Consider the following 50,419-nt stretch of genomic DNA (forward strand, 5'->3'; position numbering starts at 1 on the left):
CCCCCCCCCCCCCCCCCCCCACGCCGATCTCGCCCGAGCGACGCAGCGCCTTGGCCAGCTGCAGGCCCACCGTGTTGGTGAGGCAGACGGCCAGGAAACCGAAGGCCAGCCAGAGCTGCAGGCTGATGTCATGCGGCACCACGCGGTTGGCGTCCAGCCATGCCATCACCGGGCGCATGCGCACATTGGTGGGGCGCTCGAAGCGGCCGGCGCTGCGCTGGGCATCGGAGTAGCGCTTCAGGTAGTCCAGATAGGCGCTGGCCTTGGCGGGCGTGTCCAGCTGCACCCAGTACTGCAGCCAGGCGCAGGGCGCGCCGACGTTGCGCGCCTCGGAGGGCGCCACATTGGCCCAGCAGTTGAAATTGCCCCAGCTGGAGAACTTCAGCGTGATGGCGGTGGCGAAGGGCACGAACACCTCGGCGGTGTCGGCAAAGCTGCCGAGCGTGAGGTCGAAGTAATGCGGCACCGGGCGCCAGTGGTCCAGCACGCCGATGATGCGCATGTCCTTGTCGCGCAGGCGCAGCATCTTGCCGCGGCTGTCGGCGCCGCCGAACAGGCGCTCGTTGAGCTCGCGCGAGATCACCACCACGCGCGCCTCGGCCTGCTCGTCGGCCTTGCTCCAGCCGCCGCCGTAGAGGAAGGGCGCGTCGAACATGGCGAAGAAGTCGGCGCTGGGATAGCGCGCACGCACATTGAAGGGGCGCTCGCCCGACTGCTCGGGCGTCAGGGCCACGCCGCCGCCGGTCATCATCACCTGCTTGTCGGCGCGTGCCTCGCGCAGCAGCGCCTCGGCATCCAGGCGTGTGAGCTGCTGGGTCGGCTCGCCGCCGGGCTGGAAGCCGTTGCCCAGGCGCTCGGCGTCGAGCTGGATGTTGTAGAGCTGTGCGCTCTTGGCCGGGATGGGGTCGCGCGACAGCACGTAGAACACCGTCAGCGTGGTCATGCAGGCGGCCACGCCGATGGCAATGGTCAGCAGCATCAGGATGGTGAGGCCGCGGCTGCTTTTGAAGCTGCGCAGCGCCAGTTCGAAGTAGTGGCCGAGCATCAGGATTCCCCTTTGGATTGCAACAGCAGATTCAGCTTGGCAAGCGTGGGCTCGCCCAGTTGGCCGGCGGCCTGCTGCAGCAGCAGGGTGGCCAGCACATAGCGGTGGCGCGCGTTCTCATGCGCGCCCTGGGCGGCGGTCTGGCTCTGGATCGCCAGCAGCAGATCGGTCATGCTGCGCGTGCCCAGGGCCTGGCCGGCGCGCGTGGAGGCGAGCGCCTGGTTGGCCGCCTGCACCGCCGCGGCGCTGCTCTGCAGCAACGCCAGGCTGGCGCGCACCGCCTGGTACTGGGCCTCGGTCTCGCGCACCAGGGCGCGGCGCGCGGCCTCCAGCTGCTCGCGCACGGCGTCGCGCTGGTGCACGGCCTGGCGCTTGGCCGATTCGGTGGCACCGCCGGCGAACAGCGGGATGTTGAGGCGCAGCGCCAGCTGGGTCAGGCTGCGGCCGCTGTCCGGCTCGCTGACGGCGGAGCCCTGGCGGCGCGTGCTGTCGAGGCCGACGCTCACGGTGGGCAGATGCACAGCGCCGGCGGCGCCGATGCGCTGCTCGCTGGCCTGCAGGGCGAGGCGCTGCGCCTGCAGGGCCGGGTTGGCCTGCAGGGCCTGCTCGACCCAGGCTTGGCGGTCCTGAGGCTGAGGTTCCTGCGCCTGCAGATCGGCGGCCAGGGCCTGCAGCGCGCCGGGCTGCTGGCCGGTGATCTGGGCCAGGGCCTGGCGCGCATCGGCCAGGTTTTCCTGCGCCTGGATGCTGGCGCCGCGCGAGAGCTGGTAGTAGGTGCGCGCCTGTTCCACGTCCACCGCCGCCGACAGCCCGGCCTTGAAGCGCTCTTGCGCCTGTTGCACCTGCTGGGCGAAGGCGGCCTCGTTGGCCTCGGCATTCTTCAGCGCCGCCTGGGCCGAGAGCACGCCGAAATAGGCGCTCGCCACGCGTGCGCAGAGGTCCTGTTCGGCCGCCAGCACGCGCGCGTCCTGGGCCGTGACCAGGCTGGTCTCGGCCTGCCAGCGCCGCAGCTGGCCGAGGTCGAGCAGCACCTGGCTGACGCTGCTGGTGCTGCGCTGTTCGCGCGCGCCATCGGCCTGGTAGCGCGTCTCGCTATAGCCCAGCGACCATTGCGGCAGCAGGGCCGCACGCGCCTGCGTGGCCAGCTCGCGCTGCACGCCGCGCTGGGCATCGGCGCCGGCCAGCAGCGGGTCGGCCGCACGCGCCTGGGCATAGACCTGCAGCAGGTCTTCGGCATGCGCCGGGCCGGCGCCGACCAGGGTCGCGGCCAGGCTCAGCACGAGGGCGTGCAGCTTCATGCCATTTCCGCCGGGCGGCGCGGCGACAACAGGTCGGGGCTGAGGCCCAGCTCGGCGGCGATGTCCACCACCTGGCCGTCGATCACATGCACATTGCGCTGCGCACGCGCGGCCAGCTGCGGGTCGTGCGTCACCATCACGATAGTGGCGCCCTCGCGGTGCAGCTCCTCCAGCAGGTCCATCACGCTGCGCGCCATCTGGCTGTCGAGGTTGCCGGTGGGCTCGTCGGCCAGCAGCAGGCGCGGCTCGCCGGCCAGCGCGCGCGCGATCGCCACGCGCTGCTGCTGGCCGCCCGAGAGCTCGGCCGGGTAGTGCTTCTCGCGCGCCGACAGGCCCACGCGCGCCAGCGCCTCGCGCGCGCGGCGGCGGCGCTCCTCGGCCTTCATGCCGCGGTAGCGCAGCGGCACCTCGATGTTGTCCAGCACATTGAGGTCGGGGATCAGGTTGTAGGCCTGGAAGATGAAACCGATCTTCTGGTTGCGCAGGCGCGAGCGCTGGTCGTCGTTCATCGCGCTGACGTCCACGCCGTCGAGCTCGTAATGGCCGCCGCTGAAGGCCTCCAGCAGGCCGGCGATGGTGAGGAAGGTGGTCTTGCCCGAGCCCGAGGGGCCGGTGACGGCGACGAACTCACCCTCCTTGACCTCGAGGTTGAAGTCGCGCAGCGCATAGGTCTCGACCATCTCGGTGCGGTAGACCTTGGACAGGTTCTTCATCTTCAGCATGGTGTTGTTCCTCTCGCTGTTCATTGACTGACGTTGACGCGCTCGGCGCCCTTGAAGGCATCGCTGCCGGAGATGACGACGCGCTCGCCCGGCTTGAGCCCCTCCAGCACCTCGACCTTGGCCAGGCTTTGCGCGCCCAGCCGGATCGCGCGCTTGAGCGCCTGGCCGTCCTGCAGCACGTAGACGTAGCGGCCGCCGCTCTCCTCGATGAAGCTGCCGCGCGCCACGCTCAGCACCTGCTCGCGCTGGTCCAGCAGCACGCGCACGCTGAGGCGCTGGTTCTGGCGCAGCTGCTCCGGGCGCTGGCCCTCGAAGCGCAGGCGCGCCGCCACCTCGTTGTTGACCACCTCGGGCGAGATCGAGCTGACCACGCCCTTCCAGCTCTGGCCGTTGCCGCGGATCTCGCCGGGCATGCCGGGCGCCAGCTCGCGCGCAAAGCTTTCGGCCACCTGCATCTGCACCTCCAGCGCGCTGAGGTCGATCACCGACAGCAGCTTGGCATCCTTGGCCACGGTGCTGCGCTCGGTGACGAAGAGCTGGCCCACCTGGCCGTCCACCGGCGAGCGCACGTTCAGCTCCTCGACCTGGCGCTCCAGCTCCTTCACCTGCATCAGCTGGCGCTCGTAGGCCTGGCGCTTGGCGAGCAGCTCGAACTTGAGCGCGTCGTCCTTCAGCCCCACCAGGCCCTGGGCCTGCTTGAGCGCGACCTGGGCGCGCGCCACCGCGTCGCGCGCCAGGTCCACCTGCATGCCGGCGGTGGCGCCGGCCTCGAAGGCCTGGGTCTGGCGCTTGAGGTCGTTCTGCGCGGTCTGGTGGGCGATGCTGCTGGTTTCCAGATTGCTCTGCGCCTGGGCGATCTGCTGGCGCGCGTCCGCCTCGGCACGCAGCATGTCGCTCTTCAGCGCATCGGCGTTGGAGCGCTCCTGCGCCAGCCGGGCCGTCAGCTCGGGGCTGGCCAGGCGTGCCAGCAGCTGATCGCGCTTGACCGCATCGCCGGCCTGCACCAGCAGGCTGACGCTGCCGGCATTGCCGGCATAGAGGGTGGGGCTGACGGCCGCCACCACCTTGCCGTCGCCGGCGACGTCGCGCGTCAGCTGGCCTAGCTCCACGGTGGCGATGGCCAGGCGCCCGGCGCTGATCGACTGGTCGGCCGAGAGCTGGCGTTTCAGCCCGGGCGCGGCCCAGGCCAGCAGGCCCAGGCCGGCCAGGCCGGCAGCGGCGATCGCGAAGCGGCGGCCGCGGCGCGGGCCCTGCGGCAGGAGCTTGTCTTGGGCGGAGGTGTCTCGGATCATCTGGGCGCTTGTGGCGTGGGTATGCGGCCCTTATCGCAAGCCACGTGCCAGCCCCGGCGCGGCGCCCGCGGCCATATGAATCAAGCACTTGGCGCTGGCTCCAGGGGGCGGAAAGTGTCCGCGGACAGTGCCGCGGACAGTCCGGCGTACGTCCGCGGCGTCTCCGCAGCGGCACGTCGCGCTCATGATGCAGGTCAAGCCGCACAGTGGGCGGCGGCCTATGCTGGGTGACGAACAATCTGGATGACATGGCCAACCACCCCGTCGGCGGGCTTGCCCCGACCCTGCGCCTTTCCGCGATGCCGCGCCGCCTGCTGCTGCCCCTGTTGCTGGCGCATGGGGTGGTGGTGTTGCTGATTGCCGCGCTGGCCTTCAGCAGCCTGGTGGACAGCCGCCGCAGCTACGAGCAGCGGGCGCAGGCCGCGGCGGCCAGCCGTGCCTCCGAGCTGAGCCTGCTGGTGTCCGCCGAACTCAGGCGCGTCGATCTGGCCCTGCAGACCTTGCAGGAGCGCCTGCGCGAGCCGCTCGACGAGCCGGCGCTCGACGCCCTGCTGAACCGCCAGCGCGCCCTGCTGCCCGAGCTGGACAGCCTGCGCGTGGCGGATGCCGATGGGCGCGTGCACGGCCCCGGCGCATCGCAGGCGGGGGCCGGCGTCAGCAATGCCGACCGCGACTATTTCCAGCAGGCGCGCGACCTGCCGGCGCGGCTGGCGGTGTCCGAGCCCAAGCTCTCGCGCATCAGCGGGCAATGGGGCTTCACGCTGGCGCGCCGCCTCGAGCGCCGCGACGGCAGCTTTGCCGGCGTGGTGTTTGCAACCCTGCAGAGCGCGCATTTCGAGCGCCTGTTTGCGGCCGTGCGCCTGGAGCCGCAGGACTCCATCGCGCTGCGCTCCGCCAGCGTCAGGCTGATCGCCCGCCATGTGCGCAACGGCGGGCCGCCGGCGCCGCTGGGCGACAACCAGGTGTCGGACGAGCTGCGGCGCTCGCTGGCGGCCCAGCCCGACGAGGGGCAGTACCGGGTGCACACGGTCTCCGACGGCATCGACCGCTTCTTTGGCTACCGGCGCATCCCGCTGTCGGGCCAGTACATGGTGGTGGGCCTGGCGAGCGAGGGCTATCTGGCGCCCTGGCGCGAGCAGGCCTGGCTGACCCTGGGGCTGGCCGCGATGGCGCTGCTGGCGCTGGGTGCCAGCGGCGTGGCGGGTGTGCGCGCCTGGCGCAACGAGGCCGGCCTGGCGCGGCGCCTGGACGAGGCCAAGGCCACCTACCAGGATCTCTACGACAACGCGCCCTGCGGCTACCACTCGCTCGACCCCGAGGGGCGCTACCTGCTCGTCAACAACACCGAGCTGGGCTGGCTGGGCTGCCGGCGCGAGGAGCTGATCGGCCGCCTCGGCCCGGCGGACTTCTTCACGCCGGAGGGGCAGGCGCTGTTCAAGGCGCAGTTCCCGCGCTTCCTGGCCGAGGGCGAGATCCACGACGTCGAGGTCGAACTGCTGAGCCGCGACGGCACGCGCCGCCGGGTCAGCATCAGCGCCACCGCGCTGCGCGACGAGCAGGGGCGCATCGTGAGCAGCCGCTCGGTGCTGTTCGACATCACCGAGCTGAACCAGGCGCGCCAGGCGCTGCGCGCGCTCAGCAGCGAGCAGAGCGTGATGCTGGACAACGAGCTGGTCGGCATCGTCAAGTTCAAGGGCGGGCGCGTGGTGTGGCTCAACCGCGCGGTGCAGCACATGCTGGGTTATGACGAGCAGCAGATCCTGGGCCAGGACGGCCAGCTGGCCTTCGCCGATGCCGACAGCTTCGGCCACCAGGTGGCGCAGGCGCGCGCGGCGCTGCAGGCGGGGCGTGCCTACCGCAGCGAGCTGCAGGTGCGGCGCAAGGACGGCGCCACGCTGTGGCTGGCGGTGCACGGCGCGCTGCTCAACCCGCAGAGCGGCGAGAGCCTGTGGATCCTGGTGGACATCAGCGCCCTCAAGCAGCAGCAGGCCCAGATCGAGCATCTGGCCGGCCACGACGCGCTCACCGGCCTGCCGAACCGGCGCCTGCTTGACGACCGCCTGCGCCAGGCGTTGGCGCAGAGCCAGCGCGATGGCCGCACGCTGGCGGTGGCGATGCTGGACCTGGACGGCTTCAAGCCGGTGAACGACCGCCTGGGCCATGCCGCCGGTGACCAGGTGCTGGTGCAGATCGCCAGGCGCATCCAGCAATGCCTGCGCGCGGTGGACACGGTCTGCCGCATCGGCGGCGACGAGTTCGTGCTGGTGCTGCCGGGCGTGGCGCAGGACGGCGAGGAGATCCTGCAGCGCGTGCTGGCCAGCATCCGCCAGCCCATCGACCTGGGCGCGCAGTGGGGCTCGGTGCAGCTCTCAGCCAGCCTGGGCTATGCCCTCTACCCGCAGGACGGCAGCGGCGCCACCGAGCTGCTGCGCATGGCCGACCAGACCATGTACCGCGTCAAGACCGGCGGCCGCGGCGGCATCCTGCGCCACGCCGGCTAGCGGCTCCTTAGCGCTGCTGCCACTGCCCCAGCTCGCCCAGCCAGGCCTGCGCCTGCGCCTGCAGCCACTGCCGCGCGGCCGGGCGCTCGCGCAGATGGGCGTCCAGAAAGGCCACCGTGGTGCCGGCGATCAGCACGTCGAATTCCGCCTTGCCATGCGACTCGCGCAGCGGCAGGCCGCGCGCGCTGGGCAGCATGGGGGTGGGCTCGGCGCCGCGCGGCAGGTTGCCGCTGCCGCCACGCCCGCGCCGGCCGTTGCCGGTGTTGCTGCCGGCGCGCGCGGCGCTGCGGTCCTGCGCCAGCGCGTCCAGCTCCTCCTCGCTGTGGCCGGCCAGGCGCGCATGGTTGGCGCCGTCCAGCAGCAAGAGGTATTTGGCGCCGGCAGGCATCAGGCGGAAGGGCAGCTGGCGCGCCTCGGCGGAGGCGACGAAGCCGCTCGGGTCCAGGTCTTGCCTGGCGGTGATGCTCAGCACCGGCACCTGGATGCCGGCATAGCGCGCGGCGCCTTCCTCGCCCGGCGCCACCAGCGGGCTGAGCAGGATGCTGGCGCGGAACTGCGGCGCCAGCAGCAGGGCGCTCTGGGCGCCCAGGTCGTAGCCGGCGATGGCCATGCGGCCGAAGTCCAGCCTTGCGCAATCGGGGTCGCCGGCGGCGGCGCGGCGGCGCGCCTCCTGCAGCAGCGCCTCCAGCTTGGCCAGGCGTGCCGCGCTGGCGGCATGGCGCTCGCGCGCCAGGGTCCTGAACTCGGCGGCACGCGCCAGCTCCGAGCCCCAGGCCAGCGCGTCCTCGTCCAGCGGCTGCACCGACAGCACCGCGTAGCCGGCGTGCGCCCAGGCCTGGCGCCACAGCGCGCCGGCCTGTTCGGACTCGCCCAGGCCGGGCAGATAGACCACCAGGGGCAAGGCCTGACCCTGGCTCGGCAGGGTCAGCGCCAGCGGCAGCTTCTCGCCCTGCACCAGCCAATGCTGCGGGCTGAAGCTCGCGCCCTCCTGGATGGGCGCGCGGTAGCCGCTGGCCGCCAGCGCCTGGGCGTTCGCCAGGTGCTGCGCCTGCGGCGCGGGCGCCTGGCTGCGCTGATGGCCGCGCGGGCCGGCGCAGCCGAGCAGGGCCAGCGTCAGCACCAGCGGCAGCAGCCTTGCGTTCATACCTGGCAGAAATGTTCCACTTGCGGGGGGCTAGCGAAGAAGCCGCCGACGATGGCACGCCATTCGGCGAACAGCGGCCCGCCGCGGAAATGCACCGTATGGTCTTCCAGCGTGGCCCATTCGATCAGCAGCAGATAGCGCTCGGGCGACTCCAGGCCCTTGCGCAGGCGGTAGCCCACAAAGCCCTGGGCACGCGAGATCACGCTCTGCACGCCGCGATGCAGGGCTTCCTCGAAAGCGGCCTGCTGGCCGGGCTGGATGCGGATATCGGCAAGTTCCAGAATCATGGTGTCTCCCCTGCTGGCACGCCGCCAGCTTGCGGCTACATTCTCGCCTGAGGCGTGGAGGAGCGCGGCGTGCGAACAGAACTCGAGGGATTGGCGGCAGAGAATCTGGCCTTGCGGGGCCAGCTCGACGCACTGCTGCGCGAGGCGCGTGCCAACGAAGACAAGCTGCGCCGCTTCGAGGGCCTGGAGCATCGCCTGATCGGCGCGGGCTCGGTGGTCGAGCTGGTGAAGCTGCTGCTGTGCGACTACAAACCGGCCTTCGGCATCGACAGCGTGACCCTGAGCCTGCTGGACCGCGAGCTGGAGCTGAGCCGCCTGCTCAAGACCCAGGGCGAGCCGGAGCTGGAGGCGCTGCGCCTGCTGCCGCTGGGTGACGAGCTCGAGGCCCTCTACGGCATGACGCCGCGGCCCTGGCTGGGGCCCTTCGATGCGCGCCGCCATGGCGACCTGTTCGGTGCGGTCCGGCCGCGCTCGGTGGCGCTGCTGCCGCTGCTGCGCCGCGGCGAGCTGATCGGCAGCCTGCATTTCGGCAGCCTGGATGCGCAGCGCTACGACGCGCAGGCGGGCACCCAGTTCCTCGAGCGCCTGGCGGCCATCGTCGCGGTATGCCTGGAGAGCGTGCTGAACCAGGAGCGGCTCAAGCTCGCCGGCCTCACCGACATGCTCACCGGCGTGCACAACCGCCGCTACTTCGAGCACCGCTGCCAGATCGAGATCGCGCAGGCGCGCCGCCACCACCATGCGCTGGCCTGCCTGTTCCTGGACGTGGACTTCTTCAAGCGCATCAACGACAGCCACGGCCATGCGCGCGGCGACCTGGTGCTGCGCACCGTCGGCCTGCTGATCCAGGCGCAGCTGCGCGCCGGCGACACGGTGGCGCGCTGGGGCGGCGAGGAATTCGTGGTGCTGCTGCCGCGCGCGGCGGCGGCCGCGGCGCGCGACATCGCCGAGCGCATCCGCCAGCGCATCGCCGTCCAGCAAGTGCCCGCGGCCGCCGGCCAGGTGCTCAACATCACCGCCTCGATCGGGCTGGCGATGCTGGAGGAGGTGGACGGCTCGGCCGCCGACGCCACCCTGCCGGCAGTGGCCGAACGCCTGGTGGCCGCCGCCGATGCCGCGCTCTACCGCGCCAAGCAGGGCGGGCGCAATCTGGTGGTGGGGCCGGGCATAGGCGCGCTGATCAGCTGAACTCGGGCAGCAGCGCCCTGGTGTGGGCGATGACGGCCTCGGGCTGGTCCTTTTGCGGTGCGTGGCCGCATTGCGCCAGGGCCACCACGCGCGTGTCCGCATGGATGCGCCCCACCGCCTCGATCTGCGCCAGGCTGCCGTATTCATCACCCTCGCCCTGCAGGGCCAGCACCGGGCAGGCCAGGCCGCGCAGATCGGCCTCGATATTCCATTGCTCGAAGCCCGGCCGCAGCCAGGCGTCGTTCCAGCCATAGAAGGCCGAGTCGACGTCGGCATGGTGGCGCGCCAGCGCGGCGCGCAGCGAGCGGCCGGACTCGAACGCCTGCTTGGCCTGGCGCAGGCCCGCGAGCGTCATCGGCTCGACGAACAGATGCGGCGCCAGCGCCGCCAGGCCGCGCACGCGCGCCGGATAGGCGGCGGCGAACAGCAGGGCCAGGCTGGCGCCGTCGCTGTGGCCGAACAGGAACAGGCGCTCGTGCTGCAGGCCGAGCGCGTCGAAATAGGCCGGCAGCAGCGTGCGCGTCTGGCGCTGCAGATAGTCCTGCGGCCAGGGCTCGGTGCGCGGCGTGCTGTTGCCATAGCCGGGGCGCGAGAACAGCAGGCCGCGGCACTGCATCGCATCGCACAGGCGCTGCGGGAAATCGCGCCACTGCGACAGCGAACCCAGGCCCTCGTGCAGGAACACCACCAGGGGCCGGGCGCGCCGCTCGGCGCTCAGCCATTGCGATTCGATCTGCAGCTGCCGGCCCTCGAGGTGCAGCGGCTGCAGCCAGCTTGCCGTCATCTGGCTCAGGCCAGCAGGCTGCGATGCCGCTGGATCGCCTCCAGCACCATGGCGTGCAGGCCCGGGTTGTGGCCGCCGTCGAGCTGGGCCAGCAGCTCGCGCCGCATGCGCGGCTCCCAGAACTTTTTGAGGTGCTGGGCGATGCCTTCCACCGCCTCTTGATGATCGGGCATGGCCTCGAAGAAGGCGCCGATCTGGTTGGCCATGCGGACCAGGGTGTCAATGTGCATGATGCGCAGAGGAAAGATGTTCAAGCGCGAGCCGCTCGGGATGACAGTAGACCACCAGGTCCTGCTGGCGCGCGAAGCCCACCAGGGTCATGTTGGCACGCGTGGCGGTGGCCACCGCGAAGGAGGTGGGCGCCGAGACGGCCGCCAGCAGGGGCACGCCGGCGGCGGCGGTCTTCTGCACCATCTCGAAACTGGCGCGGCTGGTGACGGCAATGAAACCCTGCGAGGCATCCACCGCGTGGCGGGCGAGTGCGCCGATCAGCTTGTCCAGCGCGTTGTGGCGGCCCACGTCCTCGCGCAGCCATTGCACCTCGCCATCGGCCGAGCACCAGGCGGCGGCATGCACCGCGCCGGTGGCCTGCTGCAGGGTCTGCAGATCGACGAACTGCGCCATCGCATGGCTGATGGCCTCGCGCTGCAAGACCTGACCCCCGGGCAGCACGGGCAGGTTGCGGGCCACCTGGCCCAGGCTTTCGGTGCCGCAGAGGCCGCAACCGGTGCGGCCGGCCATCGAGCGGCGCCGTTCCTTGAGGCGTGCAAAGGCCGCGCCGGCGACGCGCAGGTGCAGGGTGATGCCGAGCTCAGAGGCTTCCTCCTCGACGCCGTAGAGCTCGTGTGCGGCGCCCAGGATGCCTTCGCTGAGCGAGAAGCCGAGCGCGAAGTCTTCCAGGTCCAGCGGCGTGGCCAGCATCACCGCATGGGAGATGCCGTTGTATTCCAGCGCCACCGGCACCTCGTCGGCCACCCAGTCCTGCATGAGCTCCAGGCCCTGGCCGGCGCGCACGCGTTTCACCGGCAGGGTGCGCGCGCCCTCGCAAAAGCCTGGCTTGCTGCTGTTACTTGCCATGCACCACCTCATGCGCCTGCTGCAGCAGCTGCTGCTGCACCTGGTTGAAGCGGCTGTACTCCTGCTGCCAAGTCGACTGGTGCGAGGGCTGCTGCACCGGCATCACCTGCACCGCCGTGACCTTGTATTCGGGGCAGTTGGTGGCCCAGTCGGAGTTGTCGGTGGTGATGACGTTGGCGCCCGACTCGGGGAAGTGGAAGGTGGTGTAGACCACGCCCGGCTGCACCCGCTCGGTGAGCGTGGCGCGCAGCACGGTCTCGCCGGCGCGGCTCTGGATGCCGACCCAGTCGTCCTGCCGGATGCCGCGCTCCTCGGCGTCGTGCGGGTGGATCTCCAGCCGGTCTTCGCTGTGCCACTCGTTGTTGGGCGTGCGGCGCGTCTGCGCGCCGACGTTGTACTGGCTGAGGATGCGGCCGGTGGTGAGCAGCAGCGGGAAGCGGCGCGTCACCTTCTCGTCGGTGGGCAGGTACTGGGTGATGATGAAGCGCCCCTTGCCGCGCACGAACTTGTCGACGTGCATGATGGCGGTGCCGGCCTCGTCGGTGGTGTCGTTGCAAGGCCATTGCACGCTGCCCAGGCGTTCGATCTTGGCGTAGCTGACGCCGGCGAAGGTGGGCGTGAGCGCAGCGATCTCGGCCATGATCTCCTCGGGCTTGCTGTAGGGCATGGGATAGCCGAGCGCCTCGGAGAGCTTGACCGTGACCTCCCAATCGGCATAGCCGGCCAGCGGCGGCATCACCTTGCGCACGCGCGAGATGCGGCGCTCCGCATTCGTGAAGGTGCCGTCCTTTTCCAGGAAGCTGGAGCCCGGCAGGAACACATGGGCGTACTTGGCGGTCTCGTTGAGGAAGATGTCCTGCACCACCACGCATTCCATCGCCATCAGCGCGGCGGCCACATGCTGGGTGTTGGGGTCGGACTGCACGATGTCCTCGCCCTCGCAGTACAGGCCCTTGAAGCTGCCGGTGAGCGCGGCGTCGAACATGTTCGGGATGCGCAGGCCCGGCTCGGGGTCGATCGCTACACCCCAGGCGGCCTCGAACTGCGCGCGCACCGTGCTGTCGGAGACATGGCGGTAGCCTGGCAGCTCGTGCGGGAAGCTGCCCATGTCGCAGCTGCCCTGCACGTTGTTCTGGCCGCGCAGCGGGTTCACGCCCACGCCCTCGCGGCCGACATTGCCGGTGGCCATGGCCAGGTTGGCAATGCCCATCACCATGGTGGAGCCCTGGCTGTGCTCGGTCACGCCCAGGCCGTAGTAGATCGCGGCATTGCCGCCCGTGGCGTACAGGCGCGCGGCCGCGCGTACCTCGGCCGCCGGCACGCCACTGGCGGCCTCCAGCGCCTCGGGCGAGTTCTCGGGCCGGGCCACGAACGCGCGCCACTCGTTGAAGCTCTTGGCATCGCAGCGCTCGGCCACATAGGCCTCGTTCACCAGGCCCTCGGTGACGATCACATGGGCCAGCGCGCTGATCACCGCCACATTGGTGCCGGGCTTGAGCTGCAGATGGTGGGCGGCCTGGACATGGGGTGTCTTCACCAGGTCGATGCTGCGCGGATCGACCACGATCAGCCGGGCACCCGGTCTTTTTCCATCACCCCGCAGGCGCTTCTTCAGGCGCGAGGCGAACACCGGGTGGGCATCGCTGGGGTTGGCGCCAATCACCATCACCACATCGGCATGCTCCACCGACTTGAAGGTCTGGGTGCCGGCCGAGGTGCCCAGGGTCTGGCCCAGGCCGTAGCCGGTGGGCGAGTGGCAGACGCGCGCGCAGGTGTCGACGTTGTTGTTGCCGAAGGCGGCGCGCACCAGCTTCTGCACCAGATAGGTTTCCTCGTTGGTGCAGCGCGAGGAGGTGATGCCGCCGATCGAGTCCTTGCCATGCTTGGCCTGGATGCGGCGGAACTCGCTCGCCGCATGGGCCAGCGCCACCTCCCAGCTGACCTCCTGCCAGGGGTCCTGGATGGAGGCACGGATCATCGGCTTGGTGATGCGGTCGGCATGGGTGGCATAGCCCCAGGCGAAGCGGCCCTTCACGCAGCTGTGGCCCTCGTTGGCCTTGCCGTCCTTCCAGGGCACCATGCGCACCACCTGCGTGCCCTTCATCTCGGCCTTGAAGCCGCAGCCCACGCCGCAATAGGCGCAGGTGGTGATGACGCTGTGCTCGGGCTGGCCCAGCTGAATGACGCTCTTCTCCTGCAGCGTGGCGGTGGGGCAGGCTTGCACGCAGGCGCCGCAGCTGACGCAGTCGGAGGCCATGAAGGGCTGGTCCTGGCCGGCGGCCACGCGCGACTCGAAGCCGCGGCCCGAGATGGTGAGCGCGAACGTGCCCTGGGTCTCCTCGCAGGCGCGCACGCAGCGGTTGCAGACGATGCACTTGGCGGGGTCGTAGGTGAAGTAGGGGTTGGACTCGTCCTTCTGGGCGTCGCAATGATGCGCCCCTGCTGCCGCACCGACGCCGTAGCGCACATTGCGCAGTCCGGTCACGCCGGCCATGTCCTGCAGCTCGCAATCGCCGTTGGCGGCGCAGGTCAGGCAGTCCAGCGGATGGTCGGAGATGTAGAGCTCCATCACGCCCTTGCGCAGGTCCTGCAGCTTGGGGCTCTGGGTCCTGACCTTCATGCCGGCCTCGGCGGGCGTGGTGCAGCTGGCCGGATAACCCTTGCGGCCCTCGATCTCGACCAGGCAGAGCCGGCAGGAGCCGAAGGGCTCCAGGCTGTCGGTGGCGCAGAGCTTGGGCACCTGGATGCCGGCGTCCGCCGCGGCGCGCATCAGCGAGGTGCCGGCCGGTACGGTGACGGCGAAGCCATCGATCTCCAGCGTGACTTGCTGCTTGGATTCGCGCCGGGGCGTGCCGTAGTCCATTTCTTGGTTTTTCATGATGCTGATGCCTCCTGCACGGCGGCCAGGCCGAAGTCCTGCGGGTAATGGTTCAGTGCCGAGAGCACCGGGTAGGGCGTCATGCCGCCCATGGCGCACAGCGAGCCGTGCAGCATGGTGTCGCAGAGATCGCGCAGCAGCACGACCTGCTGCTCGCGGTGCTGATCCGCCTTGATGCGATCGATCACCTCGACGCCGCGCGTCGAGCCGATGCGGCAGGGCGTGCATTTGCCGCAGGACTCGATGGCGCAGAACTCCATCGCGTAGCGGGCCAGCTGGGCCATGTCAGCCGTGTCGTCGTGTACGACGATGCCGCCGTGGCCCAGCACCGCGCCCATCGCGGCATAGGCCTCGTAGTCCAGCGGCACATCCCATTGCGACGCCGGGATGTAGGCGCCCAGCGGGCCGCCCACCTGCACCGCCTTGATGGGCCGGCCGCTGGCGCTGCCGCCGCCGAAATCGATCAGCAGCTCGCGCAGCGTGAGGCCGAAGGCCTTCTCCACCAGGCCGCCATGCTTGATATTGCCGGCCAGCTGGAAGGGCAAGGTTCCATGCGAGCGGCCCATGCCGTAGTCGCGATAGAACTGGGCCCCGCGCGCCAGGATCAGGGGCGCCGTGGCAAAGGTGATGACGTTGTTGATGACGGTGGGCTGGCCGAACAGGCCCTCGATGGCCGGCAGCGGCGGCTTGGCGCGCACCACGCCGCGCTTGCCCTCGATGCTTTCCAGCATCGCGGTCTCCTCGCCGCAGACATAGGAGCCCGCGCCCTTGCGCACTTCCAGCTCGAAGGCATGGCCCGAGCCGCAGATGCTGGCGCCCAGGAAGCCGGCCGCGCTGGCGCGCCGGATCGCCTCCTGCATGGTGGCGATGGCATGCGGGTATTCGGAGCGGATGTAGATATAGCCGCGCGTGGCGCCCACCGCCAGCGCGGCGATGGCCATGCCCTCGATCAGCATGAAGGGGTCGCCCTCCAGCGTCATGCGGTCGGAGTAGGTGCCGGAGTCGCCCTCGTCGGCATTGCAGACGATGTATTTCTGCGCCGCCGCGGTCTGCTGCACCGTCCGCCACTTGATGCCGGCCGGGAAGGCCGCGCCGCCACGGCCGCGCAGGCCCGACTGCGTCACTTCCTGCACGATGGCGGCGCCGTCCAGCGCCAGCGCGCGCCTCAGCCCGGCCCAGCCCTGATGGGCCTCATAGTCGGCCAGCGAGAGCGGGTCGGTGATGCCCATGCGGGCGAAGGTCAGGCGCTCCTGCCTGGCCAGATAGGGAATGTCGTCGGTCGCGCCCTGCCTGAGCGCATGCGCGCCACCGGCCAGCAGGCCGGCATCCAGCAGGGCCGGCACGTCCTCGGGCGCCACCGGGCCATAGGCGATGCGGCCGGCGGGCGTGGCCACTTCCACCAGCGGCTCCAGCCAGAACAGTCCGCGCGAACCATTGCGCACCAGCTCGATGGCCAGACCGCGCTGCGCGGCCTCGCGCTGCAGGGCGGCGGCCACGTCGTCGGCGCCCACCGCCAGCGCGGCGGAGTCGCGCGGCACGAAGATCTTGGTCACGGCGGCATTCATCACAGGCCCTCCTTGGCGAGCAGGGCATCGAGCTTGGCCGGCGTCATGCGCGCATGCAGCCGGTCGTTCAGCTGCAGGGCCGGCGACAGCGCGCACAGGCCCAGGCAGTAGACCGGCTCCAGCGTCACCGCGCCATCGGCGCGCGTGCTGTGCGAGGCGCAGGAGAGGCGCTGCTCGGCATGGGCCAGCAGGGCCTCGGCCCCGCGCGACTGGCAGGCCTCGGCACGGCAGACCTGCAGCACCTGCCGCCCGGGCGGCGTGCTGCGGAAGAAATGGTAGTAGCTCAACACGCCATGGACCTCGGCGCGCGAGAGGTTCAGGTGCTCGGCGATCAGGGGCACGGCGGCGGGTGGCACATGGCCGAGCCGCTCCTGCACGGCGTGCAGGATGGGCAGCAGGGCGCCGTCTTGCGCGGGATGCGCGGCGAGCAGTTCGCGGATGAGATCGTCCATGGGGAAATAAGCGGTTGCCAATCGAGAGGATAGGCCGTCCGCGCGCGGACGGCCTATCGTTACGCGCTGCGCACGGTCTTTCAGTTGAAGAACTTGGCCACGCTCAGCGCGGTGCGGTAGATGCCCCAGGCCAGCGGGATGCCCACCGCGGCCCAGGCCAGCACCACCAGCAGCGGGCTGCTGCCGTGGTAGGTCATGGTGCCCTGGCCCACCTCGGTGGCGACGGCGCGGTCATGCGCCAGGCGCTTCTCCTCGGCCAGCTCGGCGTCGCTCATGAAATGCTTGGCATCCAGCGGGCGCACCAGCAGATTGCAGATCAGGCCGATCACCAGCATGCCCACCAGGATGTACATGGTCTGGTTGTAGACCTGCTCGCGCGGCAGGCCCAGGCCCAGCTGGTAGTCGCGCATGTAGTTCACCACCACCGGGCCGAGGATGCCGGCGGTGGCCCAGGCGGTGAGCAGGCGGCCGTGGATGGCGCCCACCATCTGGGTGCCGAACAGATCGGCCAGATAGGCCGGCACGGTGGCAAAGCCGCCGCCGTACATGCTCAGGATGATGCACACCGCGCCCACGAACATCAGCTTGCTGCCGGCCATGGCGCTGCCGGGGATGCTGGCGTACATCAGACCACCCAGCACGAAGAACACCACATAGGTGAGCTTGCGCCCCAGCTTGTCCGACAGGCTGGCCCAGAAGAAGCGCCCGCCGATATTGAACAGGCTGATGAGGGCGGCAAAGCCCGCAGCCACGCCGGCGATGGCGGTGAGCTGGGCCTTGTCGAGCTCGCCGAATTTCTTGGCCACGCCGATCAGGCTGCCGCCGAACACTTCCTGCAGCATCGGGCTGGCCATGCCGATCACACCGATGCCGGCCGAGACGTTCATGCACAGCACCATCCAGATCAGCCAGAACTGCGGGATGCCCCAGACCTTTTTCACGTGCACATGGCGCTGCGTGATCATGGCGTTGCTGGTCTGCGCGGCCGGCGGCGTCCAGCCCTCGGGCTTCCAGCCCGAGGCGGGCACGCGGTAGGCCAGCGCCCCGCCCATCATGAAGACGAAGTAGATCAGCGCCATCACCACAAAGGTCTGCATCACGCCCACATCGGTGGGGGTGGCGAACTGCTTCATCAGCTCGGCCGCCAGCGGCGAGCCGATCATGGCGCCGCCGCCAAAGCCCATGATGGCCATGCCGGTGGCCATGCCGCGGCGGTCCGGGAACCATTTGATGAGGGTGGAGACCGGCGAGATATAGCCCAGCCCCAGGCCGACGCCGCCGATCACGCCCGAGCCCAGCAGCATCATCCAGAACTGATGCAGGTGCACGCCCAGCGCCGAGATCAGCATGCCGCCGCACCAGCACAGCGCGCTCACCACGCCGGCCTTGCGCGGGCCGGCGCGCTCCAGCCAGCCGCCCCAGATGGCGGCCGAGCTGCCCAGCAGCACGAAGAACAGGGTGTACATCCAGCCCAGGGTGGAGATCTTCCAGTCGCAGCTGCTGACGAAGAGCTCCTGCAGGAAGCCGATCTCGGGGCCGCACTTGACGGCCTCCTTGATGCCCAGCGCCTTGGACAGCGGCAGCCAGAACACCGAGAAACCATAGGCCATGCCGATGCACAGATGGATGGCCAGGGCGGCCGGCGGTACCAGCCAGCGATTGAAACCCGGCGCCGCAATGATGCGTTCCTTGGCGAGAAAGCCTGGCGCTTGCTCGCTGCTATCACCCAACGGCCGCGCGCCGCCTGCAAGAACAGTGGACATCGTCTCGTCTCCTTATAGGGTCAGGGCACTCATGCGGTGCCTGGGCAAGCGATGGGCTTGCGGACGCGAGTGTTGGCAAGCGCGCCGGAGACGTCCAATTCTTTCGGGTGATGGGGCGATAGCTACGAAAAATCAGGGATTGCCCTAGCCGCCCAGCAGGCCGGCATGCCGGGCCGCGCTGGCGAGCCAGTCGGCCTGTTGGGCAAAGTCCAGCGCGGCTGCCAGCGTGCGCGAGGGCCGGTTGGTGTTGTGCACCATCAGCGCGATCGGCACGCGTATCTGCGGCGCGATCAGCGGCCGGGCCTCGAGGCCGGGATGGCCCTGCACGGTGTCGAGCAGGGCGCCGGGCAGTATGGAGCAGACGCGCCCGGCCAGCACGCTGGTCACCAGGGTCACGGTGGAGTTGGATTCGATCGCCGGCTGCACGCGCGCGCCGGCCGCGGCGAAGGCGCGGTCGACGATGCTGCGGTTGTGCATCTCGGCACTCAGCAGGCACAGCGGCAGCGCGGCGGCCTCGGCCCAGCCTATCGGTGCGCCCATGTGCAGACGGCCGGTACTGCCTGCAGGGCCCGCAGCAGCGGCGCGCTGCAGCAGGAAGTAGTGCTCGGTGTATTGCGGCAGCACGCGCAGCTGGGTGCGGCCCTCGTGCATGCGCTCGTTGTAGCCCAGGCCCAGGTCCAGGGCCAGGCTTTCCAGGCCGGTCTCCAGCTCGATCGAGCTCATCGAGCGCAGCGTCGGCACGATGCCGGGATGGCGGTCCTGCAGCATCGCGACAAAGCGCGCCGCCACCGGCATGGCGGTGGGCACCGCCCCGATCAGCAGATGGCCGCGCGGCGCCTCGACGCGGCTCTGCAGCTCCTGCTGCAGCAGCTCCTGCTCGTGCAGCAGCTGGCGCGCGGTGGCCAGCACGCGCTCGCCCTCCTCGGTGAAGCCGGCGAAGGCGCGGCCCCGCTTGACGATGGAGCAGGCGTAATGCTCCTCCAGCGCGCGCAGCGCGTTGGACAGCGCGGGCTGGGTCACATGGCAGGCCAGCGCGGCGCGGCCAAAGTGCTTGTGGTCGTCCAGGGCCACCAGGTATTTCAGCGAGACAAACAGATTCATCGTGAGGCTCGGTGCGGGAAGGCTGCATTGTGCGTTGGCGGCGATACTGCTGGCCTTGACGCAGGAGTGACAAGACGTGGAGACACTGCATATCGAGGTGGATGCGCGCGGCGTGGCGCATCTGACCATGAACCGGCCCGAGGTGTTCAACGCCTTCAACGAGGCCATGATTGCCGAGCTGGGCCAGGCCATGGACCAGCTGACGGCCGACCCGCGGGTGCGCCTGATCGTGCTGGCCGGCGCCGGCAAGGCCTTCAGTGCCGGCGCCGACATCCAGTGGATGAAGCGTGCCTCGGAGGCCACGCAGGAGGCCAATCTGGTGGACGCCAGGCGCTTCGCCGAGATGCTGCACAAGATTGCCGCCTGCCCCAAGCCCACCATCGCGCGCGTGCAGGGGCTGGCGCTGGGCGGTGGCGTGGGCCTGACCGTGGCCTGCGATATCGCGGTGGCCAGCAGCGATGCCAAGTTCGCCGTCAGCGAAGCGCGCTTCGGCATCCTGCCCTCGGTGATCGGCCCCTATGTGATGAATGCCGTGGGGCCGCGCCAGGCCCGGCGCCTGGCCCTCACCGCCAGCCGCATCGCGGCCGCCGAGGCGCTGGCGATGGGCATGGTGCACGAGGTGGTGGAGGCCGCCGAGCTGGATGCCGCGCTGGCGCGCTGGATCGCCGAGCTGCTGGCCAACGGCCCGCAGGCGCAGGGCGAGATCAAGCAGCTGTTCGCGCAGCTGGAAGTGGGGCCGGTGACGGCCGAGGTGCGCGAGCTGACGGCACAGACCATCGCGCGCGTGCGCATGGGCGCCGAGGCGCGCGAGGGCTTTGCGGCCTTTCTGGCCAAGCGTCCGGCGGCCTGGGTGCCGCCGGCGACGAACGACAAGGAAGACTGAGACATGAGCGACGAGATGCAAATGCAGGGCTGGCGCGTCGCCAGCGAGCCGGCCGCGAGCGCGGTGATCGGCGTGGTGGGCGCCGGCGTGATGGGCGCCGGCATTGCCCAGGTGGCCGCGCAGGCCGGCCATCCGGTGCGCCTGCTGGATGTGCGCGAGGGCGCCAGTGCGCATGCGATCGCGCAGACCGCCAAGGCGCTCGACGGCCTGGTGGCCAAGGGCCGCATGGTGCAGGGCGAGCGCGACGCGGTGATGGCGCGCATCAGCCCGGCGGCGCAAATCGCCGAGCTGGCCGATTGCGCCCTGGTGGTGGAGGTCATCATCGAGAAGCTGGAGCCCAAGCAGGCGCTGCTGCGCGAGCTGGACGCGCTGCTGCCGGCCGGGGCCATCATCGCCTCCAACACCTCGTCGATCAGCGTCACCGCGCTGGCCAACGGCATGCAGCATCCCGCCCGCCTGGTGGGCATGCATTTCTTCAACCCGGTGCCGCTGATGAAGCTGGTGGAGGTGGTGTCGGGCGCCGAGACCGATGCCGGCGTGGCGCGCGTGATCGAGGCGCTGGCCAGGCAATGGGGCAAGACGCCGGTGCATGCCAAGAGCACGCCCGGCTTCATCGTCAACCGCATCGCCCGGCCCTATTACGCCGAGACCCTGGCGCTGCTGCAGGAGCAGGCGGGCACGCCGGCGCAGCTGGATCGCGCGCTGCGCGGTGCCGGCTTCCGCATGGGGCCTTGCGAGCTGATGGATCTGATCGGGCATGACACCAACTACCTGGTGACGCAGTCGGTCTATGACGCCAACTTCGGCGACAAGCGCTATGTGCCCTCGCTGGTGCAGAAGGCGCTGGTCGATGGCGGGCGGCTGGGGCGCAAGGTCGGCAAGGGCTTTTACGAGGGCCTGCCGGCGACGGTGCCGGCGGTGGCGGCGCCCGAGGGCGCGCTGCCCGCGATCAGCGTGGTGGGGCGCGGCGCGCTGGTGGAGCGCCTGGCCGACTGGCTCACGCACAAGGGGCTGGACTACACGCGCGGCGAATCGGCCGACTGGTGCGGCGTGCAGCTGGGCGATATGCAGCTGCACCTCAGCAGCGGCCGCAGCGCCGCGCAGCTGGCGCATGAGCGCGGCCATGCCAGCCTGGCGGTGATGGACTGGCCGGTGGCGCCCGACAAGGCCGATGCCCTGGCGCTGGCCTTTGCGCCGCATGCCGGCGCGCTGCAGCAGCTGCAGGCGCAGAACTTCCTGCGCGCGCTCGGCTGGGAGCCGCTGGTGCTGCGCGATGTGCCGGGCCTGGCGGTGGCGCGCACCGTGGCCATGCTGGTCAACGAGGGCGCCGACGCGGTGTGGCAGGGCGTCTGCGAGGAGCAGGCCGCCGATCTGGCGATGAAGCTGGGCGTCAACTACCCGACCGGGCCGTTCGAGTGGCTCGCCCTGGTGGGCGCCGCCGCGGTGGCCGATCTGCTCGACCAGCTCTTCCATGCCTACCGCAGCGAGCGTTACCGCGTCAGCCCCTTGCTGCGCCAGCGCTTGTACCTCTGAGCCCTGCAACGCTCATTTACAGGCGCTGGCCGAAGCGCTCGAAGCGCGGCAGCCAGCTGCCCTTGATATCGGCCGAGGCGAGGATGCGCACCGCGCGGCCGATCAGCAGCTCGCGCGGCACGGTGCCGATGAAGCGCGAGTCGGCGCTGTTGTCGCGGTTGTCGCCCAGCATCAGGTACTGGCCGGGCGGGATCACGGTGGCGGGCAGGTCGCGCGCCAGCACGCCCTGCAGATGCTGGACGCGGCGCTGGCCATCGGCGACCTTCTCCGTCATGCGCAGGGCCGGCACCAGGCCCCAGGGCTCGACCGGCTCGGGCAGCGACTCGATCTCCTCATAGGCCGCCTCTTCGCCATTGATGCGCAGCCGGCCCTGCCGCATTTCCACCCGGTCGCCGGGCAGGGCGATCAGGCGCTTGATCAGCCGCGTGCCGTCCTTGGGCGAGGAGAAGGTGACCACGTCGCCACGCTGCGGCTCGCCAAGGTGCACGAGCACATGGTTGCTGAGCGGCAGCTTGAGGTCGTAGGCCAGGCGGTTCACGAACACCACATCGCCTTCCAGCAGATTGGGCCGCATCGAACCCGAGGGGATGGGGTTCCAGTCGGCGATGGCGGTGCGGAAAAAGCCAAAGCAGATCAGGAAGACCAGAAAGCCCTTGTTGTTCTTGAACCAGCCGCGCATATGCATCTCCTCTCGTTGGGAGTGCCCATGATGCGGGCGCTGAGTGAGGTGAAACTTAATCAGTCCTCGAAGGGCAGGCCCACATAGTTCTCGGCCAGCACCGCCTGCGCCGCGCGCGAGCTGAGCAGGTATTCGAGCTCGGCCTGCTGCAGCTTGTGGTCGAAACCGGCGATGTCGGGGAAACAGTGCATCAGCTTGGTCATGGACCAGGAGAAACGCTCGGCACGCCAGATGCGGCGCAAGGCCTTCTCGGAATAGCTGTCGAGGCCGGCGTCGCTGTGATCGCGGTAATGCTCGATCAGGCCGCGCGAGAGGTAGCGCACATCGGAGGCGGCCAGGTTGAGTCCCTTGGCGCCGGTGGGCGGCACGATGTGGCCCGCGTCGCCCGCCAGGAAGAGCCGGCCGAAGCGCAGCGGCTCGGCCACGAAGCTGCGCAGGGGGGCAATGCTTTTCTCCAGCGCGGGCGCTGGCTGCAGGGCGGCCGCGGTCTCGCCATCCAGGCGGCAGCGCAGCTCGGCCCAGAAACGCTCATCGCTCCACTGCTCGACCTTGTCGCTCAGATTGCATTGCACGTAGCAGCGCACGCGCGTGCGGCTGCGCATGCTGCACAGCGCAAAGCCGCGCTGGTGCTGGGCATAGACCAGCTCTTCGGCCGGCGGCGGCGCATCGGCCAGCACGCCCAGCCAACCAAAGGGGTAGATGCGCTCGTAGGTGCGGATCGCGTCGCGCGGCACGCTGGTGCGCGAGATGCCGTGGAAGCCATCGCAACCGGCGATGAAGTCGCAGTGCAGCTCATGGCTCTGGCCACCGCGCTGGTAGCGCACGCTGGGGCTGGACTCGATGCCGTGCACGCTCACATGGTCCACCTCGTAAAGCGTCTGCAGGCCGGCGGCCATGCGCGCCTCCATCAGATCGCGCGTGACCTCGGTCTGGCCATAGACCAGCACCGACTTGCCGCCGGTGAGCGCGCTCAGGTCGATGCGGTGGCGCTGGCCCTGGGTGCTGAGATAGATGCCATGGTGCACCAGGCCCTCGCGGCGCATGCGAGCGCCCACGCCGGCTTCGTCCAGCAGCTCGGTCAGGGTCTGTTCCAGGATGCCGGCGCGGATGCGCGAGAGCACATAGTCGCCGCTGCGTTGCTCCAGAATCACATTGGCGATGCCGGCCTGATGCAGCAAGGCACCGAGCAGCAGTCCGGACGGGCCCGCCCCGATGATGGCCACCTGGGTACGCTGCATGCTGAGGTCTCCTGTGAAGGCCCCAGCCGCAAAGCGCGCTGGCGCTGGGTTACAGCAGCATGCGCAAATGTGCCTGGGCTTGCAATAGGGGCGGCAAGCAATGTTCAACCAGCTGATCCATGCTCATGCGCGAGGCATGCACGCTGATGTTCATCGCCGCCACGGTATCGCCGCGGTAATTCTTCAAAGGCACGGCCACGGTGCGCAGGCCCAGCTCCAGCTCCTGGTCGATGCAGGCATAGCCCAGCGAGCGCGCGCGTGCGATCTCGATGCGCAGGCGCTCGGGATGGGTGATGGTGTGCGGCGTCAGGGCCGCGAGCTCCTGGCGGGCGATCCAGGCGTCCACCTCGGGCTGGGGCAGGGCGGCAAGCAGCACGCGGCCGTTGCCGGCGCAGTAGGCGGGCACGCGGGTGCCGGGCTGCAGCGTCGGCGAGACCACGCGGCCGGCGCTGGTGGCGGCAATGCAGATCACGTCGCTGCCATCCAGCACGCCGGCGGAGCTGGCTTCCTTGAGGGCGTAGGCCAGCTTGTGCAGCTCCGGCTCGACGATGCGCGGCAACCGGGCCGAATGCATATAGCTCTGCCCCAGGCGCAGCACCTTGGGGGTCAGCGCGAACATCTTGCGGTCCTGCGAGACGAAACCGAGATGGGTGAGGGTCAGCAGATAGCGGCGGGCGGCGGCGCGGGTCAGACCCGTGCGCGCGGCCACCTCGCTGATGGTCAGTCGCGGGCGCTCCTGGTCGAAGGCCTCGATCACCGCCAGGCCCTTTTCCAGGCCGGCAACGAGGTCGCGCTTGAGGGGGCCGCTGGCCTCGGCGGCGGGCGCCTCGGTGTAGACCACCTGGTTGGTCGAGGGCAAATCTTCGAAATCACGTTCAGCGGACATGGGTGCCAGTTTTGAGCGTAAAGCGCCCAAATCCGCTGGGCGCGAGCATGCGATGAGCCGACTATAGGGATTGGACCCGGGCTTGTCCCTATTTCAGGCGGCATGTTGGGCGATCTGCGCACCCGTGTGCACCAAATTGGTGAAGTCTGGGTGAGCGCTATCCCACGGCCTGAAAGGGCGGGTGTGCCAGGGCGAAGCGGCGCTACTGCATTGGTATATGTGCGGTATGCGCCTCAATCCGCGGCGAGTATCCCATGGGGCCTCGTCGCAAACCGCCGGTCATGGCTTGCCAGGCCATGACAAAAGTTCAAGCACCCCTGCGCTTTTCTCATGGCTTGGCTCAGCCTCGGTGCAGGCAGGCAAGACGCAGGTCTTGCCCGCGGTCCGGCGCTCAGACGCGCTCGACGATCAGGGCAATGCCCTGGCCCACGCCGATGCACATGGTGCACAGGGCGTAGCGGCCGCCGCTGCGATGCAGCTGGTTCACCGCCGTGGTGACCAGGCGGGCACCGCTGGCGCCCAGCGGGTGACCCAGGGCGATCGCACCGCCATTCGGATTGACGCGCGGGTCGTCGTCGCGCAGGCCGAGTGCGCGCAGCACCGCCAGGCCCTGGGCCGCAAAGGCCTCGTTGAGTTCGATCACGTCCATTTGCGCCAGGCTCAGGCCGGTGAGCGCCAGCACGCGCTGGCTGGCCGGCGCCGGGCCGATGCCCATGATGCGCGGCGCCACGCCGGCGGTGGCCATGCCCACCACGCGGGCGCGCGGCGTCAGGCCATGGCGGGCCGCGCCCGCCTCGCTGGCCAGCAGCAGGGCGCAGGCGCCGTCGTTCACGCCCGAAGCATTGCCGGCGGTGACGCTGCCGTCCGGCCGCACCACGCCCTTGAGCTTGGCGAGCGCCTCCAGGCTGGTTTCGCGCGGATGCTCGTCCTTGCTGACGACGATGGGATCGCCCTTTTTCTGGGCAATGCTGACCGGGGTGATCTCGGCGTCGAAAAAGCCCGCCTGCTGGGCCGCCACGGCCTTGAGCTGGCTGGCCAGCGCCATGCGGTCCTGCGCCTCGCGCTCGATGCCGAAGTCGGTGGCGACGTTCTCGGCCGTTTCGGGCATGGAGTCGACGCCGTAGCGTTCCTTCATCAGCTTGTTGACGAAGCGCCAGCCGATGGTGGTGTCGTACACCGCGTTGCTGCGTGAAAAGGCGCTTTCGGCCTTGGGCATCACGAAGGGCGCGCGGCTCATGCTCTCGACCCCGCCTGCCAGCATCAGCTCGGCCTCGCCGGCGCGGATGGCGCGAGCGGCCGAGCCCACCGCGTCCATGCCCGAGCCGCACAGCCGGTTCAGCGTGGCGCCCGGCACCTCCAGCGGCAGGCCGGCCAGCAATGCGGACATGCGCGCCACATTGCGGTTGTCTTCGCCGGCCTGGTTGGCGCAGCCGTAGAGCACGTCGGTGAGCGCGGCCCAATCGACCTGCGGGTTGCGCGCCATCAGCGCCTTGATGGGGATGGCGCCCAGGTCATCGGCGCGCACCGAGGAGAGGGCACCGCCATAGCGGCCGAAGGGCGTGCGTTGCGCGTCGCAAATAAAGGCTTGAGTCATGGGGTCTCCAAAGCTGAGGAAGGGATGCATCAGGCCCGCAATGGCAGGCCGGTGAGGGATTCGAGTTGGCGGTGCGCCAGGCCCGGGCAGCGCGCCAGCACGCGCAAGCCCGCGGCTTCGACGGACAGCACGGCGAGATCGGTGTAGATGCGGCTGACGCAGGCCGCCGCCGTGAGCGGATAGCTGCATGCGGCGACGATCTTGCTGTCCCCGCTCTTGCTGAGGTGCTCCATCATCACAAAGGTCTGCTTGGCTCCGATCGCGAGATCCATGGCCCCGCCCACGGCCGGGATGGCGTCGGCGGCGCCGGTATGCCAGTTGGCCAGATCGCCCCGGGCCGAGACCTGGAAGGCGCCCAGCACGCAGATGTCCAGATGCCCGCCGCGCATCATCGCGAAGCTGTCGGCATGATGAAAGAAGCAGCCGCCGGGCTGCAGGGTGACGGCCTGCTTGCCGGCATTGATCAGATCGGGGTCGGCGGCCTCGGGGCCGGGCGGCGGCCCCATGCCCAGCACCCCGTTCTCGCTGTGCAGGATGATCTCCCGCCCCGGCGGCAGCTGGCTGGCCACCAGGGTGGGCAGGCCGATGCCCAGGTTCACCACCGCGCCTTCGGGAATGTCCTGGGCCACCAGGGCGGCCATCTGGGTGCGCGTCCAGGCCTGCCAGCTCATGAGCGGGCCTCCGTGGTGGCTGCCGGGCGCGGGCAGCACACCAGCCTCTGCACAAAGATGCCGGGCGTCACCACGGCCTCGGGGTCCAGCGCGCCCAGCGCCACCACCTCGCGCACCGCGGCCACGGTGATGCGCGCCGCCGTCGCCATTACCGGGCCGAAGTTGCGTGCGGTCTTGCGATAGACCAGATTGCCCCAGCGGTCGCCGCGCTCGGCCTGGATGAGCGCGTAGTCGGCATGCAATGCATATTCAAGGACGTGACCGCGCCCGCCGATCTGGCGCTGCTCCTTGCCGTGCGCGAGTTCGGTGCCAAAGCTGGTGGGCGTGTAGAAGGCGCCGATGCCGGCGCCGGCGGCACGGATGCGCTCGGCCAGATTGCCCTGCGGCACCAGTTCGAGCTCGATCTGCCCGGCGCGATAGGCGCGATCGAAGTGATGCGAGTCGGCCTGGCGTGGGAAGGAGCAGATGATCTTGCGCACCCGCCCGGCGGCGATCAGGGCCGCCAGCCCGCGGTCGCCATTGCCGGCGTTGTTGTTCACCACCGTCAACTCGCGTGCGCCCTGGTCCAGCAGGGCGCTCACCAGTTCCTGCGGCAGGCCGGCTTCGCCAAAGCCGCCAATCATCACGGTGGCGCCGTCCGGCACGTCGGCCAAGGCGGCGGCCGGCGAGGGCTGCAATTTGTCGATCACGGCAAGGCTTTCAGCTGCAATGGTTCGTAATTAGAACTCACGTTCAATTAAAGAACGTTCGCGCCGGCGATGATACGGCGGCATCGTCACAAGTTGTGAGAATTTGCACGCGTTCGGCTGCGGCTGCAGGCCGTTTACATTTGAGGTCGCAAATCACTTAAGTAGTCTCGCCCTATTGCCGATGCCCCTGACGAGGGCGCCTCAAAAAATGGGCGTAGAGAATCGAATGAAGGACAGATCAGCAGATCCTTTGATAGATGTGACTCAGCTTCGGGTGGGGATGTTCATCCACCTGGACCTGGGCTGGATGTCCCATCCCTTTCCGCTTTCGAGCTTCAAGCTGAGCTCGGAAGAACAGTTGCTGATCTTGCGCCGCCTGGGTCTCAAGCAGGTGCGCTGGAGCCCGGGCAAGAGCGATCTGCAGACCGATGCCACGCCGGCGCCTCAACCCGAGGCGGTGGTCGAGGCCGTGCAGACGATCTCCGCGGAGGAGTTGGCCCGCGAGCGGCACCGCCAGGCGCTGGCCGCCCAGCGCGAGGCCCTGCATCTTTGCGAGAAGCAATACGGTGAGGCGGCTGCCGCCTATCGCCAGGTGATTGATCTGGTGCCGCGCGAGCCGCGCAATGCGCGCGACCAGTCGGTGGCCCTGACGACCGCCCTGCTGGACAAGATGCTGGTCGAGGGCGACCTGAATATCCGCCTGCTGAACGAAGGCGCCGGTGATCGCGGCACCGCCCATGCGCTCAACGTCTCCATCGTCTCGCTGTTGCTGGGCCGTGCCTTCGGCCTGGGGCGCGACGAAATGCTGGATCTGGGCGTCGGCGCCCTGCTGCACGATGTCGGCAAGATCGAACTGCCGCCGCGCGTGCGCAACCGCGACGACAGCTTCACCGCCGCCGAGACGCATCTGTATCAGCAGCATGTGGTGAAGGGTGTGGCGCTGGCCCAGCAGATGGGGCTGCAGCCCGGGCCGCTGCTGATCGTGGCCCAGCACCATGAGAATGCCGACGGTTCCGGCTTCCCGCAGCGCATCAATGTGGACCGCATGAGTGCCGGGGCGCGCATCGTCGCGCTGGTGAATCGCTTCGACGGCCTGTGCAATCCGCTGCTGGCGTCCAAGGCGATGACGCCGCACGAGGCGCTCTCGCTGATGTTCGCCCAGGGGCGCAACCGCTTCGACGCCACCATGCTGAACGCCTTCATCCGCATGATGGGCGTCTACCCGCCCGGCTCCACGGTGCAACTCACCGATGACCGCTACGCGCTGGTGGTGGCGGTCAACTCCTCGCGCCCGCTCAAGCCGCGCGTGATGGTGCACGACCCCAAGGTGCCCAAGGACGAGGCCCTGGTGATGAATCTGGAAGAGCTGCCCGACCTGGGTATCCGGCGCAGCCTCAAGCCCCAGCAACTGCCGCGCGCCTCGCTCGAGTACCTGAGCCCGCGCACCCGGGTGGCTTATTTCTTCGAGGCCGTGCCCACGGCACCGGTCGGGGAGATGGCCGCGTGAGACTCCTGCGACCGAAGACATCGCCTTCGGCCCTCCAGCTCTGCGAACGCTACACGGCCCTGATTGACGGGCTGCAGGAAGCGGTGTGGCTGGTGGAGGCCGAAACGCGTTGTATCGTCGCAGTGAACCAGGCCTCGACCCAGCTGCTGGGCATGGAGGCCGAACAATTGCTTGGTTGCGCGATGGAGTCGCTGGCGACCACGCCCGAGGACGCGATGTTCTGGATGGACGTGGCGGCCGGCAGCTTTGATCCGCTGCACACCGACACCATGATGCGCCATGCCGATGGGCGCATGCTCTGGGTGGCACGCCGCATCAGCTATGTGGAACAGCTGGAAGGCGGCGGGCTCTGGCTCATCTCGATGCGCGACCAGACCTCGCAGCGCCAGCACGACGACGAGCGCGAGGCCCTGCTGGCCGAGTTGCGCGCCACGCTGGAGTCCACCGCCGACGGCATCCTGGTGGCCGACTTGGCCGGCCGCATGCGCAGCTTCAATCAGCGCTTTGCTTCGCTGTGGGGCATTCCCGAGGACCTGCTGAACGAGCGCAACGACGAGGCCGTGCAAGCCTGGATGCGGCGCAGCGTGGTCGACGGCCCGGCCTATGCGATGCGACTGGCCTCGATCCAGGACACGCCGCTGCTGCAGACCAGCGACAACATCAAGCTCATCGACGGCCGGGTGCTGGAGCGCGTCTCGCTGCCGCAGTGGAGCCGCGGCCGTCCGATCGGCCGGGTCTACTCCTTCCGCGACCTGAGCGAGAAGCTGGCCGCCAGTCAGCGCATCGAGGAGCTCTCGCATACCGACATGCTGACCGGCCTGCCGAATCGGCGCGCCCTGTGCGAGCGCGTGGATTACGCGCAGGCGATGGCGCGTCGCGAGGCCACGCCCTTCGGCCTGCTGAACGTCGACCTGGACCGCTTCAAGCAGATCAACGACACCCTGGGCCATTCCTATGGCGATCGCGTGCTCAAGGAAGTGGCGCTGCGCCTGAAGGAAAGCCTGCGCGAGGTGGATACCGTGGCGCGCCTGGGCGGCGACGAGTTCGCCCTGCTGATCCATCAGGCCGATGCGCGCGGTGCCGAGCATGCGGCCCGGCGCGTGCAGGAGGCGATGTCGCGCCCCTTCTGCTTCGATACCCTCAGCTTCACGGTGACCGCCAGCATCGGTATCGCGCTGTTCCCCGGCGATGGCGCGAACGCCGAAGAGCTGATGGCCAGCGCCGAGCGCGCCATGCACTGGGTGAAGGAGAGTGGCCGCGCCACCTTCCGCTTCCACCAGCCGCGCAAGGACGTGGACCTGCTTTCGCGCATGCGCCTGGACCACGCGATGCGCCAGGCGTTGCAGGAGCGCGAATTCCGGCTGCACTACCAGCCGCAGATCTCGCTCAGCACCGGCCAGGTGATCGGTGCCGAGGCCTTGATACGCTGGCGCGACCCCTTGCGTGGCGAGGTCTCGCCCGCCGAATTCATTCCGGTGGCCGAGGAGAGCGGCTTCATCGTCGCGATCGGTGACTGGGTGTTGCAGCAGGCCGTCAACCAGGCGGCGCAATGGCTCAAGCAGGGCTGGCGCATGCCGGTGGCGGTGAACGTGTCGGCGCTGCAGTTCCAGCAGACCCAGTTCGTCGATTCGGTGGCGCAGGCGCTCAAGGCGGCCGATCTGCCGCCCTCGCTGCTGGAGCTGGAGTTGACCGAATCGATCCTGCTGCGTGACGCGCAGGAGGCCTTGCTGCGCCTGGAGGCGCTGGCCGAGCTGGGCGTGTGCATGTCGATCGACGACTTCGGCACCGGCTATTCATCGCTGGGCTATCTGAAGCGCTTCCCGATCCAGCGCCTGAAGATCGACAAGAGTTTCGTGAACGGGCTGCCGGGCGACGCCAGTGACGCCGGCATCGTCAATGCCATCGTGCAGATGGGGCGAGCGCTGCAACTGCATGTGATCGCCGAGGGCGTGGAGAACGACGCCCAGCGCGAGTTCCTGAGCCGCGCCGGCTGCCATGAGTTCCAGGGCTTCCTCTATGCCCCGGCGCTCGACCCGCGCGCCTTCGAGGAGCGGGTGTGGCGCCCCGGCCCATCGGCGCCGCGCGCGCCCGTGCATCTGATCCGTGGCGCCGCCTGAGCGGTGACAATCCTCCGCAGCAACGCGGAGTTTCAGGTGATCTACAAATTCAAATCCAAGGCCGGGGCCGATGTGCTGATGCTGGGCCCGCAGGGCGAGCGCGTGCTGCGGCTGCTGGGCCGTGAACCCGCCAGGCAAGGCCTGCTGGCGCTGGCCGAGCTGGGCCCCGCAATGGCCGCATTGGAGGCCGCGGTGGCCGACGACGAGGCCGAGTTCGCACGCCTGCAGGCCGAGGCCGAGGCGGCCGGACAGGAGGCGCCGCGCCGCGAAGGGGTGAGCCTGCGGCAGCGCGTCTGGCCGCTGCTGGAGCTGATGCGGCACAGCCAGCGCGCCGCCGTCGATATCGTCTGGGGCGTATGAGCTTGGAAAACGCGACCCAGGTCCTGGCGATCCGCCATGGCGAGACCGACTGGAATCGCGACACGCGCATCCAGGGGCAGCTGGACATCCCGCTGAATGAGCGCGGCCGCGCCCAGGCGCGCCGGCTGGCCGCTGCGCTGGCTGGCGAGCCACTGGCCGCCGTGTATGCGAGCGATCTGGCGCGCGCCTGGGAGACCGCTGCCGCGCTGCAGGGGCTGGGTGCGCCGATCCACGCCGACGCGCGGCTGCGCGAGCGCTCCTTTGGACATTTCGAGGGCCAGACCTGGGACGAGATTGCCAGGCGCTGGCCCGAACAGAGCCTGCGCTGGCGGCGCCGCGACCCCGATTTCGCCGCCGAAGGGGGCGAAAGCCTGAGCCGCTTCTATGCGCGCTGTACCGAGGCGGTGCGGGAGCTGGCCCAGGCCCACCCCGGCCAGACCATTGCCATCGTCGCCCATGGTGGCGTGATGGACTGTCTGTACCGCCTGGCGGCGCGCCTGGAGCTCCATGCCGCGCGCAGCTGGACGCTGGGCAACGCCAGCATCAACCGGCTGATCTACTCTCCCGAGGGCTTTGGCTTGGTGGGCTGGAACGACGATCAGCATCTTCAGGACCTCGGCCTGGACGATCTGGCGCAGGCCTAGCCCGAGGGTGGCGGGCCAGATGGTGTCGCCCGGAGGGTCTTCAAGTGTCATTTGGCACATCCCTAGCTATAGCGGGGGAGTGTTGCAATTTCGCGTCGGAACGAACCCGGTGAAACCCTGGCCCTCCTATACTGCGGCCACATTTCGCGCAAAGACCGGGTACTTCAAACCCGGCCCACCCTCAACTCTTAAAGGCAAATGATGAAGAAGATTGCTCTCGTCGCTGCACTCGCAGCCATCGCCGCACCCGCATTCGCACAAAGCTCGGTCACCCTGTATGGCCGCGTCAACACCACCGTTGAAAGCCAGAAGGTCGACAACCAAGGCCGCAAGGTTGTGGTTGCCAACAACTCCTCGCGCATCGGCTTCAAGGGCGTGGAAGATCTGGGCGGCGGCCTGAAGGCTTCGTTCGATCTGGAGCACGGCTTCAACTCCGACAACGGCGCTGCCACCGGTGGCACCGCTGCTTTCTGGGGCCGTGAGGCTTCGGTGCAGATCGCTGGTGCCTTCGGCGCCGTGCGTCTGGGCCGTTGGACCCCGGGTTCGTACTACGCCACTGCTGACTACGTCAGCATGCACAACCACGACACCGGTTCGTCCAGCGACGCGCTGTACGGCGGCCCCTTCCCGACCGCCAACAAGGTGGGCTACTTCTACAGCGCCGGCGGCTTCTCGACCGAGCTGGCTGTGGCTGCTGGCGAAGGCGCTCCTGGCGTGAAGCGTGCATTCGACGGTTCGGTCAACTATGACCAAGGCCCTCTGCACCTGGGCGCTGGCTACACCAAGCAAGACAAGCAGAGCCAGTACGCTGCTCGCGCTCTGTACGAGCTGGGCGCCATCACCCTGGGCGGCTACGTCCAACGTGAAACCAACGACGCTGCTGTCAAGAAGTCGCGCAACATCTGGCGTCTGGCCGGTATGTACACCCTGGGTGCTTCGGAGTTCCACGCGAACTTCGGCGGCACGCAAGCCGGTGCTAACCAAGCCAACAAGGCCAACCAGTGGACCCTGGGCTACAACTACAACCTGAGCAAGCGCACCAAGGTGTATGGCTACTACACGGCCATCGACACCAAGAACACGCTGAACAACGCTGGCGACTTCTCGTCGTTCGCTGCTGGTATCCGCCACAACTTCTGATCTCCGGATCGGATGTGAGAAAGGCGCCCCTCGGGGCGCCTTTTTTTATTGCCGCGGCGGCAGCGGCGGGCTACTCGAACAGATCGCCCATGGACTTGGGCGGCGCCACACCCAGGTGGCGAAAGGCCGCCAGCGTGGCGATGCGGCCGCGTGGCGTGCGTTGCAGGAAGCCCTGCTGTATCAGGTAGGGCTCGATGACGTCCTCGATGGTGTCGCGCTCTTCGCCGATGGCCGCGGCCACATTGTCCAGGCCGACCGGCCCGCCATCGAAGCGGTGCACCACCGCCTCCAGCAGCTTGCGGTCCATCAGATCGAAACCTTGCGGGTCCACGTCCAGCATGGCCAGTGCCTTGTCGGCAATACCCTTGCTGATCTGGCCGTTGCCCTTCACATCGGCATAGTCGCGCACGCGGCGCAGCAGCCGGTTCGCGATACGCGGTGTGCCGCGCGAGCGGCGCGCGATTTCCAGCGCGCCGTCCGGATCCATGGGCGCGTTCAACAGGCTGGCCGAGCGCGTCACGATGCGCTGCAGCTCGGCAGGGGTGTAGAACTCGAGCCGCGCCACGATGCCGAAGCGATCGCGCAGCGGGTTGGTGAGCATGCCGGCGCGCGTGGTGGCGCCCACCAGGGTGAAGGGCTGCAGATCCAGCTTGATCGAGCGTGCCGCCGGGCCTTCGCCGATCATGATGTCGATCTGGTAGTCCTCCAGCGCGGGGTACAGGATCTCCTCCACCACCGGTGAAAGCCGGTGGATCTCGTCGATGAAGAGCACATCGTTCTTCTCGAGATTGGTGAGGATGGCGGCCAGGTCCTTGGGCTTTTCGAGCACCGGACCCGAGGTCTGGCGCAGGTTCACGCCCAGCTCGGCGGCGATGATGTGGCTCAACGTGGTCTTGCCCAGGCCGGGCGGCCCGAACAGCAGCACATGGTCGAGCGCCTCGCTGCGCTTCTTGGCCGCGCTGATGAAGATCTCTAGCTGTTCGCGTGCCTTGCTCTGGCCCACATACTCGTCCAGCCACTTGGGACGCAGGGCGCGTTCGATGGCTTCCTCGTTGGGGGAGGTCGGGGCGGCGCTCACCACGCGCTGCGCCGGGATGCTGCCGAAATCGTCGGTCTGGATGCTCATGGTTTAGCGCGACAGTGATTTCAATGCGAGCTTGATGCCCTCGCTCACGCCCACCTCCTTGGGCAGAGCCTTGAGGGCGCTGCCGGCTTCTTTCTCGCTGTAACCGAGGGCCACCAGGGCTTGCAGGATGTCGGCCTGGTTGTCGTTCTCGGCGCGCATGGCGCTGCCGCCACTCAGGTCGGGCGCCAGCTTGCCCTTGAGCTCCAGCAGCAGGCGTTCGGCCGTCTTCTTGCCGATGCCGGGCACCTTCACCAGCCGGCCGGCCTCCTGCTGCGCGACCGCCTGGGCCAGTTCGGCCACGCTCAGGCCCGACAGCAGCGAGAGCGCCATGCGCGGCCCGATGCCGCTGATCTTGATGAGCTGGCGGAAGGTGGCGCGCTCCTCGCTGCTGGCAAAGCCGAACAGCACCTGGGCGTCCTCGCGCACCACGAAATGCGTCAGCAAGGTGGTGCGCTCGCCGATGCCTGGCAGGTTGTAATAGGTGCTCATGGGCACGTCGACCTCGTAGCCGACGCCTTGCACATCCACGAGTACGAGCGGGGGCGATTTTTCCGCGATGACGCCGCTGAGTCTGCCAATCATCGCCCCATTATCAGGGGCCGCAGGGCCGCGGCTAGTTTCTGCCGAACAAGCCCAGGCGCTGCGCCTCCAGGGCGGCCTCGGCGCGCGAAGAGACATTCAGCTTGCGGTAGATCTGCTTCACGTAGTCGGCAATGGTGTGGCGCGACAGGCCCAGCTGCACGCCGATCTCCGGCAGTGTGTAACCCTTGGCCACGCGCAGCAGCACCTCGGTCTCGCGATCGGTGAGCGAGACCTCGTGCAATTGCGCCGCTGCCTGCGGCCGTCGCTGCGCCGCGAAATAGGCGATCACCTTGCGCGCGATCGAGGGCGACAGCGGTGGCTCGCCCTGGCTGATGCGCTGCAGCTGCTCGACCAGCAACTCGCGCGATTGCTCCTTCAGCAGATAGCCGAAGGCGCCCGCCTGCAGGGCCGGGAACAGATGCTCGTCGTCGTCGTGGATGGTGACGATCACCGACTGCACCTCGGGCTGCTTCTCGCGCAGCGCCGCGATCACGTCCACGCCCGAGCCGTCGGGCAGGCCCAGATCGAGCAGCGCCAGGGTGAAGCGTTGGCTGTTGACCTGGGCCAGCGCATCCTGCACGCGCGAGCATTCGGTGATCACGGCATTGGCGAACACCTGTTTGACCAGGGCCTTCAGCCAGGCGCGGATTTCCGGGATGTCTTCGAGCAGGAGGATGTGGTTCATGGCGTTCTTCTCTGGCAATGGGTAGGCCGCGCGATCAGCACGCTGGATGCCTACGGTAGTCGTTTATCGGAGCTTCGCCTAGGCAATGAAGCTTACGCCTGCGCTGATCAGAGGGGAATCGTGAGGCGGATCACGGTTCCCCAGCCCGGGCCGGATTCCACCAGGCATTGCCCGTGCATCTGCTTGGCGCGCGCCTTCATGCTGGCCATGCCGTGGCCGCGGTCCAGGCGGCCGTCCAGCTCCATCGGGATGCCCTGGCCGTTGTCCTGGATGACAACGATGAAATAGCCATCCTCGACGCTGCAGCTCACCACGCAATGTGTGCCGCCGCTGTGCTTGATGATATTGCTGACCGCCTCGCGGAAGATGCGCGTGGTCTGCACATAGGCGCGCGCCGGCAGGGTGTGGACGATGTCCTCGGCCGGGGCCTTCCATTCCGCCAGGATGTTGGCCTGCGCCAGCCGCGACACCACCTCGGCACGCCAGTCGCCCAGCGCATCCAGCAGCTGCACGGGCTTGCCGGTGAGGCCGCGCACCGACAGCCGCATCTCTTCCAGCGCCTCGCGCGCCAGCGTGGAGATGCGGTCCGACTCGCTGGTGTGCACGATGGTCAGCAGCTTGGCGCCAAGGTCGTCGTGCAGGTCGGCGGCGATGCGCTTGCGCTCGCGCTCGGTGACCTGCTCCAGCTTGAGCTCGGCCATCTGGTTGTAGTGCCGCTCGATATCGGCCACGCGCTCCTGCACATGCTGCTCCAGCTGATGCTGCATGGCCTCGGCCTCCTGGCGCGCGCGCGCCAGCGCCAGCACGGCCTGCAGACCCATGCCCAGCATCACCAGCGGCACCACCACGGCCGTCAGGCTGGCGCCGGCGGGGGCGCGGAATTGCTGGGCGGCCAGCTCCAGCAGCACGCTGAGCGCCGCCAGCCCGAGCAGGGTCGTGGTGATCCACCATTGCCGGCGCTGCTGCTTGCCCTGCCTGGGCAGGCTGTGCGGCCCCTGCGCGCGCTGCCATTGCTGGCGCAGATGCCAGCCCAGCGCGCCCAGGATCTGCGCCGCCAGCAGCAGGCTCCAGAGGCTCACCGCGACGAACTGGAATTTCAGCGGCGTGAGCGCCAGGCTGGTCGGCGCGATGAGGGCCTGCAGCAGCAGGACCTGGTCGATGCGCTTGTCCTGGCGGCCCAGGGCGCGCAGCAGGTATTGCACGGCGCACAGGGTCAGCAGCGGCAGCAGCGAGGCGATCAGCACCTCGACCAGGGCGCGCGGCCAGGGGATGTCGCCGATCCACAGGCGGTTGGAGAACAGCACCCAGCAGGCCATCAGCCCGGCCAGGAACAGCAGGTGCTGGTCGCGCGCATGGCGCAGCGCCAGCAGGGTCAGCGTCAACGCCATCAGCACCAGCATGGCCGACAGCTGCAGCGGCAGGGTCTGTTGCCAGAACCAGGCCCGCGCCTGCCGCTTGGCCAGCGTTTCCAGCTCGCCGAGTTCGACGGCCGAGAGGCTGGCGGCCCGATTGCTGCTGCCCAGCACCTGCTTGGCATAGCCGGCGACCTTGATGTCGATGACGTTGCCGGCAGCGCGCAGCAGACCCGGCGGCAGCTCGATCAGCTGCGGTTCGAAGCAGCGCTCGGAAATCGGGTCGAGCATGCGCCCGCGCGCCACCAGGCTGACGCCATTGACCCAGAGCTGGTAGTTGCTGCAGACCTGCTCGATATAGAGCGCCTGGCGCAACAGCTGGCTGCTCCCGCCTTCCAGCTTGAACCGATACCAGACCGCGCCGCTGAAGCCGGGCCGGCTGCTGGCCCAGTGATCGGGCAGTTGCACCGCGGCGGCATCAGCATGGGCGGGGAATTCAGCGGCATCGCTGGCCACGGCCAAGGCCTGCCTCAGCACCAGTTCTTGCGCATCGGCCGGCCGCAGGCCCAGCAGGAGCAGCGGCAGCAGCAGCGCGCTGATGAGCAGGCGCCAGCCGCCCTGGCTGGCGGCAAATCGTCGAATTCTCTGACTGTGCATGGGCGGCGATTGTGCAGGACGGAGCGCGTCGGGAGGAGCGGGCGGGCTCGGGCGACAATAAGCGCTTGCACCGAGCAGACCCACCCAGAAAGTGCCGCCTTGATTCTCCGTCACGTTTTTACTCCGATAGACAACCGCCGTCTGTCCCATCTATGCGGCATGCTCGACGAGCATCTGCGCCAGATCGAACAGGCCATGGATGTGCGCATCAGCCGGCGCGGCGAGGCCTTCCGCATCGAAGGCCCCAAGGCCGCGGCCGAGCGCAGCCTGGTCTTGCTGGAGTCGCTTTACGAGCGCGCCCGCAAGGCCATCCCGGCCGAGCACCTGCAGCTCGCCATCGTCGAGGCGGCCGGCGAGCTGGGTGAGAAGCTGCGCGGCAAGCGCGTGCTGGAAGCCAAGCCGGCCGGCGACGCCATCGTGCTGCGTACGCGCCGCGCCGACCTGGCGGGCCGCACGCCCAACCAGCACCAGTACCTGCGCCACATCATGGCGCACGACATCAGCTTCGGCATCGGCCCGGCCGGCACCGGCAAGACCTTTCTGGCGGTGGCCTGCGCCGTCGATGCGCTGGAGCGCTCCTCGGTGCAGCGCATCATCCTGACGCGCCCGGCGGTGGAGGCGGGCGAGCGCCTGGGCTTCCTGCCCGGCGACCTGACGCAAAAGGTCGATCCCTATCTGCGTCCGCTGTACGACGCCCTCTACGACCTGATGGGGTTCGACCGCGTCACCAAGGCCTTCGAGAAGGGCCAGCTGGAGATCGCGCCGCTGGCCTTCATGCGCGGCCGCACGCTCAACCATGCCTTCGTGATCCTGGACGAGGCGCAGAACACCACGCCCGAGCAGATGAAGATGTTCCTCACCCGCATCGGCTTCGGCAGCAAATGCGTGGTCACCGGCGATACCAGCCAGGTCGACCTGCCCAAGGGCATGCAGAGCGGGCTGATCGATGCCGAGCGCGTGCTGGCACGTGTGCAGGGCATTGCGATGACGCGCTTCACCTCGGCCGATGTGGTGCGCCATCCGCTGGTGGCGCGCATCGTCGAAGCCTATGAGGCCGCACAAGCAGGAGGGCAGCGATGAGCCGGCCGGAGTTGAGCCTGTCGCTGCAGTTCGCCGATCCGCGCCATCGCGCGCAGCTGCCGCGCCATAAGGTGATGCGCTGGATACGCGCGGCGCTGGAGCTGCCGGGCGAGATCGCCGTGCGCATCGTCGACGCCGAGGAGGGCCGCGCCCTCAACCATGACTACCGCGCCAAGGACTACGCCACCAATGTGCTGACCTTCGACTACAGCCATGAGCCGGTGGTGGGTGCCGACCTGGTGATCTGCGCCGAGGTGGTGGAACGCGAGGCGCGCGAGCTGGGCATAGAACTGCTGGCCCACTACGCCCATATGCTGGTGCACGGCACCCTGCATGCGCAGGGTTACGACCATGAAGAGGACGACGAGGCCGAGGCCATGGAGGCGCGCGAGACCGAGATCATGCTGGCGCTGGGCTTTGCCGACCCCTACCGGAAGCGCTGATCAGCGCTGCGTGCCCAGGTAGCGCTTGCGCCAGAAGAAGGCGCCCAGGCCCAGGCCCAGCGCCGCCATCAGGCCGAACGCAATCCAGAAACCGGTGGCCTTGTGGATCAGCGGCAGAGTGTCGAAGTTCATGCCGAAGATGCCGGTGATCAGGTTCAGCGGCAGGAAGATCGCGGTCAGCACGGTGAGCGTGCGCATGATGCTGTTGGTGCGGTGCCCCAGCGCCGAGAAGTGCATCTGCACCGCGCTCTCCGCCGAACTCTCCAGGCGCCGCACATGGCTGAGCACGCGTTCCACATGCTCCAGCACATCGCGTGAGCGCACGCGCAGAAGCTCGCGTTCGCGCTCGGCCAGCAGGCTGCCGTTGACCGGCCAGTCGGCCAGCGAGTCGATCCACTCCTGCACCGCGCTGCGCTGATCCTCGCAGGTGTCCTCCAGTAGATGCAGGGCATCGCGCGAGGCCAGCAGGGTGGGCCAGTCGTCAAAGTGGCCGTGCGTGTCCATCAGCGACCGCTGCAGCGCGCCGAGCTGGCGTGTCAGCAGGCGGCGCAGCTCCAGATAGCTGTCCACCATGTGGTTGACCATGCGCAGCATCAACTCGGCCGGGCTGGTGGGCAGGCGGGCGCTGCCGCGGAAGTCGCGCCCCTCCTGCAGCTTGCCCAGGCGCTCGGCGAAGAAGTCGCGCACCTGGCAATCGTCCGGATGCACGGTCAGCAGCACGCGGTCGAACACCGCGAAGCCGACCGGGCTGGTGTCGATGGCCTGCAACGCCTCCTCGCTGCCCGCCACCGCGGCGAGGCGCCGGAACACCATCAGGTCGTACCAGGAGGTGTAGTCGAAATGCGAGGGCAGCTGGTCGTTCAGCAGGTCGGAGACATGCAGGTCCACCAGCTGCGCGCCGGTCCAGTGCTGCAGCTGCTGTTGCAGGCGGCCGACCTCGCGCTCGAACTCGGCGCGCGCCATGCCTATCCATACAAAGCCCTCGGCGGGCAGATCGGCGGGCAGCTCGGCGAGCTCGGTGAAATGCTCGCCGCTGAGGTGGAAGTGCCGCAAGGCCTTCAGGCTCCGGCCTTCAGCAGGCGCGCGGCCTCGAGGGCGAAGTAGCTCAGGATGCCGTCGGCGCCGGCGCGCTTGAAGGCCAGCAGCGCTTCCATCATCACCGCATCGTGGTCCAGCCAGCCATTCGCCGCCGCGGCCTTGATCATGGCGTACTCGCCGCTCACCTGGTAGGCGAAGGTGGGCACCGCGAACTCATCCTTGACGCGGCGCACGATGTCCAGATAGGGCATGCCGGGCTTCACCATCACCATGTCGGCGCCTTCGGCCAGGTCCAGCGCGACCTCGCGCAGCGCCTCGTTGCTGTTGCCCGGGTCCATCTGGTAGGTCTTCTTGTCGGCCTTGCCCAGATTGCCCTTCGAGCCCACGGCGTCGCGGAAGGGGCCGTAGAAGGCGCTCGCGTACTTGGCGCTGTAGGCCATGATGCGGGTGTGGATGTGGCCCTGCGCTTCCAGCGCCTGGCGGATCGCGCCAATGCGGCCGTCCATCATGTCGCTGGGCGCCACGATGTCCACGCCGGCGGCGGCCTGCACCAGCGCCTGCCGGGTCAGGATCTCGACGGTACGGTCGTTGATGATGTAGCCCTGCTCGTCCAGCACGCCGTCCTGGCCGTGGCTGGTGAAGGGGTCCAGCGCCACATCGGTGAGGATGCCCAGGCCCGGCACCCTGTCCTTGAGGGCACGCACCACGCGCGGTATCAGGCCATCGGGGTTGGTGGCCTCCAGACCTTCCGGATCCTTCAGCTTGGCATCGATCACCGGGAACAGCGCCAGCACCGGGATGCCCAGCTGCACGCATTCCTCGGCCACGAGCAGCAGCTTGTCCAATGTCAAGCGCGACACGCCTGGCATCGAGGCCACCGGCTCGGCGTGGTTCTCGCCCTCATGGACAAACACCGGCAGGATCAGGTCGCTGGCCGTCAAGGCGTGTTCGCGCACCAGGGCGCGCGTGTAGGCGTCGCGGCGCAGGCGGCGCGGGCGGCTGGCGGGATAAGGGGCAGGGAGTTGGCTAGGCAGGCGGCGGGACAAGCGAGTCTCCAGACGGGGCCAGCGGGCTGACCCCTCAAAAGCGGGGGCTGAGAAGGGCAAGCGTGCAATCCTGCGCTGATCTACGCGACATCCCGTAGAGACTGGATTGCGACAGCTCTGTTAAACTTGGCAGCGAATGATAGCCGCAAGGCGTCGTTCCCTGCTTTTCCTCCCTGAGCAGGAGCCTTAGCGTGATGACAGCGATAAGGCTTTGCCGCCCCGGCTTCATAGCCGGGGCTTTTTTTCGTCCGTACGGATCAAGGCGATGGGCGTGGCGGCAGCCCATAATGGGCCCATGCTCTGGATCAAAGCCTTCCACATCGTCTTCGTGGCGTCCTGGTTTGCCGGCCTGTTCTACATGCCGCGCATTTTTGTGAATCTGGCCATGGTGCCCGCCGACAGCCATGCCGAGCGCGAACGCCTGCTGCTGATGGGGCGCAAGCTCTACAGCTTCATGACCTTGCTGATGGTGCCGGCGCTGGTGCTGGGCCTGGTGCTGTGGCTGTACTACGGCATCGGCCGCGGCGCCGATGCCTACTGGATGCATGCCAAGCTCGCCTGCGTGATCGCCGCGGTGGGCTATCACCATTGGTGCCGGAGCATCCTGCGGCAGTTCGAGCAGATGGCGAATCGCCGCAGCCATCGCTGGTTCCGCGTCTTCAACGAAATCACCGTGCTGATGTTCATGGCCATGGTGATCCTGGTGGTCGTGAAGCCGTTCTGAGATGGGCAGACGCAGCTCGGCCAGCTGGCTGGCGCTGATCTATGCCCTGCTGGTCGTCTATGCCAGCCTCTACCCCTTCTGGCCCTGGCGCTGGTCGCCGAGCCTGCTGAACGGCCTGCCCTGGCCGCGCTACTGGAGCAGCTTCGACAACTGGGTCAACGTGATGGGCTACCTGCCGCTGGGCCTGCTCGGCTTTGCGGCGGTGGTGCGCAGCGGCGGGCGGCAGCGCGCGGGCTTCATGCTGGCGGTGCTGGGCCTGTCGGCGCTGTCCTACCTGATGGAGAGCCTGCAGTTCTTTCTGCCGGGCCGTGCGCCCTCGCGGGCGGACTGGCTGCTCAACAGCCTGGGCGGCGCCATCGGCGGCCTGGGCGGCTGGTTGTTGCACCGGCACGGCGGCCTGCAGCGCTGGCATGGCTGGCGCGAGCGCTGGTTCGTGCCGCACAGCGCCGGCGCGCTCGCCTTGCTGGCGCTGTGGCCCGTGGGCCTGCTGTTTCCCGCCCCGGTGCCGCTGGGCCTGGGGCAATGGCTGCCGCGCCTGCGCGAATTGAGCGAGAGCGCGCTGGACGGCACGCCCTGGGCCATCACGGTGGAGCAGGCCGCGCAGCCGCTGCCCCTGCCGCCGGGGCTCGAGGCGATCGCCATCGCGCTGGGCCTGCTGGGCCCATGCCTGCTGGCGCTCTCGGTGGCGCGGCCGGGCAAGCGCCGCGCCCTGCTGATCCTGGGGGCGCTGGCGCTGGGGGTGCTGGTGACGGCCTGGTCCACCGCGCTGAACTTCGGCCCGCAGCATGCCTGGGCCTGGCTGACCGCGCCCACCGTGCCAGGTCTTGCCACCGGCGTGCTGCTGAGCCTGCTGGCCTGCATGGCGCCGCGCCGCGCCAATGCGGCCTTTGCCCTGGTGGTGCTGACGGCGCTGATCGCCCTCATCAGCGAGGCACCCTCCGACCCCTATCTGCTGCAAAGCCTGCAGACCTGGGAGCAGGGCCGCTTCATCAACCTCTACGGCCTGGCGCAATGGATAGGCTGGGTCTGGCCCTTCGCGGCGCTGGCCTGGCTGCTGTGGTGCGTGGTGCAGCGCGAGCCCGGAAGCCCCGCCAACCAGGGTTGACCCCAGGCACTGCCTACAATCGGCGCATGAGCTATTTCCAGCGCCACATCTTCTTCTGCCTCAACCAGCGCGACAACGGCGAGAACGCCTGCGCCCAGCATGGCGCGCAGGCCGGTTTCGACCATTGCAAGGCGCGCGTCAAGGCGGCCGGGCTGGCGGGCCCTGGCGGGGTGCGCGTCAACAAGGCGGGCTGCATGGACCGCTGCGCGGGCGGCCCGGTGGCGGTGGTCTATCCCGAGGCGGTCTGGTACACCTATGTGGACCAGAGCGACATCGACGAGATCGTCGACAGCCATCTGAAGGACGGCAAGGTGGTGGAACGCCTGCTGCTTCCCGAGAGCGTCGGACGCTGAGGCCGCCGTGAATCTGCATACCCAACGCCGGCAGATCGCCGGCCCCGCGGGCGAGCTGGAGTGCGCCATCGACGCGCCGGCCGAGGGTCAGGTCTTGCGGGGCACGGTGGTGATCTGCCACCCCAACCCCACCCAGGGCGGCACGCTGGACAACAAGGTGGTGCAGACGCTGGCGCGCGCCTTTGTGCAGCTGGGCTATCGCGCGGTGCGCTTCAATTTCCGCGGCATCGGCCGCTCGCAAGGCGCCTGGGACGAAGGGCGCGGCGAGGTCGACGATGCGCTGGCGGTGATCGCCGCGCTGCGCGAGCCCGGCTTGCCGCTGGCGCTGGCCGGTTTTTCCTTCGGTGGCTATGTGGCCTCGCAGGCGGCCCTGCGCCTGCCCGCCGACGCGCCCGCCGAGCGCCTCGCCCTGGTCGGCCCCGCGACTTCACGTTTTGATACCGCCGCCGTGCCCGCCGACACCCTGGTGATCCACGGCGAGGTGGATGATGTGGTGCCGCTGCAGGCGGTGCTGGACTGGGCGCGGCCGCAAAGCCTGCCCGTCACCGTGGTGCCTGGCGTGGGGCATTTTTTCCACGGGCAGCTGCCGCTGCTCAAGAACATCGTGCTGCGCAGCTGGTATCCCGCCTGAGCGCCGCGTCCCTCCCTGCTTTTCCCGTAGTTCCGATACCGGATGAAATCCCTGATCGCCTTTGTGCTGGCCGCGGCCGCCAGCCTGGCTGTTCATGCACAAGCACCGCAGCCGCCCGAGATCGCCGCACGCAACTATGTGCTGGTGGACCTGAGCGCCAACCACAAGGTGCTGGCCGAGCGCGATGCCGACGCGCCCAATGACCCGGCCTCGCTGACCAAGCTGATGACGGCCTACATCGTCTTCAATGCGCTGAAGGAGAAGCGCCTCACGCTGGAGCAGGAGCTGAGCATCTCCAAGCGCGCCTGGGACGAGCGCAAGGGCGACCCCTCGCTGATGTTTATCGACACCACCATGCGCCCCAAGGTCGATGAGCTGCTGCGCGGCATGATCATCCTGTCGGGCAACGACGCCTCGGTGGCGCTGGCCGAGGGCGTGGGTGGCACGGTGGAGCAGTTCGTCGCGATGATGAATCGCCAGGCCCAGGCCTGGGGCCTGAAGAACACCAGCTTCACCAATGTGACCGGCCTGAGCGAGCCCGGCCACAAGAGCAGTGCGCGTGACCTGGCGGTGATTGCCGGCCACATCATCAAGGACTTCCCCGAGTACTACCCCTATTACTCGCAGCGCGAATACAGCTTCAACAAGATCCGCCAGCACAACCGCAATCTGCTGCTGACGCGCGACCCCAGCGTCGACGGTATGAAGACCGGCTATACCGAGGCCGCCGGCTACTGCCTGGTCTCCAGCGCGCAGCGCGACTTCCCGAACGGCAAGCGGCGCCTGCTCAGCGTCGTGATGGGCACGGCCTCCAAGGAGGCGCGCGCCAACGAGAGCCAGAAGCTGCTGAACTGGGGCTACTCCGCCTTTGACGCGGTGCGCCTGTTCGACAAGGATCAGGCCGTCTCCACCGCCAAGGTCTGGAAGGGCGCCGTGCCCGAGGCCAAGCTGGGCGCCGAAGGCCCGGTGTTCGTGGCTGTGCCGCGCGGCGAGGGTGGCAAGCTGCAGACCCAGGTCGAGCGCACCGACCCGCTGGTGGCGCCGCTGGTCAAGGGCCAGCGCGTCGGCACCCTGAAGGTCAGCACCACCGCCGGCGTGGCGGTGGCCGAGGTGCCCCTGGTGGTGCAGGAAGCCGTGCCGCTGGCCGGTATCTTCGGCCGTGCCTGGGATGCGATCAGGCTGTGGATCAAGTAATGCCGCATTTGGCGTGCCTGGCCGCGGGTGCCGGGCGTAAGCTAGGCGCATCGAAGAGGAGTGGTTCATGAGTGCATTGCCCGACGTCCCCTGCTACCTGAATGGCGCGTACTCGCCGCTGGCCGAGGCCAAGATCTCGGTGATGGATCGCGGCTTCATCTTCGGCGATGGCGCCTACGAGATGGTGCCGGTCTATGGCGGCCTGCTGTTCCGTTTCGACGAGCACCTGGCGCGCCTGGAGCGCAGCCTGGCCAAGCTGCGCATCGCCAACCCGCTCAGCCGCGAGCAATGGCTGGCGCTCGGGCGCCGGCTGGTGGCCGAGGTGGGCGTGCCCGATCAGTGGTGGTACATCCAGGTGACGCGCGGCGTGGCGCCGCGCGACCATGTGATGCCCAAGGACATTGCGCCCACCGTGTTCTCATACAGCAGCCCGCAGAAGCCGGTGTCGGCCGAGCAGCGCCACCATGGCGTGGCCTGCGTGTCGGCGCGCGATTTCCGCTGGGAGCGCGGCGATATCAAGAGCGTGTCGCTGCTGGGCAATGTGCTGGCGCGGCAGATTTCGGCCGACCAGGGCGCGCTGGAGACCATCATGTTCCGCGACGGCTTCCTCACCGAGGCCTCGGCGTCCAATGTCTGGATCGTCAAGGAAGGCGCCCTGCTGGGCCCGCCCAAGAGCGAGCATGTGCTGGAAGGCATTCGCGTGGACCTGCTGCGCGAGCTGTGCGAGGAGGTGGGCATCGCCTACAACCTGCGCCCGATCTCCGAGGCCGAGGTGTTCGCCGCCGACGAGATTCTGCTCAGCTCAGCCACCAAGGAGGTGCTGGCCGTCACCACGCTGGATCGCGAGCCGGTGGGCCATGGCGCCCTGCATGGCAAGCCCGGGCCCGTGTATGGCCGCCTGTACGAGGCCTATCAGCGTGCCAAGCTGATGCAATCCATCTGAGGTCAATATGGATTTCAACCGACCCATTCCCCCCGAAGAATCGCTGATCGAATATCCCTCGCGCTTTCCCATCAAGGTGATGGGCGCGCATGTGGAGGGTTTTGTCGAGGCCATCGTGATGGTGGCGCAGCAGTTCGACCCCGAGTTCGATGGCGCCACCGTGGAGCGCCGCCCCAGCTCGGGCGGCAAGTACCTGGGGCTGACCATCACCGTCACGGCCACCAGCCGCGAGCAGCTCGACGAGCTTTACCGCACCCTCACCACCCATCCGATGGTGAAGGTGGTGCTCTGAGCGCCACGCGCGCCCAACTCAGGCCTCGTTTGCGGGCGCCAGCTTGGCGTCGATTTCCTTGAGCTTGTAGGGCGCCGCATCGTCGCCATTGCGCGCGGCGATGTCGTACCAGTAGCGCGCCAGGCGCAGGTCCTGATCCACGCCCAGTCCGGCCTCATACATCGAGGCGAGCAGGTATTGCGCGCCCACATCGCCGCCCTTGGCCGCCTCGCGATACCAGTGCGCGGCGCCCGCCAGGTCCTGGGCAATGCCCCGGCCCAGATAGAGCGCGGTGGCGATGGCGACCTGACCATCCACGCTGCCATGCTCGGCGGCGCGCGCGTACCAGCTATTGGCCTGCCGCAGGTCCGGCTTGCCCAGCAGGCCCTGCTCGTGGAACTGGCCCAGGCTCAGTTCGGCGCGGATCAGGCCGCCGGCGGCGGCGCGTTCCAGCAGCCGGCGCGCCTCACGCAAGCTCGGCGCCGGCAATTCACCGCGGATGTGCATCATCGCCAGGTTGTAGTCGGCCAGCGGTACGGCGCGCCTGGAGAGTGCGCCGAAGCCGCGCGCGGCCGCTTTCAGATCGCCCTGCGCGTAGGCGGCAATGACGGCGTCGATGTCGGGTGCGGCCCAGCTCAAGCTGGAGGCGAGCAGCAGGGCGAGCAGGGCGAAAGCAAAACGCATCGGGCATCCTTTGTGGCTGGGTGAACGCTAACTCAAACTCGGTCGCCTGGCGGGCCCAGGGCCTTACAGCGCACCGGCTAGGATGGCGGCATGATTGTGAAAACCCTGGGCCGCGTGGACTATGTGGCCACCCTGGAGGCAATGCGCGCCTTCACCGAGACGCGCGGCCCCGACACGCCCGACGAGATCTGGCTGTGCGAATTCGACCCGGTCTACACCCAGGGCCTGGCCGGCCAGGCCGCCCACCTGCTCAACCCCGGCCAGATTCCGGTGGTGCAGACCAACCGTGGCGGCCAGGTGACCTATCACGGCCCCGGCCAGGTGGTGGCCTATCCGCTCATCAATCTGCAGCGCCAGGGCTATTTCGTGCGCGAGTATGTGTTCCGGCTCGAGGCCGCCGTGATCCAGACCCTGGAGGGCTTTGGCATCACCGGTCATCGCGTCAGCGGCGCCCCCGGCATCTATGTGCGCCTGGACGATCCCGGTGCCCATGCCGCGCTCACCGGGCCGGCCCATCCGGACGACCCCTTCCGCGGCCTGGGCAAGGTGGCGGCGCTGGGCATCAAGGTCAGCCGGCAATGCACCTACCACGGCGTGGCACTGAACGTCGCCATGGATCTGCAGCCCTTTACCGGCATCAACCCATGTGGCTATGCCGGCTTGCGGACGGTGGACCTCGCTACACTTGGCGTTTTCACCGATTGGCCCACTGTGGCCCAGTGTTTTGGCGAGCGGCTTGCCGCCCAGCTGGTGCGCTGAAGGAACGAGTACAAGGCGTCATGGCGACCGAGAACATCACCCACGAAGCGAAGAGCGGCGAGGCCTATGACGCCAGCGCCAAACAAAAGGCCCAGGCCAAGACGGCGCGCATCCCGATCAAGATCGTGCCGGCGGAGACGCTGAAGAAGCCCGACTGGATCCGCGTCAAGGCCGGTTCGCCCAGCACGCGCTTCTACGAGATCAAGCAGATCCTGCGCGAGCACAAGCTGCACACCGTCTGCGAGGAAGCCTCCTGCCCCAATATCGGCGAATGCTTCGGCCATGGCACGGCCACCTTCATGATCATGGGCGACAAGTGCACGCGCCGCTGCCCCTTCTGCGACGTCGGCCATGGCCGCCCCGACCCGCTGGATACCAGCGAGCCCGAGAACCTGGCCAAGACGATTGCCGCGCTCAAGCTCAAGTACGTGGTGATCACCAGCGTGGACCGCGACGACCTGCGCGATGGCGGTGCCGGCCATTTCGCCGAGTGCATCCGCCAGGTGCGCGCGCAAAGCCCCAGCACGCAGATCGAGGTGCTGGTGCCCGATTTCCGCGGCCGCGTGGACCGCGCGCTGGAGATCCTCAAGGCCGCGCCGCCCGATGTCATGAACCACAACCTCGAGACCGCGCCGCGCCTGTACAAGGAAGCGCGCCCGGGTTCGGACTACGAGTTCAGCCTGAACCTGCTCAAGCGCTTCAAGGAGGAAGTGCCGGGCGTGCCGACCAAGAGCGGCATCATGGTGGGCCTGGGCGAGACCGACGAGGAGATCCTGCAGGTGATGCGCGACATGCGCGCCCACAACATCGACATGCTCACCATCGGCCAGTACCTGGCGCCCTCCGGGCACCACCTGCCGGTGCGCCGCTACGTGCACCCGGACACCTTCAAGATGTTCGAGGCCGAGGCCTACAAGATGGGCTTCACCCACGCCGCCGTGGGCGCCATGGTGCGCAGCAGCTACCACGCTGACAAACAGGCCGCACAGGCCCTGCAGGGCGCCAGCGGCGCCTGAGCTGATCAGGTCTCGGCCAGCAGCTGCTCCACCAGCCCGTGCAGGGCGGCGAAATCGGGCTCGCCCACATAGCGTTTGACGATCTCGCCGCGCTTGTTGATGAGCACGGTGGTGGGCGTCAGCTGCACGCGGCCGAACTGCTTGGCAATCTCGCCGGTGTTGTCGATCGCCACGCCGAAGGGGAGCTTGCGGCTCTCGGCAAAGTTGGCGACAAAGGCGGGCGGGTCGTAGCTCATCGCCACCGCCACGGTGTCAAAGCCACGGGCCTTGAACTTCTCGTGTGTGGCGATGATTTGCGGCATCTCGTGCACGCAGGTGGTGCAGCTGGTGGCCCAGAAGTTCACCAGCACGACCTTGCCGGCCCAGGCGCTGGAGTCGACCTTGCTGCCGTCCAGCAGCACATAGCGCACCGCGGGGGCCTGCTCCTTCTTCGCCAGACTCTGGTAGCCCAGCCAGGCAGCGCCGCCGAGGGCGGCCGCCATCACCACGGAAGCAAGCATGCGAGAGGTTTTCATAGCCCCGCCAGTGTAGGCCAGCGCCGCCGGCCCGCTGCTTCAGAGGGACTTTGAGAGTTCGAACAGCAGGATGGACGGCAGCGCGTCGGTGAGGTGCTTGCGCGCGATGCGTGCCATGCCGTCGCTGGTGGCGGTGGAGAGCTGGGTCACATGGTCCTCATCGAGCACCTCGACGAAGCTGAACTCCGGCACCTCGCGCAGCACGTCGGCGCGCAGCAGCTCGAAGGCCGCGCCGCGTTGGGCCGACTCGAACACGATGCCATGTGGCAGGCCTTCCAGGCAGAACTGGGTGGCCTCGTCCATGTTGTTGACCACGTCGATGATCAGGCCCATGTGTCGCACCGAGTCCTGGATCTGCGCGCGCAGCTCGCGCCGCGGCGTGACGATCAGCAGATGGCTGCCGGCCAGCGGCTTGGAATTGGTGGAGGGCTGGTGCTCGGGCTCCTTCTCCAGCACCGGCGGGGTGGCGCCAGGTTCGTCGCTGATGGTGTGCGGGAACTCCAGCGTCAGCACCGTGATGCCGGCCTCGTCCTCGCGCAGCGGCAGCACGCCCATGGTCAGCGCGGTCTGCTCGACCAGGCGCCAGGCCAGCGAATTCAAGGCCGGCGGCAGCTCCTGCTTGCGCGGGTCGTCGATCAGGTCCAGCGAGCGATGCGCGAAGCGGCACATCAGGCGCGCCTTGGCGGGCCAGGGCGTCAGGTCCAGGCGCAGATCGATCGACGAGTGCGTGCTGGCGAGGGCCCAGTCCAGCAGGGCATTCAGCAGCGAGAACAGCAGCGAGCCATCCGCCACGATCTCCACCGGCTTGAGCACCTGGCGCACCTGGATGCCGCGTGCCTGGGTCTCGCGGCTGCGATGCGCCAGCACGCCGCGCAACACCTGGGTCAGGTGCACGCGTTCGCGCGAGAGCCGCAGCCGGCCCGAGGCCAGGCGTGCCAGTTGCTGGCCCATCATGCCGGTCTCGCGCGCCAGCGCCACGTTGTCGCGCAGGGCGCGCAGGCTCTGCCGGTCGATCTGGCCGGTCACGACGAGGTTGTGCACCCGCTCCAGCGCTGCGCTCAGCGGCCCGGCAATCTCGGCGCCCAGCTGCTGCACGATCTCCGCCCATTGGGATTGGCTCGGCCCCTGCGCCACGTCATTGGCGGCGGCAGCGGGCGGAGCAAGCGGGGTGGCGGGC

General features: G+C 68.8%; 49 protein-coding genes. 20 read left to right on the forward strand and 29 right to left on the reverse strand.

Annotated features, from left to right (window positions below; all coding sequences use genetic code 11):
* From AC3WQY_RS15710 to AC3WQY_RS15725, 4 genes are all read right to left on the reverse strand, one after another.
* Window positions 1-1,045: ABC transporter permease (locus AC3WQY_RS15710; protein WP_492709565.1), on the reverse strand; the 1,045-nt coding region annotated here is incomplete at its 3' end.
* Entirely contained in the window at window positions 1,045-2,343 is a 1,299-nt protein-coding gene (locus AC3WQY_RS15715; protein WP_492709566.1) for a TolC family outer membrane protein, read from the reverse strand. The genes AC3WQY_RS15715 and AC3WQY_RS15710, both read right to left, overlap by 1 nt.
* Window positions 2,340-3,065, reverse strand: coding sequence for an ABC transporter ATP-binding protein (locus AC3WQY_RS15720; protein WP_285233959.1), 726 nt, complete (start codon window positions 3,063-3,065; stop codon window positions 2,340-2,342). The genes AC3WQY_RS15715 and AC3WQY_RS15720 overlap by 4 nt, the downstream gene beginning before the upstream one ends.
* Before the next feature lie 20 nt (window positions 3,066-3,085).
* On the reverse strand, window positions 3,086-4,357 hold the full coding sequence (locus AC3WQY_RS15725; protein WP_492709567.1) for an efflux RND transporter periplasmic adaptor subunit: 1,272 nt from the start codon (window positions 4,355-4,357) through the stop codon (window positions 3,086-3,088).
* Between the two features lie 248 nt (window positions 4,358-4,605).
* On the opposite strand from AC3WQY_RS15725, the gene AC3WQY_RS15730 reads away from it, so the two are divergent.
* Complete coding sequence (locus AC3WQY_RS15730) at window positions 4,606-6,858, forward strand: bifunctional diguanylate cyclase/phosphodiesterase (RefSeq protein WP_492709568.1); 2,253 nt, start codon at window positions 4,606-4,608, stop codon at window positions 6,856-6,858.
* Window positions 6,859-6,865: 7 nt separating this feature from the next.
* Here the strand turns inward: AC3WQY_RS15730 and AC3WQY_RS15735 are convergent, their stop codons facing one another.
* Together AC3WQY_RS15735 and AC3WQY_RS15740 are read right to left on the reverse strand one after the other, a co-directional pair.
* Window positions 6,866-8,002 (reverse strand): alpha/beta hydrolase family protein, encoded by a 1,137-nt coding sequence (locus AC3WQY_RS15735; protein WP_492709569.1) that lies wholly within the window; start codon window positions 8,000-8,002, stop codon window positions 6,866-6,868.
* Window positions 7,999-8,289, reverse strand: a complete 291-nt coding sequence (locus AC3WQY_RS15740) for an antibiotic biosynthesis monooxygenase family protein (RefSeq protein ID WP_285233955.1) — start codon at window positions 8,287-8,289, stop codon at window positions 7,999-8,001. The genes AC3WQY_RS15735 and AC3WQY_RS15740 overlap by 4 nt, the downstream gene beginning before the upstream one ends.
* Before the next feature lie 69 nt (window positions 8,290-8,358).
* Between AC3WQY_RS15740 and AC3WQY_RS15745 the strand changes: the two genes are divergently transcribed.
* On the forward strand, window positions 8,359-9,477 hold the full coding sequence (locus AC3WQY_RS15745) for a GGDEF domain-containing protein (protein WP_285233954.1): 1,119 nt from the start codon (window positions 8,359-8,361) through the stop codon (window positions 9,475-9,477).
* Here the strand turns inward: AC3WQY_RS15745 and AC3WQY_RS15750 are convergent.
* From AC3WQY_RS15750 to AC3WQY_RS15785, 8 genes are all read right to left on the reverse strand, one after another.
* Window positions 9,470-10,261, reverse strand: a complete 792-nt coding sequence (locus AC3WQY_RS15750; RefSeq protein WP_492709570.1) for an alpha/beta fold hydrolase — start codon at window positions 10,259-10,261, stop codon at window positions 9,470-9,472. The two genes, AC3WQY_RS15745 and AC3WQY_RS15750, sit on opposite strands and share 8 nt — an antisense overlap.
* A 5-nt stretch (window positions 10,262-10,266) precedes the next feature.
* Window positions 10,267-10,491 carry a formate dehydrogenase subunit delta gene (locus tag AC3WQY_RS15755; RefSeq protein ID WP_285233952.1) on the reverse strand — a complete coding sequence of 75 codons (225 nt, stop codon included), beginning with the start codon at window positions 10,489-10,491 and terminating at the stop codon, window positions 10,267-10,269.
* Complete coding sequence (gene fdhD / locus AC3WQY_RS15760) at window positions 10,481-11,338, reverse strand: formate dehydrogenase accessory sulfurtransferase FdhD (protein ID WP_492709571.1); 858 nt, start codon at window positions 11,336-11,338, stop codon at window positions 10,481-10,483. The genes AC3WQY_RS15755 and fdhD overlap by 11 nt, the downstream gene beginning before the upstream one ends.
* The gene (gene fdhF / locus AC3WQY_RS15765) at window positions 11,328-14,216 is read right to left on the reverse strand and encodes a formate dehydrogenase subunit alpha (protein ID WP_492709572.1); all 2,889 of its coding nucleotides are present in this window, start codon (window positions 14,214-14,216) and stop codon (window positions 11,328-11,330) included. The genes fdhD and fdhF overlap by 11 nt, the downstream gene beginning before the upstream one ends.
* Window positions 14,213-15,781 carry a formate dehydrogenase beta subunit gene (locus tag AC3WQY_RS15770; protein WP_492709573.1) on the reverse strand — a complete coding sequence of 523 codons (1,569 nt, stop codon included), beginning with the start codon at window positions 15,779-15,781 and terminating at the stop codon, window positions 14,213-14,215. The genes fdhF and AC3WQY_RS15770 overlap by 4 nt, the downstream gene beginning before the upstream one ends.
* Complete coding sequence (locus AC3WQY_RS15775; protein ID WP_285233948.1) at window positions 15,781-16,233, reverse strand: formate dehydrogenase subunit gamma; 453 nt, start codon at window positions 16,231-16,233, stop codon at window positions 15,781-15,783. The genes AC3WQY_RS15770 and AC3WQY_RS15775 overlap by 1 nt, the downstream gene beginning before the upstream one ends.
* An 80-nt stretch (window positions 16,234-16,313) precedes the next feature.
* Window positions 16,314-17,996 (reverse strand): OFA family MFS transporter, encoded by a 1,683-nt coding sequence (locus AC3WQY_RS15780; protein ID WP_492709574.1) that lies wholly within the window; start codon window positions 17,994-17,996, stop codon window positions 16,314-16,316.
* Window positions 17,997-18,140: 144 nt separating this feature from the next.
* A complete protein-coding gene (locus AC3WQY_RS15785) occupies window positions 18,141-19,097 on the reverse strand; it encodes a LysR substrate-binding domain-containing protein (RefSeq protein ID WP_285233946.1) in 957 nt (318 codons plus the stop codon).
* A gap of 76 nt (window positions 19,098-19,173) precedes the next feature.
* Between AC3WQY_RS15785 and AC3WQY_RS15790 the strand changes: the two genes are divergently transcribed.
* Window positions 19,174-19,980, forward strand: coding sequence for an enoyl-CoA hydratase-related protein (locus tag AC3WQY_RS15790; protein ID WP_492709575.1), 807 nt, complete (start codon window positions 19,174-19,176; stop codon window positions 19,978-19,980).
* Between the two features lie 3 nt (window positions 19,981-19,983).
* Window positions 19,984-21,513: a 3-hydroxyacyl-CoA dehydrogenase gene (locus tag AC3WQY_RS15795; protein ID WP_492709576.1), complete on the forward strand. Its 1,530-nt coding sequence runs from the start codon at window positions 19,984-19,986 to the stop codon at window positions 21,511-21,513.
* A gap of 16 nt (window positions 21,514-21,529) precedes the next feature.
* Here the strand turns inward: AC3WQY_RS15795 and lepB are convergent, their stop codons facing one another.
* The 6 genes from lepB to AC3WQY_RS15825 form a co-directional block, all read right to left on the reverse strand.
* Window positions 21,530-22,192, reverse strand: coding sequence for a signal peptidase I (gene lepB / locus AC3WQY_RS15800; RefSeq protein ID WP_285233943.1), 663 nt, complete (start codon window positions 22,190-22,192; stop codon window positions 21,530-21,532).
* A gap of 59 nt (window positions 22,193-22,251) precedes the next feature.
* Window positions 22,252-23,430, reverse strand: a complete 1,179-nt coding sequence (gene pobA / locus AC3WQY_RS15805; protein WP_492709577.1) for a 4-hydroxybenzoate 3-monooxygenase — start codon at window positions 23,428-23,430, stop codon at window positions 22,252-22,254.
* Window positions 23,431-23,479: 49 nt separating this feature from the next.
* Entirely contained in the window at window positions 23,480-24,316 is an 837-nt protein-coding gene (locus AC3WQY_RS15810; protein WP_285233941.1) for an IclR family transcriptional regulator domain-containing protein, read from the reverse strand.
* 391 nt (window positions 24,317-24,707) lie between these two features.
* Window positions 24,708-25,910, reverse strand: a complete 1,203-nt coding sequence (gene pcaF, locus AC3WQY_RS15815; RefSeq protein WP_492709578.1) for a 3-oxoadipyl-CoA thiolase — start codon at window positions 25,908-25,910, stop codon at window positions 24,708-24,710.
* Between the two features lie 29 nt (window positions 25,911-25,939).
* The gene (locus tag AC3WQY_RS15820; protein WP_492709579.1) at window positions 25,940-26,581 is read right to left on the reverse strand and encodes a 3-oxoacid CoA-transferase subunit B; all 642 of its coding nucleotides are present in this window, start codon (window positions 26,579-26,581) and stop codon (window positions 25,940-25,942) included.
* Window positions 26,578-27,270, reverse strand: coding sequence for a 3-oxoacid CoA-transferase subunit A (locus tag AC3WQY_RS15825; protein WP_492709580.1), 693 nt, complete (start codon window positions 27,268-27,270; stop codon window positions 26,578-26,580). Before AC3WQY_RS15825 ends, AC3WQY_RS15820 begins: the two co-directional genes overlap by 4 nt.
* 307 nt (window positions 27,271-27,577) lie before the next feature.
* Here AC3WQY_RS15825 and AC3WQY_RS15830 point away from each other — a divergent pair, with 307 nt between their 5' ends.
* The 5 genes from AC3WQY_RS15830 (at window position 27,578) to AC3WQY_RS15850 (ending at window position 33,038) form a co-directional block, all read left to right on the forward strand.
* Window positions 27,578-28,777 carry a cyclic di-GMP phosphodiesterase gene (locus AC3WQY_RS15830; RefSeq protein WP_285233937.1) on the forward strand — a complete coding sequence of 400 codons (1,200 nt, stop codon included), beginning with the start codon at window positions 27,578-27,580 and terminating at the stop codon, window positions 28,775-28,777.
* Window positions 28,774-30,894, forward strand: coding sequence for a putative bifunctional diguanylate cyclase/phosphodiesterase (locus AC3WQY_RS15835; RefSeq protein ID WP_285233936.1), 2,121 nt, complete (start codon window positions 28,774-28,776; stop codon window positions 30,892-30,894). The genes AC3WQY_RS15830 and AC3WQY_RS15835 overlap by 4 nt, the downstream gene beginning before the upstream one ends.
* 36 nt (window positions 30,895-30,930) lie before the next feature.
* Window positions 30,931-31,254: a DUF1840 family protein gene (locus AC3WQY_RS15840; protein WP_492709581.1), complete on the forward strand. Its 324-nt coding sequence runs from the start codon at window positions 30,931-30,933 to the stop codon at window positions 31,252-31,254.
* Window positions 31,251-31,898, forward strand: coding sequence for a histidine phosphatase family protein (locus AC3WQY_RS15845; protein WP_492709582.1), 648 nt, complete (start codon window positions 31,251-31,253; stop codon window positions 31,896-31,898). The genes AC3WQY_RS15840 and AC3WQY_RS15845 overlap by 4 nt, the downstream gene beginning before the upstream one ends.
* Window positions 31,899-32,099: 201 nt before the next feature.
* The gene (locus tag AC3WQY_RS15850; RefSeq protein ID WP_425334689.1) at window positions 32,100-33,038 is read left to right on the forward strand and encodes a porin; all 939 of its coding nucleotides are present in this window, start codon (window positions 32,100-32,102) and stop codon (window positions 33,036-33,038) included.
* Between the two features lie 70 nt (window positions 33,039-33,108).
* On the opposite strand, the gene ruvB is transcribed toward AC3WQY_RS15850, so the two are convergent.
* From ruvB to AC3WQY_RS15870, 4 genes are all read right to left on the reverse strand, one after another.
* Entirely contained in the window at window positions 33,109-34,164 is a 1,056-nt protein-coding gene (ruvB, locus tag AC3WQY_RS15855) for a Holliday junction branch migration DNA helicase RuvB (RefSeq protein ID WP_285233933.1), read from the reverse strand.
* A gap of 3 nt (window positions 34,165-34,167) precedes the next feature.
* Window positions 34,168-34,746: a Holliday junction branch migration protein RuvA gene (gene ruvA / locus AC3WQY_RS15860; RefSeq protein ID WP_285233932.1), complete on the reverse strand. Its 579-nt coding sequence runs from the start codon at window positions 34,744-34,746 to the stop codon at window positions 34,168-34,170.
* Between the two features lie 31 nt (window positions 34,747-34,777).
* Window positions 34,778-35,431, reverse strand: a complete 654-nt coding sequence (locus AC3WQY_RS15865; protein ID WP_285233931.1) for a response regulator — start codon at window positions 35,429-35,431, stop codon at window positions 34,778-34,780.
* A gap of 107 nt (window positions 35,432-35,538) precedes the next feature.
* On the reverse strand, window positions 35,539-37,440 hold the full coding sequence (locus AC3WQY_RS15870) for a sensor histidine kinase (protein WP_492709583.1): 1,902 nt from the start codon (window positions 37,438-37,440) through the stop codon (window positions 35,539-35,541).
* 99 nt (window positions 37,441-37,539) lie between these two features.
* Between AC3WQY_RS15870 and AC3WQY_RS15875 the strand changes: the two genes are divergently transcribed.
* Together AC3WQY_RS15875 and ybeY are read left to right on the forward strand one after the other, a co-directional pair.
* The gene (locus tag AC3WQY_RS15875; RefSeq protein WP_492709584.1) at window positions 37,540-38,520 is read left to right on the forward strand and encodes a PhoH family protein; all 981 of its coding nucleotides are present in this window, start codon (window positions 37,540-37,542) and stop codon (window positions 38,518-38,520) included.
* Window positions 38,517-38,963 carry an rRNA maturation RNase YbeY gene (ybeY, locus tag AC3WQY_RS15880; protein ID WP_492709585.1) on the forward strand — a complete coding sequence of 149 codons (447 nt, stop codon included), beginning with the start codon at window positions 38,517-38,519 and terminating at the stop codon, window positions 38,961-38,963. Before AC3WQY_RS15875 ends, ybeY begins: the two co-directional genes overlap by 4 nt.
* Here the strand turns inward: ybeY and AC3WQY_RS15885 are convergent, their stop codons facing one another.
* Both AC3WQY_RS15885 and hemB read right to left on the reverse strand, forming a co-directional pair.
* Window positions 38,964-40,016 (reverse strand): magnesium transporter CorA family protein, encoded by a 1,053-nt coding sequence (locus tag AC3WQY_RS15885; RefSeq protein WP_492709586.1) that lies wholly within the window; start codon window positions 40,014-40,016, stop codon window positions 38,964-38,966.
* Between the two features lie 5 nt (window positions 40,017-40,021).
* On the reverse strand, window positions 40,022-41,035 hold the full coding sequence (gene hemB / locus AC3WQY_RS15890) for a porphobilinogen synthase (protein WP_492709597.1): 1,014 nt from the start codon (window positions 41,033-41,035) through the stop codon (window positions 40,022-40,024).
* A gap of 307 nt (window positions 41,036-41,342) precedes the next feature.
* On the opposite strand from hemB, the gene AC3WQY_RS15895 reads away from it, so the two are divergent.
* The 7 genes from AC3WQY_RS15895 (at window position 41,343) to AC3WQY_RS15925 (ending at window position 46,289) form a co-directional block, all read left to right on the forward strand.
* The gene (locus AC3WQY_RS15895) at window positions 41,343-41,771 is read left to right on the forward strand and encodes a CopD family protein (protein ID WP_285233926.1); all 429 of its coding nucleotides are present in this window, start codon (window positions 41,343-41,345) and stop codon (window positions 41,769-41,771) included.
* 1 nt (window position 41,772) lies between these two features.
* Window positions 41,773-42,876 (forward strand): VanZ family protein, encoded by a 1,104-nt coding sequence (locus tag AC3WQY_RS15900; RefSeq protein WP_492709587.1) that lies wholly within the window; start codon window positions 41,773-41,775, stop codon window positions 42,874-42,876.
* A 26-nt stretch (window positions 42,877-42,902) separates the two neighbouring features.
* Window positions 42,903-43,229 (forward strand): (2Fe-2S) ferredoxin domain-containing protein, encoded by a 327-nt coding sequence (locus tag AC3WQY_RS15905; RefSeq protein WP_492709588.1) that lies wholly within the window; start codon window positions 42,903-42,905, stop codon window positions 43,227-43,229.
* Window positions 43,230-43,236: 7 nt separating this feature from the next.
* Window positions 43,237-43,860 carry an alpha/beta hydrolase gene (locus AC3WQY_RS15910; RefSeq protein ID WP_492709589.1) on the forward strand — a complete coding sequence of 208 codons (624 nt, stop codon included), beginning with the start codon at window positions 43,237-43,239 and terminating at the stop codon, window positions 43,858-43,860.
* Between the two features lie 42 nt (window positions 43,861-43,902).
* Window positions 43,903-45,054, forward strand: a complete 1,152-nt coding sequence (locus AC3WQY_RS15915) for a D-alanyl-D-alanine carboxypeptidase family protein (RefSeq protein ID WP_492709590.1) — start codon at window positions 43,903-43,905, stop codon at window positions 45,052-45,054.
* Window positions 45,055-45,121: 67 nt separating this feature from the next.
* On the forward strand, window positions 45,122-45,997 hold the full coding sequence (locus tag AC3WQY_RS15920) for a D-amino acid aminotransferase (protein ID WP_285233922.1): 876 nt from the start codon (window positions 45,122-45,124) through the stop codon (window positions 45,995-45,997).
* Between the two features lie 7 nt (window positions 45,998-46,004).
* Complete coding sequence (locus AC3WQY_RS15925; protein WP_492709591.1) at window positions 46,005-46,289, forward strand: DUF493 family protein; 285 nt, start codon at window positions 46,005-46,007, stop codon at window positions 46,287-46,289.
* Between the two features lie 18 nt (window positions 46,290-46,307).
* Here the strand turns inward: AC3WQY_RS15925 and AC3WQY_RS15930 are convergent, their stop codons facing one another.
* Window positions 46,308-46,952 (reverse strand): tetratricopeptide repeat protein, encoded by a 645-nt coding sequence (locus AC3WQY_RS15930; RefSeq protein ID WP_492709592.1) that lies wholly within the window; start codon window positions 46,950-46,952, stop codon window positions 46,308-46,310.
* Between the two features lie 90 nt (window positions 46,953-47,042).
* Between AC3WQY_RS15930 and lipB the strand changes: the two genes are divergently transcribed.
* Together lipB and lipA are read left to right on the forward strand one after the other, a co-directional pair.
* Window positions 47,043-47,711 (forward strand): lipoyl(octanoyl) transferase LipB, encoded by a 669-nt coding sequence (gene lipB, locus AC3WQY_RS15935; RefSeq protein ID WP_492709593.1) that lies wholly within the window; start codon window positions 47,043-47,045, stop codon window positions 47,709-47,711.
* Between the two features lie 20 nt (window positions 47,712-47,731).
* A complete protein-coding gene (gene lipA, locus AC3WQY_RS15940) occupies window positions 47,732-48,727 on the forward strand; it encodes a lipoyl synthase (RefSeq protein ID WP_492709594.1) in 996 nt (331 codons plus the stop codon).
* Between the two features lie 5 nt (window positions 48,728-48,732).
* On the opposite strand, the gene AC3WQY_RS15945 is transcribed toward lipA, so the two are convergent.
* Both AC3WQY_RS15945 and AC3WQY_RS15950 read right to left on the reverse strand, forming a co-directional pair.
* Window positions 48,733-49,242, reverse strand: coding sequence for a TlpA family protein disulfide reductase (locus AC3WQY_RS15945; protein WP_492709595.1), 510 nt, complete (start codon window positions 49,240-49,242; stop codon window positions 48,733-48,735).
* Between the two features lie 39 nt (window positions 49,243-49,281).
* Window positions 49,282-50,419: hypothetical protein (locus AC3WQY_RS15950; protein WP_492709596.1), on the reverse strand; the 1,138-nt coding region annotated here is incomplete at its 5' end.

The sequence above is a fragment of the Roseateles sp. FW301-B2 genome (genome assembly GCF_058788955.1).

Bases quoted from the DNA above. Each gene is read 5' to 3' on its own strand.
- AC3WQY_RS15895 (WP_285233926.1), top strand. From the start codon at position 41,343: ATGCTCTGGATCAAAGCCTTCCACATCGTCTTCGTGGCGTCCTGGTTT.
- AC3WQY_RS15750 (WP_492709570.1), bottom strand. From the start codon at position 10,261: ATGACGGCAAGCTGGCTGCAGCCGCTGCACCTCGAGGGCCGGCAGCTG.
- lipA (WP_492709594.1), top strand. From the start codon at position 47,732: ATGGCGACCGAGAACATCACCCACGAAGCGAAGAGCGGCGAGGCCTAT.
- AC3WQY_RS15780 (WP_492709574.1), bottom strand. From the start codon at position 17,996: ATGTCCACTGTTCTTGCAGGCGGCGCGCGGCCGTTGGGTGATAGCAGC.
- AC3WQY_RS15770 (WP_492709573.1), bottom strand. From the start codon at position 15,781: ATGAATGCCGCCGTGACCAAGATCTTCGTGCCGCGCGACTCCGCCGCG.
- fdhF (WP_492709572.1), bottom strand. From the start codon at position 14,216: ATGAAAAACCAAGAAATGGACTACGGCACGCCCCGGCGCGAATCCAAG.
- AC3WQY_RS15740 (WP_285233955.1), bottom strand. From the start codon at position 8,289: ATGATTCTGGAACTTGCCGATATCCGCATCCAGCCCGGCCAGCAGGCC.
- AC3WQY_RS15915 (WP_492709590.1), top strand. From the start codon at position 43,903: ATGAAATCCCTGATCGCCTTTGTGCTGGCCGCGGCCGCCAGCCTGGCT.
- AC3WQY_RS15830 (WP_285233937.1), top strand. From the start codon at position 27,578: ATGTCCCATCCCTTTCCGCTTTCGAGCTTCAAGCTGAGCTCGGAAGAA.
- AC3WQY_RS15930 (WP_492709592.1), bottom strand. From the start codon at position 46,952: ATGCGTTTTGCTTTCGCCCTGCTCGCCCTGCTGCTCGCCTCCAGCTTG.
- AC3WQY_RS15905 (WP_492709588.1), top strand. From the start codon at position 42,903: ATGAGCTATTTCCAGCGCCACATCTTCTTCTGCCTCAACCAGCGCGAC.
- AC3WQY_RS15775 (WP_285233948.1), bottom strand. From the start codon at position 16,233: ATGGACGATCTCATCCGCGAACTGCTCGCCGCGCATCCCGCGCAAGAC.
- AC3WQY_RS15845 (WP_492709582.1), top strand. From the start codon at position 31,251: ATGAGCTTGGAAAACGCGACCCAGGTCCTGGCGATCCGCCATGGCGAG.
- ybeY (WP_492709585.1), top strand. From the start codon at position 38,517: ATGAGCCGGCCGGAGTTGAGCCTGTCGCTGCAGTTCGCCGATCCGCGC.
- AC3WQY_RS15715 (WP_492709566.1), bottom strand. From the start codon at position 2,343: ATGAAGCTGCACGCCCTCGTGCTGAGCCTGGCCGCGACCCTGGTCGGC.
- AC3WQY_RS15925 (WP_492709591.1), top strand. From the start codon at position 46,005: ATGGATTTCAACCGACCCATTCCCCCCGAAGAATCGCTGATCGAATAT.
- AC3WQY_RS15735 (WP_492709569.1), bottom strand. From the start codon at position 8,002: ATGAACGCAAGGCTGCTGCCGCTGGTGCTGACGCTGGCCCTGCTCGGC.
- ruvB (WP_285233933.1), bottom strand. From the start codon at position 34,164: ATGAGCATCCAGACCGACGATTTCGGCAGCATCCCGGCGCAGCGCGTG.
- AC3WQY_RS15755 (WP_285233952.1), bottom strand. From the start codon at position 10,491: ATGCACATTGACACCCTGGTCCGCATGGCCAACCAGATCGGCGCCTTC.
- AC3WQY_RS15920 (WP_285233922.1), top strand. From the start codon at position 45,122: ATGAGTGCATTGCCCGACGTCCCCTGCTACCTGAATGGCGCGTACTCG.
- AC3WQY_RS15725 (WP_492709567.1), bottom strand. From the start codon at position 4,357: ATGATCCGAGACACCTCCGCCCAAGACAAGCTCCTGCCGCAGGGCCCG.
- pobA (WP_492709577.1), bottom strand. From the start codon at position 23,430: ATGCAGCGTACCCAGGTGGCCATCATCGGGGCGGGCCCGTCCGGACTG.
- fdhD (WP_492709571.1), bottom strand. From the start codon at position 11,338: ATGGCAAGTAACAGCAGCAAGCCAGGCTTTTGCGAGGGCGCGCGCACC.
- lepB (WP_285233943.1), bottom strand. From the start codon at position 22,192: ATGCGCGGCTGGTTCAAGAACAACAAGGGCTTTCTGGTCTTCCTGATC.
- ruvA (WP_285233932.1), bottom strand. From the start codon at position 34,746: ATGATTGGCAGACTCAGCGGCGTCATCGCGGAAAAATCGCCCCCGCTC.
- AC3WQY_RS15730 (WP_492709568.1), top strand. From the start codon at position 4,606: ATGGCCAACCACCCCGTCGGCGGGCTTGCCCCGACCCTGCGCCTTTCC.
- AC3WQY_RS15870 (WP_492709583.1), bottom strand. From the start codon at position 37,440: ATGCACAGTCAGAGAATTCGACGATTTGCCGCCAGCCAGGGCGGCTGG.
- AC3WQY_RS15720 (WP_285233959.1), bottom strand. From the start codon at position 3,065: ATGCTGAAGATGAAGAACCTGTCCAAGGTCTACCGCACCGAGATGGTC.
- AC3WQY_RS15850 (WP_425334689.1), top strand. From the start codon at position 32,100: ATGAAGAAGATTGCTCTCGTCGCTGCACTCGCAGCCATCGCCGCACCC.
- AC3WQY_RS15865 (WP_285233931.1), bottom strand. From the start codon at position 35,431: ATGAACCACATCCTCCTGCTCGAAGACATCCCGGAAATCCGCGCCTGG.
- pcaF (WP_492709578.1), bottom strand. From the start codon at position 25,910: ATGACTCAAGCCTTTATTTGCGACGCGCAACGCACGCCCTTCGGCCGC.
- AC3WQY_RS15810 (WP_285233941.1), bottom strand. From the start codon at position 24,316: ATGTCCGCTGAACGTGATTTCGAAGATTTGCCCTCGACCAACCAGGTG.
- AC3WQY_RS15900 (WP_492709587.1), top strand. From the start codon at position 41,773: ATGGGCAGACGCAGCTCGGCCAGCTGGCTGGCGCTGATCTATGCCCTG.
- AC3WQY_RS15795 (WP_492709576.1), top strand. From the start codon at position 19,984: ATGAGCGACGAGATGCAAATGCAGGGCTGGCGCGTCGCCAGCGAGCCG.
- AC3WQY_RS15945 (WP_492709595.1), bottom strand. From the start codon at position 49,242: ATGAAAACCTCTCGCATGCTTGCTTCCGTGGTGATGGCGGCCGCCCTC.
- lipB (WP_492709593.1), top strand. From the start codon at position 47,043: ATGATTGTGAAAACCCTGGGCCGCGTGGACTATGTGGCCACCCTGGAG.
- AC3WQY_RS15785 (WP_285233946.1), bottom strand. From the start codon at position 19,097: ATGAATCTGTTTGTCTCGCTGAAATACCTGGTGGCCCTGGACGACCAC.
- AC3WQY_RS15820 (WP_492709579.1), bottom strand. From the start codon at position 26,581: ATGAGCTGGCAGGCCTGGACGCGCACCCAGATGGCCGCCCTGGTGGCC.